Consider the following 56,900-nt stretch of genomic DNA (forward strand, 5'->3'; position numbering starts at 1 on the left):
AGGCCATCAAGGAGCGGGAGAGCGGCCTCCACGAGCTCACCACCACGCTCACCGCGGACCCGGCCCCCGGGCAGGTCTCCCGCCGCCGGCTGCTCACCGGCCTGGCGGCGGGCGGGGTGGTGCTCGCGGCGGGCGGCGGGGCGGCGGCCGCCTGGTGGCCGCGGTCGCCGGGGACGCCCGGGAAGAAGGTCGACCTCTTCGCCTTTCCGCCCGCCGTCAGGACGCCGAAGGCGCATGTGCTCGACGCCGACAACGGCGACTACCTCAGCGGCGGTGAGGTGAAGCCGCTGTGGGGTCCGGTCGACGTGCTCGCCGACGACACGCCCGCGCCGCTGCCCGTACGGGACGTCATCGTCTTCGGCGCACGCGGCGGCGGGATCGCCGCCCACAACGTGGTTGACGGCAAACGCCGTTGGACCGCCCGCGGCGTCAGCGCGGCCGGCCGCTACCTCTCCCTCTCCGACCGGCTGGTCGCCGCCGTCGACACCAAGGGCACCCTCCGCACCTTCATCGCCTCGACGGGCGAGCCCCGTTGGACCGTCGACGCCGGGGCGAGCGCCCTGCTGGCCGCCGACGACGAGGCGGTCTACGTGCTGACGAAGGACCACCGGCTCCGCGCCGTGCGCCGCTCCGACGCCACGGTCCGCTGGACGGCGACGATCGACGCCCGCTACCGCACCAAGGTCGAGCCGCCGGCCGTCGCCGCCCACGGCCGCCTGGTCCTTTCCACCGGCGACGGCAACGTGTTCGCCGTCGACACGGCCGACGGCCACCAGGTGTGGGACCTGCCGGACCAGTGGGACGGACTGGTCCGCCCCGCGGTCCACGGCACCACCGTCTACCTCAACGGCACGACGCTCACCGCCCGCCGGCTCCGCGACGGCGGGAAGCTGTGGTCGCTCGACAAGCGGGACCCCTGGGGCAAGCACGAGGACTGGGGCCCGGCGACGGTCTTCGACGACGACACCGTCTGCGCCGCGCACGACGAGTGGCCCAGCATCAGGAAGACCAGCGACGGCAGCGAGATCCAGGGCGGGAACGGAACGACGGTCCGCGGCCTCCCGGTGTTCATCCACGGGCGTGCCCTGTGGTCCATCGAGGGCGACCCGTGGTACGAGGTGTTCGCCGCGGACCTGTCGACCGGTGTTCCCGTCCTGACGTACAAGCTCCCCGCGGCCGACCGCTCCTGGCTGGTGGCGGACGGCAACCGGGTGTTCGTCCTCCACGGCACGTCGCTCTACGCGCTGCCGGTGCCCTGAGGGCCCGGTGCGCCGCGGCCGGTGCTCACCGGCGCCGGTGAGCCCAGGACACGGGCGGGGGCCGCAGTCCGGCGGCGGGCCGGTGCCCGGGCGCCGGACTGCGGCGGGCCGCTCAGCCCTTCACCGGCGCATGCTCCCGCAGCACCTCCAGGAACGCGCGCATCCACTCGGGGTGGTCGTTCCACGCACGGGCCGAGACGACCTTGCCGTCCACCACCGCCGCGCCGTCGACGAAGATCCCGCCGCCCATCGCCACGTCCGGCGCGCAGGCCGGGTAGGCGGCGGTGCGGCGGCCCTTGAGGACGCCGAGCGGGGCCAGGGTGACGGCCGCGTGGCAGATGTGGGCGACGGGCTTGTCCTCGTCGAAGAAGTGGGTGACCACACGGCGGTAGTCGGAGTCGTTGCGCAGGTACTCCGGCGCCCGGCCGCCCGGGAGCACCAGCGCGGCGTACTCCTCGGGGTCCACCTCGGACAGCGCGAGGTCGGACGGCCAGGAGTGGCCCTCGCGTTCGATGTAGGTGTCGAAGTCCTCGACGAAGTCGTGCACCACGAACCGCAGTTTCTTCCGCGACGGGGCGGCGACCCGTGTCTCGTACCCCTCCTCCAGCATCCGCTGGTAGGGGTAGAAGAACTCCAGGTCCTCGGTGGCGTCACCGGCGATGATCAGGATCTTGGGCATGGTGCGGACTCCTCACAGGGAACGGGACCGGACCGGTCCGGCCGATCAGGCCGTATCGGATCCATCGGTTCCCCACTCGGTGACCTCGAATGCGTCGCCCACCGCGACCTTCCCCGTTCCCAGCACCGAGAACTTCGACCCGAAGGCCACCCCGCCCTCGGGCACCCGCCGGTAGGAGGCGAGCGTGCGCAGCGGCTCGGGCCCCGCCTTGCCGCCCGTGCGCTGGTCGACGAGGGTGACGGCGCAGCGGATGGCGAGCTTGGCGAACCCCAGTTCCCCGCCGCCGACCGTGACCCGCCGGGCCCGGTCCTCCCGGTGCGGCTCGTCCCACCCGTCGACGACGATGTTGGGCCGGAAGCGGTCCATCGGGACCGGCGGGCGGCCGGCGGCGGCGAGACGGCGGTTGAGGTCGTCGAAGGTGGCCAGGGAGAGCACGTGCACGGGGCTGCTGTCGGCGAAGCCGGAGGTGCCGGGGGTGAGGCCGTCGGTCACCCGGTCGTGCTCCGGCGGCACCCGCACCAGCCGGCTGGCCGCGCCGAGCGCCCGGGACAGCCACTCGGCGGCCCGGTCCCCCTGGTCCACCGCGCGGTACGGCGCACCGAACATCTCCACTTCGGCCCGGGACAACGACTCGTGGCCGAGGTCGACGTCCAGGCGCAGGGTCTCCATCCCCGGCGCGCTCAGGGCGAGGCGCGCCCCGCCCGCGCCGACTTCGGGCCGGATCACCGCCAGCCGGGGGTCCCTGCGCTGGCTCCGGAAGACGCCGCCGGGACCGACGACGAGGAAGCTGCGGTCGTGCGGGAGCCCGGCGGGCGTGAGCTCCGTCTCGGTCGCCGGGAGCCCGGCACAGCCTTTGACGGGGTAGCTGGTCAATCCCATGACAGTGGCCATGGCGGCAGCGTAGGACCGGGCGGCCGCCGGGCACCGGCCTTTACCGCCCCGGGCTCACTCCCGGCGCGGGCCGCCCGGCGCCCGAGGGGACGCCCCGGCGGCCGCGCGCCCCGTGCGGACGCGGACGCCCTAGGCCCACAGCTCCGTGATCGCGACGTCCAGGTCGGCCAGCAGGCGGCGGAGCAGGGGGAGGGAGAGGCCGATGACGTTGCCCGGGTCGCCGTCGATGCCGTCGACGAAGGGGGCGGAGCGGCCGTCGAGGGTGAAGGCGCCGGCGACGTGCAGCGGCTCGCCGCTCGCGACGTAGGCGGCGATCTCCTCGTCGGAGGGCTCGCCGAAGCGGACCGTGGTCGAGGCGGTGGCCGACACCTGACGGCCGTCCGCGGTGTCGATGACGCAGTGGCCGGTCTGCAGGATGCCGGAGCGGCCGCGCATGGACTTCCAGCGGGCGGTGGCGTCCTCGGCGTCCGCGGGCTTGCCCAGCGCCCGCCCGTCCAGTTCCAGGACCGAGTCGCAGCCGATGACCAGCGCGCCGGCGGCCTGCGGCCGGGCGGCGACGGCGGCGGCCTTCGCCTCGGCCAGTACGCGGGCCAGCTCACCGGGCGTGGCGGCGGTGAGCGCGTCCTCGTCGACGCCGCTGACGATCACCTCGGGCGCGAGCCCGGCCTGCCGCAGCAGACCCAGCCGGGCGGGGGACTGGGAGGCGAGGACGAGACGGCGGGTGCGGGACTCTTCGGTCATGCCCGCCATCGTACGGAGCCGGGGTGCCGCGCAGACGCCCGGACTACTTGTTGAGGACGGCCTCCATCACGGACTTCGCGATCGGGCCGCCCAGCTTGCCGCCGGCGATCTCCGACCGGGGGATGTCCATGTCCTTGGGGTCGACGAAGACGGCGACCGCGACCGGGGAGCTGCCGTCGCTCTGCTTGGCGTAGGAGACGAACCAGGCGTAGGGGCGCTCGTCGTTGACGTTGGCGCCGTGCTGGGCGGTGCCGGTCTTGCCGCCGACCGTCACGCCGTCGATCTTGGCCTTCGAGGCGGTGCCCTCGTCGACCGTGTACTCCATCATCTGCTGCACCTTCTTCGCGGTGTCGGCGGAGACGGCCTGGGACATCATCTTCGGCTCGATCTTCTCCAGCGTGGACAGGTCGGGGCCGCGCAGCTCGTCGACGAGGTGCGGCATCATCACCTTGCCGTCGTTGGCGAGGCCGGCGGCGACCATCGCCATCTGCATCGGGGTGCTGGTCAGGCTGCCCTGGCCCATGCCGGTCAGCGCGGTCTGCGGCTTGTCGAGCTTGTCCGGGTAGAGGCTCTTGCTGGCCAGCAGGTCCCCGAGGTCCTCGTCGTAGACGGTGGAGTTGAAGCCGAACTTCTCCGCGGTCTTGCGCATCTTGTCCTTGCCGACCTTCAGCGCGGTGTCGAGGAAGACGTTGTTGCACGACCACTGCATGCCCGTCTTCAGCGAGGCCTTGTCGCAGGGCGCGCCCGGGACGTCGTTGCCGACCTTCGTGGTGCTCTGCGGCAGCTGGTAGGGGGTGGCCGCGCCCGTGGGGGCGTCGATGTCCGACACCACGCCGTTCTCCAGGGCCGCCGCCGCGGTGAGGATCTTGAAGGTGGAGCCGGGCGCGTAGGTCTCGCGCAGCGCCCGGTTGCTCAGCGGCTTGCTCTTGTCGGCGTCCATGGCCTTGAACTTCCGGCCCTCCGCGTTGGAGATCCCGGTGAAGGCCGACGGGTCGTAGGAGGGGGTCGAGGCGAGCGCGAGCACCCGGCCGTCGCGCGGGTCGAGGGCGACCACCGCACCCTTGGCGTCGAGGTCGGTCAGCCCCTTGTACGCGGCCTTCTGCGCCTTGGGGTCGATGGTGGTGACGACGTCGCCGCCGCGCGGCTTCTCGCCGGTCAGGATGTCCTGGGCGCGCTTGAGGGCGAGCCGGTCGTCCTTGCCGCTGAGCACGTCGTTGTAGATGCCCTCCAGGAACGTGGTGCCCTGGGCCTGCGAGGCGAAGCCGGTGACCGGCGCGTACATCGCGCCGTCCTTGTACGTCCGCTTGTACTTGAAGTCGCCGGAGGTCGCCACCGAGCCGGTGATCGGCTTGCCGCCGACGATGATGTTGCCGCGCGGGTAGGAGAACGCCTCGATCTTGACGCGCCGGTTGTGCGGGTCGTTGGCCAGTTCGTTGCTCTGGAAGAACTGGACCCAGGTGACGCGGGCGAGCAGGGCCAGCACCAGCACCCCGCAGAAGACGGCTATATGCCTCAGCGGCCTGTTCATCGCTCTCCCACTCCCGGCCGGACGCCACCCGGCGGCCGAACGCCCGAATTGCTCTGTCGAGAGGAAAAGAGGCGATTTCGGCCAGGATGGTTGCGGAAGGGAACTGTGAGCGTCGCCTCGCCGGGAACGGGAACGGCTACCGCCCCGGGAGCAGGAGCATCATCACCACCGCGACCACGGCCAGCACGATGCCCATCCGCCGGAGCTTGGCCTGCACGTCGCGCAGCTCCTCAGGAGGTTCATCGGGCGGATCGGACCACAGCATGTAACGATCCTGAGCCCGATGCGCCCGTGGCGCCTGAGTACGCGTACTCAGGCGCCACGGGCGCAATGGACTAGTCGGTGCCCTATGCACCGACTTGACCCGGCGGTCTCCGCACGGGACCGGCCGGTCAGTGCGGCCAGAAACTCGTGCGCCAGGCCCGCGGGCCCGGATGCGGCATCCGCGCCCGCGCCGGAACCGTGGACGCCGGGTCCGACCACTCCGTGCCGTGATCGGGCTCCCCGGGCTCGACGGCGGCGGCGGCCGCCGCGCGGACCTGCACCACCGCCACCGCGGCGGCCAGCTCCTCGGGTGTGGGATTGCCCCGTACGACCTTGATCATCGAGAACGGCCCTCCTTCGCTGGTCTGCCGGTCAGAGCGGGATGTTGCCGTGCTTCTTCGGCGGCAGCGCCTCGCGCTTGTTGCGCAGCGTGCGCAGCCCGCGGACGATGTGCCGGCGCGTCTCGGACGGCATGATCACCGCGTCGACGTAGCCGCGCTCGGCCGCGACGTACGGGTTGAGCAGGGTGTCCTCGTACTCCTGGATCAGCTCCTGGCGCCGCTCCTCCTGCGCGCCCGGCTCCTCGATCGAGGCCAGCGTGCGGCGGTGCAGGATGTTGACCGCGCCCTGCGCGCCCATGACGGCGATCTGCGCGGTCGGCCAGGCCAGGTTGAGGTCCGCGCCCAGGTGCTTGGAGCCCATGACGTCGTACGCGCCGCCGAACGCCTTGCGCGTGATGACCGTGATCAGCGGGACCGTGGCCTCCGCGTACGCGTAGATCAGCTTGGCGCCGCGCCGGATGATCCCGTCCCACTCCTGGTCGGTGCCGGGCAGGAAGCCGGGCACGTCCACGAAGGTGAGCACCGGGACGTTGAACGCGTCGCAGGTCCGCACGAACCGCGCGGCCTTCTCCGAGGCCTTGATGTCCAGGATGCCCGCGAACTGCATCGGCTGGTTGGCGACCACACCGACCGCATGGCCCTCGACCCGCCCGAAGCCGGTCAGGATGTTCGGCGCGAACAGGGCCTGGGTCTCCAGGAACTCGTTGTCGTCCAGGACATGCTCGATCGCGGTGCGCATGTCGTACGGCTGATTGGCCGAATCCGGGATCAGCGCGTCCAGCTCGCGGTCGACGTCCGAGGTCTCCAGGTCCGCCTCCTCGGGGAAGGCCGGCGGCTCGGAGAGGTTGTTGGACGGCAGGTAGGACAGCAGCCCCTTGACGTACTCGATGGCGTCCTTCTCGTCACCCGCCATGTGGTGCGCCACGCCCGACGTGCTGTTGTGCGTACGGGCGCCGCCCAGCTCCTCGAAGCCGACGTCCTCACCGGTCACCGTCTTGATGACGTCCGGACCGGTGATGAACATGTGCGAGGTCTGGTCCACCATGACCGTGAAGTCGGTGATGGCGGGGGAGTAGACCGCACCGCCCGCACACGGGCCCACGACCAGGCTGATCTGCGGGATCACGCCGGAGGCGTGGGTGTTGCGGCGGAAGATCTCGCCGTACATGCCCAGCGAGACCACGCCCTCCTGGATGCGCGCGCCGCCGGAGTCGTTGATGCCGATGACCGGGCAGCCGGTCTTGAGGGCGAAGTCCATCACCTTGACGATCTTCTCGCCGAAGACCTCGCCCAGCGCCCCGCCGAAGACCGTGAAGTCCTGGGAGAAGACGGCCACCGGACGGCCGTCGACCGTGCCGTAGCCGGACACCACGCCGTCGCCGTACGGGCGGTTCTGCTCCAGCCCGAAATTGGTCGACCGGTGCCGCGCGAACTCGTCCAGCTCGACGAACGAGCCCTCGTCCAGCAGCAGATCGATGCGCTCACGCGCCGTCAACTTGCCCTTTGCGTGCTGCTTCTCCACTGCACGGGCGGAACCGGCGTGCGTGGCCTCTTCGACCCGCCGCTGCAGATCCGCCAATTTGCCCGCGGTGGTGTGGATGTTTGCTTCCGGCTCGGACATCGGGATGCGGCTCCTGCTCGTCCTGGACTGGTGCTCGTGCTGAGGGTTGGGCTACTGATTCGTAGCGTATCGGCGGGACTGCCCAGCGGCACTGCGTCGTTGACCACACCTAGGCTGGTCCCATGACGCCTCAACCACCGGAAAACCGGGACAAAGACGCCGGTCCCTGGAGCGATCTGGGCCGCCCCCCGCTGAACGCCACGGCCCTGCGCCGCGCCCTCGTACGGCCCGGCTCGCTCTGGACCTCCCTCGACGTCGTCGCCGCCACCGGCTCCACCAACACCGACCTGGCGGCCCGTGCGGCAAAGGGGGAGACCGAGGGCGCCATTCTGGTGGCCGAGGAACAGTCCGCCGGCCGCGGCCGCCTCGACCGCACCTGGTCGGCGCCCCCGCGCTCCGGCCTCTTCTTCTCCGTCTACCTCACCCCGCGCGCCCCCGCGGAGCGCTGGGGCTGGCTCCCCCTGCTCGCCGGAGTCGCCACCGCCAGTGCCCTCTCCCGCACCGCCGACGTCGACACGGCCCTCAAGTGGCCCAACGACCTGCTGGTGACTTCCGAGGACTCCGACGCCCTCCGCCCGGGCGGCACCCTCACCGAACGCAAGATCGGCGGCATCCTCGCCGAACGCGCAGGTCCCGGCGTCGTCATCGGCATCGGCCTCAACGTCTCCCTGACCGCCGCCGAACTCCCCGTACCCACCGCGGGCTCACTGGCCCTGGCAGGCGCCGGCACCACCGACCGCGACCCGCTCCTGCGCGCCGTCCTGCGCTCGCTGGAGGACTGGTACGGCGAGTGGCAGTCCGCCGACGGCGACCCCACCACCAGCCGCCTCCAGGAGGCCTACGCCGCAGGCTGCGCCACCCTCGGCCGCACCGTACGCGCCGAACTCCCCGGCGACACCGCCCTCACCGGCGAAGCAGTGGCCATCGACGCCGACGGCCGCCTCGTCCTGGCCACCCCGAACGGCGTACAGCAACCGGTCGCCGCCGGCGACATCGTCCATCTGCGCCCGGCCCAGGAGGCGTAACGCTGGACGGGCGCCCGCCGAGGCCCTGTCCGTGACGGCGACGGGTACGGCGCAAGGGCCGCCGGTGCCGCGTCCGTGACGGCGGCGCGGCGAGCGGCGGCCGATGCCGTACGCGGCACGGCGGGACGGCCGCCGACGCGGCTGGGCGGGGCGGCCGCCGACGTGCCTGTCCGTAACGGCAACGGATACGGCGGGACGGCCGCCGACGTCGTAGGCCGGAGGGGATGCCCGGTGCCCCGCCCGCAGGACCGGAGCGAACAACGGGGTGACTTCTACACGTACCAGATGCGCCCGCGCCGAGGACGGGGTACCGGGCGTCCCCTCCGGCCCCCCACCCGCGGCGGGCACGCGCAACCCGGGCCCCCACCGGGTAGAGGGCAGCCCACCCGGCCCCCACCCCCGGGCCCCCACCGCCCGCCACCGGCCCACTCGGCCCAGCCGCACCGCCCACCCCCGGGCCCGCCCCCCACCGCCCGCTACCAGACCCACTCGGCCCACAGCCCCCACCGACACACCCCCACCACTTCCTTGTCCACAGCCGACATGTGAGAGTGAGCCAGAGCACACCTGCCGTATCGTTGAGGCGGTCCGCCAGGGAGCGGACCACCGGCGAGCAGTGATCGGAAGGGCAGTGCGCACGGATCGGACAGGGAGCGGCCGGTGACCGCCGACGACTCGGGCGCCGCCTCGCGCGACAGGGCAACCGACGACGACGCCGTACGCGACGTCCCCGTCGACGACCCCTCGCGGGGCCGCGGCGAGGGCACCACCGGCCGGGGCGAGGCCACCGCCGACAGCGACGAGAACAACATCGCCGTCCGCCTCGAACAACTCATCCTCGGCGCCGACCGCCGCTACACGCCGTTCCAGGCCGCCCGCGCCGCCGGCGTCTCCATGGACCTCGCGGCCCGCTTCTGGCGGGCCATGGGCTTCGCCGACATCGGCCAGGTCAAGGCCCTCACCGAGGCCGATGTGCTGGCCCTGCGCCGCCTCGCCGGCCTCGTCGAGGCGGGCCTGCTGAGCGAGGCCATGGCCGTCCAGGTCGCCCGTTCCACGGGCCAGACCACCGCCCGCCTCGCCGACTGGCAGATCGACTCGTTCCTGGAGGGCCTCACCGAGCCCCTGGACTCCGGCCTGACCCGTACGGAGATCACCTACCCGCTGGTCGAGCTGCTGCTGCCCGAGCTGGAGGAGTTCCTCGTCTACGTCTGGCGGCGCCAGCTCGCCGCCGCCACCGGCCGCGTCGTCCGGGCCCAGGACGACGCGGAGATGGTCGACCGCCGGCTCGCCGTCGGCTTCGCCGACCTGGTCGGGTTCACCCGGCTGACCCGCCGCCTGGAGGAGGAGGAACTGGGCGAGCTGGTGGAGGCGTTCGAGACCACCTGCTCCGACCTGGTGGCCGCGCACGGCGGCCGGCTCATCAAGACCCTCGGCGACGAGGTCCTCTTCTCCGCCGACGACGCCGGCATCGCCGCCGAGATCGGCCTGCGGCTGATCGAGACGATGACCCACGACGAGACGATGCCGGAGCTGCGGGTCGGCATCGCCTTCGGCACGGTCACGACCCGGATGGGCGATGTCTTCGGCACGACGGTCAACCTCGCCAGCCGCCTCACGTCGATAGCGCCCAAGGACACCGTGCTGGTGGACGAGGCGTTCGCCGAGGAGCTGGGCCGCATCGGTGACGCGCCGGTCTCCGAGGCCGAGGCCGCGGCCGCGGAGAAGGCGGCCGAGGAGGGCACCGGCGCCCCGCCGCCGTCGTACCGCTTCGCGCTTCAGCCGATGTGGCAGCGCCCGGTACGCGGCCTCGGCGTGGTCGAGCCCTGGCTGCTGAGCCGCCGCGCCGGCCAGGGCACCAGCGGCTGAGGCCCGTACCGTCCCGGAGTCCGCGGACGGTCACCCGGCCGGCCGTCCGGCAGGACGCCCCGTACGGCCCGCCCCGTACGCCCCCCCCGACCGGACCCCCGGACCACGCCCCGTACTGCCCCGCTCCGCCCCGCGCCCCAGCCCCTGCCGAGTCGGCCCCTGGCCCGCCCCAGGCCCCTGGCCCGCGCCGGCCCCCCTGGCCCGCGCCGGCCCCCTTGGCCCGGGCGCCAGCCCCTGGCCGGGCCCCACCCACCCGCTCTCCCGCCCATCCCTGTCCCCCGCCCCGCCCACCTGGCATGATCCCCTCGTCAGGTCAACGACCGTTAACAGGGAGGGTTCCATGGAACGGCAGGGGCAACGGCAACGATTCGGCGCGGACGGCTGGGTGGCCGTCGAGCGCCACGGCTTCGTGGCGGAACTGGTCCTGGACCGCCCGAAGGCCATGAACGCCGTCTCGACGGCCATGGCCGACAGCCTGTCGCAGGCCTGCGCCGAGCTGGCCGCGGACCGCTCCGTACGGGCGGTGGTCCTCAGCTCCACCCACGAGCGGGCGTTCTGCGTGGGCGCGGACCTCAAGGAGCGCAACTCCTTCACGGACGCGGACCTGATGCGCCAGCGCCCGCGCACCCGCGCCGCGTACACCGGCGTACTGGAACTGCCGATGCCCACCATCGCCGCGGTGCACGGCTTCGCCCTCGGCGGCGGCTTCGAGCTGGCGCTGGCCTGCGACCTGATCGTCGCGGACGGTACGGCGGAGGTCGGCCTGCCCGAGGTGTCGGTGGGCGTCATCCCCGGGGGCGGCGGCACCCAGCTGCTGCCGCGCCGGGTGGGCGCGGCACGGGCGGCCGAGCTGGTCTTCACCGCGCGCCGGGTGCAGGCCGCCGAGGCCGAGCGGCTGGGGCTGGTCGACCGGCTGGTGGCGGACGGGCAGGACCGGGACGCGGCGCTGGAGCTGGCGGCCGGCATCGCCCGCAACTCCCCGGTCGGCCTGCGCGCCGCCAAGCGCGCCATGCGCCTCGGCCACGGGCTGGACCTGCGGACCGGCCTGGACCTGGAGGACGGCGCCTGGCGCAGCGTGGCCTTCTCCGGGGACCGGGCGGAGGGCGTCGCGGCCTTCAACGAGAAGCGGGACCCGGACTGGCCCGGGGAGTGACCGGACCGGGGCGGGCGCCCCGCGGCGACGAGGGCGGGGCCGGTGTCCCGCAGGGGACGAGGGCGGGCCGGGGCGGACCCCGGCCCGCCCCGGCCCATGGTGACGCACCGTAACCCGGCCCGCGTTCCCCTGCCGTTCGCCCGCCCCCACTCCGCGCCCGCCCCGCCCCGGCCTCCACCCCATCCCCCGACCAGGAACGACACCACGAGCACCCCGAATCGCGCCGCCGATAACGACGCGAATAACGCCTAGGTGTCAATCGCCCCCGGAAAGGGGCGAAAGGGGTTAAACATTCCTACGCTGTAAACAGAGCGTGCTCACGGTGACGGAATGCGAGGATCCGGTGACGGGCGAGGGCGATGCGCGGCTGCGGGCCGTGGTGGAGCTGGCGCAGGCGATGGCGGCCGCGCATACACCGCGCGACTCGGCGCACGCCGCGGCGCAGGGCGTGCGCCAGGCCCTGGGGGGATCCTTCGCGGCGATCTCGAAGTGGGAGCGCGAGCTGGGCAAGCTGCGGGTGCTGGTCAACGTCGGTGAACTCGCCGCCGGCGAGGAGGAGTTCCCGGACGACGAGAGCTACCCCGTCCACGAGTTCCCGGAGATCGTCGGCTTCCTGCACGAGCAGTGGGCGGGCGGCGGCGAGCCCAGCGCCTGGGTGGAGACCGCCGAGGAGCCGCACGACGGCCCGGTGTCCGCGGCCGCGGCGCAGCGGCGGGACGAGATCGCGGACGAGGGCGGCGGCGCCAATCCGCAGCGGGTGGCCGCGCTGCGCCGCCGCGGCCGGGGCTGCTGCGTGGTGGCGCCGATCGTGCTGCACGGCAGGGCGTGGGGCGAGCTGTATGTCGCGCGGCGCGCGGGGGAGCCGGTCTTCGGCCGGCCGGACGCCGACTTCGCGAGCGTGCTCGCCGCGGTGACGGCCGCCGGGATCGCCCAGACCGAGCGGCTGGCGGAGGTCCGCCGGCTGGCCTTCACCGACTCCCTGACCGGCCTCGCCAACCGTCGCGCCGTCGACATGCGGCTGGACGAGGCGCTGGAGCTGCACCGCAGGGACGAGGTGGTGGTCAGCCTGGTGGTGTGCGACCTCAACGGTCTGAAGCGGGTGAACGACTCGCGCGGCCATGCGGTCGGGGACCGGCTGCTGGAGCGCTTCGGCTCGGTGCTGTCCCTGTGCGGGGCGATGCTGCCGGGTGTGCTGGCCGCGCGGCTCGGCGGTGACGAGTTCTGCCTGCTCGCGGTGGGCCCGCCGGCCGACGAGGTGGTCAAGGTGGCCGGCGAGCTGTGCGACCGGGCGGGGGAGCTGGACCTCGGCGAGGGGGTCGCGGTCGGGGTCGCCTCGACCGGCGATCCGATCGGTCCGGTGCGCAGCGCCCGCCGGCTCTTCCGGCTCGCGGACGCCGCGCAGTACAAGGCGAAGGCGGCGCGGTCGGGCGAGCCGGTGGTCGCCGGGCGGCACGGCGGCAAGGACGACCCGGTCGTCCGTCTCGCGGACGCCCCGGACCGGCGGTCGGGGCCGGAGCGCCGCCGCTTCCGGAGGTGAGGCATGGTGTCCCCGCCCGGACCTCGGGGGCCGGGGTGCGCTCCGTAAGGGGTGCTCCCGAAATCCGGTGGTGACATCCGGCGATTCAGTCTCTAGGGTGCCTGAATATGGATATGCACACTGTGGTGCTGGGGACGTCCGGCACGACCGCACAGGACGTCATCGCGGTGGCCCGCGGAGCGGCCCGGATCGAGCTGTCCGAGGAGGCCCTCGCGGCCGTCGCCACCTCCCGCGCCTTCATCGACGAACTCGCCGCCAAGCCCGACCCCGTCTACGGCGTCTCCACCGGCTTCGGGGCCCTGGCCGTCCGGCACATCAGCCCCGAGCTCCGCGTGCAGCTCCAGCGCAACATCGTGCGCTCGCACGCGGCCGGCATGGGGCCGCGGGTCGAGCGCGAGGTGGTCCGCGCGCTGATGTTCCTGCGGCTGAAGACCCTCGCCTCCGGGCGCACCGGCGTCCGCCCCCTCGTCGTCGAGACGATGGCCGCCATACTCAACGCCGGCATCACGCCCGTCGTGCACGAATACGGCTCGCTCGGCTGCTCCGGCGACCTGGCGCCGCTCTCGCACTGTGCGCTGGCGCTGATGGGCGAGGGCGACGCGGAGGGCCCCGACGGCGTCGTCCGGCCGGCCGGCGAGCTGCTGGCCGCGCACGGCATCGAGCCCGTCGAACTGCGCGAGAAGGAGGGCCTGGCCCTCCTCAACGGCACCGACGGCATGCTCGGCATGCTCGTGATGGCCTGCGCCGACCTCACCCGGCTCTTCACCTCCGCGGACATCACCGCGGCCCTCTCCCTGGAGGCGCTGCTCGGCACGGACAAGGTCCTCGCGCCCGAGCTGCACGCCATCCGCCCGCACCCCGGGCAGGCCGCCTCCGCCGGCAACATGTCCAAGGTGCTGGCGGGCTCCGGTTTCACCGGCCACCACCAGGACGACGCCCCGCGCGTCCAGGACGCGTACTCCATCCGCTGCGCCCCGCAGGTCGCCGGCGCCGGACGGGACACCCTCGACCACGCCCGCCTGGTCGCCGAGCGCGAGCTCGCCGCGGCCGTCGACAACCCCGTGGTCCTTCCGGACGGCCGGGTCGAGTCGAACGGCAACTTCCACGGCGCCCCGGTGGCCTACGTCCTGGACTTCCTGGCCATCGCCGCGGCCGACCTCGGCTCGATCGCCGAGCGCCGCACCGACCGCCTCCTGGACAAGAACCGCTCGCACGGGCTGCCCGCCTTCCTGGCCGGTGACCCGGGCGTCGACTCCGGGCTGATGATCGCCCAGTACACCCAGGCCGCCCTGGTCAGCGAGCTCAAGCGGCTCGCCGCGCCCGCCTCGGTGGACTCCATCCCGTCCTCCGCCATGCAGGAGGACCATGTCTCGATGGGCTGGTCGGCGGCGCGCAAGCTGCGCACCGCGGTCGACAACCTGACCCGGATCATCGCCGTCGAGCTCTACGCCGCCACCCGCGCCATCGAGATGCGCGAGGGGCTGACGCCGGCGCCCGCCACCCGCGCCGTCCTGGACGCGGTCCGCGCGGCCGGCGTCCAGGGACCGGGCGAGGACCGCTTCCTGGCGCCCGACCTGGAGGGCGCGTACGCGTTCGTCCGGGCCGGGAAGCTGGTGGCGGCGGTGGAGTCGGTCACGGGCGAGCTGGCGTAGCGCCTCGGCCCGGGGCACTACGGCAAGGACGGGGCGTCGGCCGTCCCGTCCTGCCCCGCGCCCGTGTCCTGTCCGGTCCCGCGCCCGTGCGGCAGGCGGTTCCCCCGCCTGCCGGCACTTCCCCGGCCGGCTGTCTTCCCCTGCCCTCGGGGGCTTCCCTTGCCCTCGGGGGCTTCCCTTGCCCTCGGGGGCTTCGCCGGTCCGCGGGCAAAGGTTCAGACGAGGCCGTCGCGGGTGCGGCCGACCGAGTAGCTGACCAGCCCGGCGCCGAGGGCGAGACAGGCGACGCCGCCGATGACGTACGGCGTGGTGTCCGGGCTGCCGGTGTCGGCGAGGAGGTGCGGCCGGGCGACGGCGGAGTGGCTCTCGGCGCCGGAGTCCGTGCCGGAACCGGTGTCCGTGGCGTGGTGGTGCGGGGCGGTCGTCGTGGAACCGCTGTCGGCGGCCCGCGCCCTGCCGTTCACCCGGTCGGCCAGACCGGGACCGGCCGCGGCGGATGCCGCCCGCAGGCCGGAATCTGTCACTCCGTCAGCCCCCGCACTCGCATTCGCGGAGGGGACGAACCACAGGGCGAACAGTACCGATCCCGCGGCCGCGGCGGTCAGCAGTGGTCGTCGTGCGGTCACGAAAGCGATCCCCCTTGTGGGTTCGGCGAATTGGCCGTTGACCTCAGATGTTAGTGACCGCCGCGGGTCGCGGGGAAGTCAGGACCCGTCCATGCCTAACCTCCGTGCTATGAGCAATGGTGAGACATCACGTTTTGTGCGCCTTCATGTCGAATTGATCATGGAGGTCACCGACGCCGGGCAGCTGACCGGCGCGGCGCTCGATCACATCGCCGGCGACGCATCGCTGCCGGACGAGGAGCGCAGACAGTCCGTGGAGACGGTCACGGAGGACCCGGCGGAGGCGCTGGCCCACCTGATCGACCCGTTCGACCTGGTCACCTCGGTGCCGGGTACCGAACTCGCCCAGGCCTCGTGGAGCAGTGAGGAGCTGACCGACTACGACCCGGACGCCGAGTGGAACGCGGCGGAGTGGGATCTCGCGGACGACGCGGACGGGGTGGGCTGACCGGAACCCCGCCCCGCACCGACGGCCAGGACCCCCGTACGGCTACACGCTGTACGGGGGTCCGTTACGGGGTGCGTTGCATGGGTGGTGCGGCGGGGCCGGAGCCGTCGACGGGGCCGGTACGGCCTCGGTTCCGGCGAAAGGGATGAACAGGGTGTGAGCACCTCCTAACCGACGTAGCGGGATAAGTGGCCTTCCCCACACTTCGTGGATGCATGGAACGGGCGAAACGGAAAAGGCGTTCATATGGCGTCGGCCGGAATGCCTGCGTCCAGATATGCCTGCGTTCAGTTGGCAGCTCGCTCGGGGAAGTCTGCGAAATCGGTAGCAATGGAGATGCGTGTGATAACGGACAGCAAGCGCCGGAAGGGGCTTATAGCCAGCGCAACGCTGCTCGGGGGCGTACTCACACTTGCGGCGTGTAATGGCAGCACAGCAGCTGACCATGGCGATGGCGGTGGCGACGGCACCCGGCACGAGAACACCCAGCAGGTGGACGAGGCGGCCGCGAAGGATGCGTCCCAGGCCAAGATCAAGATCTTGCCGGAGGACGGCGCGAGCGGCGCGGGCCTCAACAGTGACTCCTCGGTCACGGCCAGCCGCGGAAAGCTCACCGAGGTCACCATGACCTCGGCCGAGTCCAAGAAGCAGGTCGACGGGACCCTCTCGGCCGACGGCACCTCCTGGCGGCCGGACAAGCCGCTGGAGCGTGGCACGAAGTACAAGGTCACCGCCCGTGCGGAGGACTCCAAGGGACGTGCGGCGGTGGAGAACTCCAGCTTCACCACCGTCGCCCCCGAGAACAGCTTCGTCGGGAACTTCACGCCGGAGAACGGCTCGACCGTCGGCGTCGGCATGCCGGTGTCGATCAACTTCGACAAGCCGGTCAAGGACAAGGCGGCCGTCGAGTCGGCGATCAAGGTGTCGTCGAGCAGCAACCAGCAGGTCGTCGGCCACTGGTTCGGCGACAAGCGGCTGGACTTCCGGCCCCAGGAGTACTGGAAGGCCCATTCCAAGGTCACCATGAAGCTCGGCCTGGACGGCGTCGAGGCGTCGCCGGGCGTCAAGGGCATCCAGAACAAGACCGTCAGCTTCAACGTCGGTCACTCGCAGGTCAGCACCGTCGACACCCAGCAGCACATGATGTTCGTGGAGCGCGACGGCCAGCTGGTCAACACCATCCCGGTGTCGGCCGGCAGCGACGACCACGCGACCTACAACGGCGCGATGGTCATCTCCGAGCGGTTCAAGCAGACCCGGATGGACGGCTCGACGGTCGGCTTCAAGAAGAAGGACGGCAAGGGCGAGTACGACATCCCCGATGTGCCGCACGCCCAGCGCCTGTCGGACTCCGGCACCTTCATCCACGGCAACTACTGGGGCAAGGGCGTCTTCGGCGCGGCCAACACCAGCCACGGCTGCATCGGCCTGGAGGACGTCAAGGGCGCCAAGGACCCGAACACGCCGGCCGCGTGGTTCTTCGACAACTCGCAGATCGGCGATGTGGTCCAGGTCGTCAATTCCCCCGACCAGACCGTCAAGCCGGACAACGGCCTGAACGGCTGGAACATGAACTGGTCGCAGTGGGTGGCCGGCAGCGCGGTGCGGTGACGCGGCGCGGCGGCAGCTGACGGGTGTACGGCGCACGGAGGACTGCGCGCCGTACACCCGTACCGCCGTACTGCTGAGTGCTGAGTGCCAACTGTGCGACTGCTCGCCTCGGACGTGACCGACGCCCGGTGAGCCCCGAATCGGGGGCCCACCGGGCGTCGTCGTCCTTGCTCCCCGTACCGGACCCGGGGAGCCCGCCGTATCCAGGGGAGTCCTCCGTACAGTGAGCGGGTGAGCGAGCGGGTGAAGCGCGGAAGCACGGACCGCGGAGGCAAGGGCCGCGAAGGCGGCGGACGCGGCGGCGACGGCCGGGGGAGCGCGGGCCGCGGCGGCGACGGCCGGGACGGCACGGACCGCGGCGGATCGTCGTCGGCGGCGAGTGAGCTGGTCGGGCAGGTGCTCGGCAGCGTCCGCTACGCGCCGGACGGGGCGCGGGCCGAGGACGCCATCGAGGCGGGCGCCTCGATGCTGGCCGCGTCCGAGGCCGGCTGGGAGGCGGTGAGCGCGGCGGTGGTCGCGGCCGCCGTGGCGGCGGTGCGGCAGTGCTGGGCGGGCGGCTGGCAGCCCGCCGACCTGGAGCGGATCGTCCGGCGCGAGGCGTCCGACGCCTCCCTGGTGGCCGTGGTCGTCGACGCCGTCGCAGCCGAAGCGGCCCGGCCGCCGGCCACCCGGCACGCCCGTGACACCCAGCCCGCACCGGACCCCCGCTGGGCCGACCAACTACAGACCCTCGGCGCCGACGTCTGGTGGCCCTCCGACACCAGCTACCTCGACGCACTGGCCGAGCGCCGCCGCGCCTCCCGCTTCGAGACCGCGTACGGCGTACTGGCGGCGCTGCGCGTACTCGCCCGGCTGCCTCGTATCACCCCGCTCCCGTCCCCGCCGGAGCCCGGCCGGGCCACGGGCGGCCCGGCCGGCGCCGCCGCGGCACGCGCCCTCGGCCGCATCCGAGGGCTGCTCGCCAAGGCCGAGGCCACCGACTACGCCGAGGAGGCGGAGGCGCTGTCCGCCAAGGCGCAGGAGCTGATGGCCCGGCACAGCATCGACGAGGCGCTGCTGGACCGTGCGAACACCGCGCCGGGCGGGCGGGCCGGCGGTCCGTCCGCGGTCCGTATCGGCATCGAGGGCCCGTACGAGCAGGCCAAGGCGCTGCTGCTCGACGCGGTGGCGGCCGCCAACCGCTGCCAGGCCGTCTGGGCCGCCGATGTCGGCTTCTCCACCCTCGTCGGCTTCGCCCCCGACCTGGAGGCGGTCGAGATGCTCTACACCTCGCTGCTGCTCCAGGCCACCGCCGCGATGCACCGCGCGGGCGACGACCACCACAGAGCGCTCAAGGAGCACGGCGGTACCCCCGTCCCCCGGGGCCGCTCCCGCCGCACCAAGGACTTCCGCCAGGCCTTCCTCGTCGCCTACGCCGACCGCATCCGCGACCGGCTCGGCGCGGCCACCGCGGCCGCCACCGCCGCCGCCACCGCCGAGTCCGCCGAAGCGGCCCCCGACCTCCTCCCGGTCCTCGCCGCCCGCGCCCTCGCCGTGGAGGAGACCACCGGCACCCTCTTCCCCGACACCGCCCCGGTCCGCCTGCGCGGCATCCGCGACGCGGAGGGCTGGCACCAGGGCAGGGCGGCGGCGGACCGGGCGAGGCTGGGGGAGGAGTGACGCCGCGGCGCGGGTGACCCCGGGGCGGGCGCGGGTGCCCCGGGCGGGCGCGGCGGCTACGACAGCAGCCCGCGCTCCAGGGCCGCCATCACGGCCGCCGTGCGGTCCGACACGTCCAGCTTCTTGAACGCGCGCAGGAGATGGGTCTTCACGGTGGCCTCGCCGATGAACAGCTCCCGGCCGATCTCGGCGTTGGTCAGCCCCTGGCCGACCAGCCGCAGCACCTCGCACTCCCGGGCGGACGGCAGCGGCTGCTCCACCGCCCGCGCCCGGAACAGCTTGGGCGCCAGCGACGGGGTCAGCACGGTCGCGCCGCGCGCCGCCCCGTACACGGCGTCGATCAGCTCGGCGCGGGAACTGCCCTTGAGGAGGTACCCCGCGGCTCCCGCCTCCACGGCGCGCAGGATGTCGCAGTCGTCCTCGTAGGTGGTGACGATGACCACCTTGCTGCCGGGGGACTGCCGCAGGACGTGCCCGGTGGCGGCGACGCCGTCCATCCCGCCCATCCGCAGGTCGAGCAGCACGACGTCCGGCGTCAGCCGGGTCGCCAGTGCCACGGCCTCCTCGCCGGAGCCCGCCTGCCCCACGACGGCGATGCCCGGGTCGGATTCCAGCATCGCGCACAGGCCCTCGCGCACGACGGGGTGATCGTCGGCGAGCAGCACCCGCACCACGACCGTGTCCTCAACGCTCATCATCCGCCGCCTTCACCGACTCCGCCGCCTTCACCGGCTCTGCTGCCTCCTCCGGCCCTGCCGTCTCCGCCAAGGGCACCTTCACCTCGACGACGGTGCCCGCCCCCGGCTCGCTCGTCACGCTCATCACCCCGCCGATCTCCGCCACCCGCGCCGCCATGCCCCGCAGCCCGAAGCCCCCGCCGTCCCCCTGACCGTGCCCCGCCGTGCCGCGCCGCTCGTCCCTCCCGGCCGCCGACGCCGGCTCCGACGCGTCGAACCCCCTGCCGTCGTCGGCGACCCGGAGCCCGACCTGCCCCGCGCCGTACCGCAGCACCAGGTCCACCGCGCGGGCCTCGGCATGCTTGTGCACATTCGCGCCCGCCTCCTGTGCGGCGCGCAGCAGGACGACATTGACCGCCATCGGCAGCGGTCGCTCGTCCCCCTCGACGGCGAACCGCACCAACAGCCCCGACTGGGCGGTCAGCCCGTCCGCCTGCCGTCGCAGCGCCTGCGCCAACGAGCTCTCCCGCAAGGAGGCGGGTGTCCGGTCGGCCACGAAGGCGCGCGCCTCGACCAGGCTCTCCTTGGCCACCCGCCCCACCAGCGCGAGGTGTTCACGGGCCAGGGCGGGGGCGTCCTCCACCTCCGAATCCGCGGCCTGCACCAGGCTGATGATGCTGGTCAGGCTCTGCGCGAGGGTGTCGTGGATCTCCCGCGCGAGCCGCTCGCGCTCGGCGGAGATCCCGGCCTGGTGCGACAGCCGGGCCACCTGCTCGCGGTTTCGCCGCAGCTCCTCGATCAGTTCGGCGTGCTCCCTGTTCTGCCGTACCACCCGCTTGATCCACAGCCCGAGGAGCACGGACAGGGCGATCCCGAGCAGCGACGCCAGCAGCACGAACAGCACGGCCGGCCCTTCGGCGCCGCCGCGCAGCCACAGCATCGTCACGGGAACGAGGTTGCCGAGGACGCCGACCACGACGGCAGGCCTGGTCGCCAGGCTCATCATCAGCATCGGCACGAGGGCGAACAGGGCGAACGAGCTCATCAGATCGACGGCGGTGGCGACCCCGAACAGCACGAAGAGGCCGACGGGGAAGACGACGTTCCGCCGATCACTCTCATGACGCAGCATCAACGGACGCCCGATCCCCGCGTACCAGGGCACGACCAGCGTCAGAGCGCCGATGGCGATCACCCGACCGCCCTGCGGGACCTCGGAGGTGAACACCAGCCCCGTGGTGACCAGATAACACACCACGAAGTAGCTGTCCCACAGCCCGAACCACCGCACCCGCGCCTCGGCCCCATGCCGTGCCTCGGACGTACGCCGCTCTTCGGCCCCATGCCGTGCCCCAGCCGTCACCGAGTCCCCCCGGATGTCACCACGTCCCCCTGGATGCCACCACGTCCCCTGGATCACTGCGTCCCTCCGGACATCTCCCTGTCCCTCTGGACACCACCATGTCCCCTGCCCGGACAGGGGCGGCGGCGCCGGGAAGCCGGTGCCGCCGCGCCCAGTCCTATCACCCTCCCTCCCCACCGGTGCCGCGCTGTCCACCGACCGGTGGACAACCGGATCCACCGGTCGGTCGTCCCGCGGCAAAAACCCTGCGCCATACCGTCGTTGACGAACACCTCGCGGCATCGCAAAAGGCCCCGGAAAGAGAATTCCCAGCACCGCAGAAAGGCCCCGAATTCCATGGACCACCTGAGTCAGTTCGCCACTGCACTCATCGCCAGTGCCACCATCCTCACCATCATCCTGGCGACCGATCTGGGCCGTCGCCGCGTCACCAACATGCGCATGCTGCGTTCCGTGATCGCGGTCGCCATCATCATCGCGATCTTTGTGCGCTCCTTCCCGACCTCGGGGAACGCGCCCTCGTTCCAGCTCATCGGCCTCGGCGTGGGCGTCATCTGCGGCCTGATCGCCGGCGCATTGCTGCCCGCGCACCGCGGCGCCGACGGCCAGATCCACACCATCGGCGGGTGGGGATACGCCCTCGTCTGGATCGTCCTTTCCTCCGCCCGCGTCCTTTTCGCCTACGGTGCCGAGCACTGGTTCGCCGAGGGGCTGATCCGCTTCAGCATCGAAAACGAACTCAGCGGCCCCGACGTCTATGCGAATGCCTTTGTCTTCATGTCCCTTGCCATGGTCCTCACCCGCACCGCGGTCCTGGTGACCAAGCGCCGCCGCCTCCGCCGCGCGGCCGCGGCCCCCGCGGACACGGAACAGCCGGCCGCCGTCTGAGACGTACGTGGAGGAGGGGGAGGGGAGCAGGGCCGGTCGGGGGGCCGGCCCTGCCCTCTCGGGGACCCACAGACCACCCAGGTATCCACAGACCACCGCCTGACCCACCACAGCCCGCCCAGCCACCACAAACCACCCCGTAGAACCCCGACCTCCCCTCCCCCCACAGGCTTTTCGTGGAACACGGGCCTTCCGTTGAACGCAAGCCACAAGTCGGCCGTACAGATATCGACGGCGCCGACCTCCCGAGTCCGGTCCGCCGCGCCACCACCGGGCCTCGCACGGAAGGACCTTCGGGTTGTCGCACTTCACGCGCCCTCACCAGCTGCCCCGGCAGCAGGCACCCGAGACCGAGAGCCTGCCGCCGGACGACCCCACGGATGGCCCCACGGACGACCCCACGGACGGCCCCGGAGAGGGGCCTGCGGACGCCACCCCCGACGAGCAGCCCCCCGCCCCCGACGCCCCACCCGCCGGCTGGCGCGACCGCCACCCCGCCGCGGCCCGGGCAGCGGCCTGGACCACCACCGTCCTGGCCGGCGCGCTGGTCCTCGTCACCCTCCTCCTGCCGAACGACGCCCAACGCCTCACGGCCGCCGAGTTCCTCCGTATCCCGGTGGAGGGGATAGCCGGTGCCGCCCTGCTGCTCCTCCTGCCGCCCACGGCACGACGGGTGGCCGCGGTCCTCGCCGGAGTGGCGCTCGGCGCACTGAGCGCCCTGGACCTCCTCGACATCGGCTTCAACGAGGTGCTCGGCCGGGGATTCAACGTGGTGTTCGACTGGGTCCTGCTCGGCGACGGCGCATCCTTCCTCCAGGACTCCATAGGCCGGGCGGGCACGATAGGAGTCGAGATCGCGGCCGCCCTCCTCGTCGTCGCCCTGCTGGTCCTCCCCGCGCTGGCGCTCGTCCGGCTCAGCAACCTCATGACCCGGCACGCCGCCAGGGCGGCCGGCACCACCCTCGTCCTCGGCACCGCCTGGGTCCTCGCCTCGGCCCTCGGCCTGCAGGTCGCCGGTGCGCCGCTCGCCTCCCGCAGCACCTCCGACCTCGTCCAGGCCCGTATGGACGGCGTGAGCGCGACCCTGAAGGACGAGCGGGCGTTCGCCGAGGAAGCCGCGAGCGACCCCTACCACCACACCCCCGGAAGCCGGCTGCTGACCGGACTGCGCGGCAAGGACGTCATCTTCACCTTCATCGAGAGCTACGGCCGCAGCGCGGTCCAGGACCGGCTGATGGCCCCGGGCGTCGACGCGGTGCTCGCGAAGGGCAGCAAGCAGCTGCGCGCGGCCGGCTACTCGGCCCGCAGCGGGTGGCTCACCTCGGCGACGTACGGCGGCAGCAGCTGGCTGGGCCACTCCACCTTCCTGTCCGGCCTGTGGATCGACAACCAGCAGCGCTACCGCACCGTGACCGCGGGCGACCACCTGACCCTCACCAGTGCCTTCAAGCGCACCGGCGCCTGGCGCACCGTCGGCATCATGCCCGGCGTCACCAAGGGATGGCCGGAGGCCAAGTTCTACGGCCTCGACCACGTCTACGACTCCCGGGAACTCGGCTACAAGGGCCCCAAGTTCAGCTGGTCGACCATGCCCGACCAGTACAGCCTCTCCGCCTTCGAGCGCCTGGAACACGGCAAGCCGCACGACAAGCCGCTGATGTCCGAGATCATCCTGACCTCCAGCCACAACCCCTGGGCGCCCCTCCCCAAGCCCCTCCCCTGGAACAAGGTCGGCGACGGCTCCGTCTACCGCTCCATCGAGAAGGCCGGCAAGAACCCCGTGGACGTGTGGCAGCAGACGGACCAGGTGCGCACCGAGTACGGCAAGTCCATCCAGTACTCCCTGAAGAGCCTCATCTCGTACGTCGAGAAGTACGGCAACAAGAACACCGTGCTCGTCTTCCTCGGCGACCACCAGCCCGTCGCCAAGGTCTCCGGCGACCACGCCAGCAGGGACGTCCCGGTCGCGATCGTCGCCCACGACCCCGACGTCCTGAAGCGCATCTCCGACTGGCACTGGACCCCCGGCCTCAACCCCGGCCAGCAGGCCCCGGTCTGGCGGATGGACTCCTTCCGCAACCGCTTCCTCACGGCCTTCGGCTCCCACCCCGGGCCGGGTTCACCCCGGTAGCCGCCCCCCGCTCACACGTGCTCGGTCACGGCGTGCCGCTCCGCTCCACGGGGCTCGCCACGGAACACCTGCGCCGTGTGCCAGGTGATGTGCGCCGGGGCGACCCGCGCACTGCCGTGCTGCGGCCCGGTGCCCGAGCAGCTCCGGATCCTCGGAGAGCGCGGCCCGCAGCCCGCCGGTCAACTGCCCCCGCGCCCCGCTCTCCCGCAGCACCCGAACCCCCGTGCCCGGACTGCCGGACCCGCTGTCGGTGCGCACCTCCCACACCCCGTCGCTGACGAGATGGTGGAACGGGTACGAGGGCGACGTCCGGCGCGTCGGACCGTAGTCCTCCAGCAGCTCGCTCAGATCGTGCTCGATGTCCGAGTAGCGCATCGACCCGAGCGGATCCCGTTGGAACGACCCCAGCGCATAGAGCATGAGCAACGGCTTGTGCGGCGCCCGCACCCCGTTCTGCGCCCACTGCCGAAGTTTCCCCACCCGCTCCACCCAGTCCATGACAAGCGACTGTAGGCCGCGGCAGCCGCGGGGAGCTCCTCGTCCCGAGTGCTAGGGCGAAGACGAAGGCGTCCCCTCCGCCCGACGACGGGCCTCGTCGACCACACCACGAACCGCATCGATCACCAGCCGCGGCTGATTGTGGTGAATGTTGTGATCACTCCGCGTCCTGGTGATGTGCCGCGCACCGGGGAACTGCCGCGCAAGGTCCCGCTGCGAGGCGAGTTGCGCCCGCCAGAAGGCCTGCGGGTAATCCTTCGGGGCGTGCGCCGGCAACCGGGTCCGGAAGGCCTCGGCGTCGAATTCATCCCCGGTCAGCACCACCACCGGAACTCTCGGCACCGGCGGAGCGGCACGCACCTGCTCGAAGACGGCCGCCGGGTTCTGCCGTTCGACGTCCTTCCACTGGGCGATCCGCTTCTTGTCGTCGTTACGGATCGTCGCCAGAAAGACGGCGAACTGGTCCGGCGTGAGCCGCGATTGCAGGAATTCCGACTCGGCGTCCACGAGAACGAGCCCGGCCACGTCATGCGGGTACTCACCGGCGTAGATCCTGGCGATGGGCCCGCCCGCCGACCATCCCGCGAGCACATAGGGGCCGGGCACCTTCGCCGCTTTCAGCAGCGCGTGCAGGTCCGCGGCGTCACCGCGTGCCGTCGTGGGCTGCGCGACCTTCGACGACGTGGTGAACGCCCCGCCCTCCCGCGCCGTTCCCGGCCGGTCGTAGGAACAGACCCTGGTGAACTTCCCCACCCCGGGATATACGGCAGAACTGCTGGCCTTCATCCTGCCGCCGGGGCCGGCCACATGACTCCAGGTATCCGCCGCGGCCACCAGCCCCGGAACAAGAACAACCGTCGGAGACCCGCTGCCCTGGCATTCCAGATACATCGTGCGCCCATGACCGACATCGACCAGCCGCCCAAAGGCCGTCGAATCGTCGGGCGTTGCCCTGGCCGACCGCACATCACCCCTGGGCGGGCCGCTACAGGCCGCAACGGCCACCATCGGCACGACCAGAACGCCGACCCACCCGAGAATCGCCCTCCGCCCACCACGAACACCACGGCGGACCATGCCAGATCGACTCATTCACACTCCGTCGTCATGCCGCGCCGGCCCCTCAGAGGAATTGCGTGCAGGGAATCCGGCGGTACCCACGTAGCGCCCCGGGCGGCCAACGCGCCCCGGGGAGGAAACCGAAAGCGGCGTCGACCGAGAAAGAGCACCATTGACCGAGGAACAGCACCACGGGAAAACGTATGCGATATACCGGACGGGACACCGACAACGGCACATTCCTCGGCGAGTCTTTCCGGACGAGGGCCCGGGGCGGCGGCACCCGGCGCCCTGCCCGTCGCCTACGCCCCGCCGGGCAGCTCCGCCTCGACCAGATCGGCCGCGCGCCGGGTGCCGCCCTCCATGGCCATCTCCCGCTGGATGGCCGCGAGACGGCGCCGCACCTCCGGGTCGTCGACGAGCGCGAGCACCGCCGCGCGGAGGGTGGCGGCGTCCGCCTCCGCCATCGGAACGTGCCGGGCGACACCGAGCCCCTGGAGCACGTCCGCGTTGCCGAACTGGTCGACGGCCTGCGGGACGGCCACCATGGGCGTGGCCGTGGCCAGCCCCTCCTGGCTGCCACCCGCACCGGCGTGCGTGATGAAGGCGTCCGCCTTCTTCAGAACCGCCAACTGCGGTACCCAGTCCCGCACTTCCACATTCGCCGGGGTCTCCCCGAGCTCGTCGGCGGTGACGTGCTTGCCCACCTGGAGCACCACATGCCAGCCCGGCAGGTCACCGAACGCCTTGATGCACTCGCCGTAGAACCCGGGCTGCTTGGTGAACGACGAGCCGAGCGAGACCAGCAGCACCCGCTCGGCGCCCGCGGGCCGCTCCCAGTCGCCCTGCGCGGCCCGGTCGCCCTGGCAGGCGCCGACGAAGGAGTGCACCGTCTCGTCGACCCGGTCGGCGTTGGGCTGTAGTGCCTTCGGAATGAGCACGATCGAGCGGGCGGGACGCCCGACGAACGGGTCGGGATGCCGAGTGATGCCGTTCCCGGCAAGCCAGTCGATGAACTTCTCGTAGTACGCCCTGCCGCGCTCGGTCGCCTTGGCCTGTGCCCACATCGGCTCGGCGACCTCCTCCTCGTACCCCTCCCACGCGACGAGGTTCGGCGAGAGGGAGATCGCGGGCACGCCCCAACGGTGAGCGAGCACGCGCGCCGGGTACGCGGTGATGTCGTGCAGCACCAGATCCGGCTCATCCCCTTCATAGGCCTCGATGAGCTGCGGCAACACCTGGATCGCGTCGTCCAAAAAGGACTCGACGTGGTCGAGGAGCGTGGTCCCCCACGCCGATGGGTCGTCATCGGGCGACGGCAACGTCGTGCGGTACAGCACCGGCTCCGCACCGGTCTCGGCAACCTTCTCCTCGAAAAGATGTGGGATCGCATACGTGACGCGATGCCCACGCGCAACAAGCTCCCGCATCACTTCAAGACTCGGATTCACATGCCCATGCGCAGCGATGGAGAACATGGCGATATGCGCCCGCCCCCGGCAGTCCGGTTTCGTCATGCCCACAAGCTAGACGAGACGTGCCGTATCGTTCAACGGGTTATCCGGGTGATGGGTCCAGCAGGCCTCAGGTGGCGTGGAGGCATGACGGGCGCTGCAGTCGCGGCAGTACTCCACCGGCCCCTCGCCCAAGTGCCGCCGACGACCGCGGCCGCTCGCAACGTCGCACCAAGCCGACGAGCACCATCGAGGGCGTGCCTCGCTTGAATCACGGAGAGCGAGGCCTCAAGCGCCGTCTCGCCGCAAGGGCGGAACAGGAGATCATCACCGCGGGCCCGCCTGTCATGCTCTCGGCCCTGGTGAACTATTTGAGCGCCAACGATGCCGGCCCGGGCTTCTATCAGCTCGCCAAGGAACTCCAGCTGCTACCCCTGAGCGCGTCAGCAGACGAGAAATTTGGCTTCTGGGTCGAGCAGGTGAAGCGGCTCTACGAGCGGCATGGAGCTCGTCCGGCGACGGCCTGACAGGCTGACTAGCGGGGTGCGCTTTCAGTCCTGCTTTGCCGCGCTTCCGGATTCCAGGTGACTCCACCATTGAAGGTGCTGTCATTGAAGATGTAGGCATCCCCTTCGATCTCGTGACCGCGTCCGGCCTTGTCGCCCGAAAAGAAGGTCTCGCGTACGAGGCGAAGCGTGGGCAGCAAGTGAATGATGCAGAATATGAGAAAAGCGACCCTGATCAAACTGGTGAGTGCATCACTTAGGGTCTCATCGAGTACGAACCCGCTGATCGCCGGAGGTACAAAGAGGAAGAGGAAGACGGAAGTCAAGAAAGGGACCACATGGGCTCGATCTTCGATATTTCGTTGAGCCCCTCGCTTCTCTACGTCGACGCCACCTTCCTCGTTCGACGTTTTCACCTTCCATTGGGTTGCGTTCTTCCCATCCAGGACGAGGCCAAAGCTGACCTCCTCGCCTCGCTCCAGTTGGCCAATGGTGTAAATGATCTGCGAAGGAGAAGACTCCGGGCTCTTCCGGACTTTCAGTTCTGGTTCCGGTTCCGGCGCGAGGATGAGCTCAAGAAGTTTCACGTCGTCTGGGATGGAGAAGCGAACCCGTTGATTCTTGATGACGGAGTTCCCGCTGTTCACGATTCTGTAGTGGGCAGAATGCAGGTCCTCGACATGGGTTCCAGCGTATGAGATCTGCAGCTTATCCCTCAGTTTGGGGTCGATGCCGCCAAGGCCGGGCTCTGTAGCAGAATCGTAGGAAACCTTCCGCCGCGGCTCCCGCCGAGATTTCAGGAAGTGCGCTAGTAGCGTTCCCAAGACGCCGACAAATGCGCTGGCAAGCCCGACTATCAACTTCTGCTGCATATCCGTCAATCCGGATGCGCCGGCAGCAAGGGTGATGATCATCGACACATGCCCTCCAGAAGGGTGACTGTGGCTTGATCATAGGGATAGCGCGACAGTCGGTGGGCTGATTCCGGAGAATTGTCAGCACCGACGCGGGGGTGGGGCCGACCAGCTCACGGACCAGCTTCATGGCGGGCTTGGATGAAGCGATGTACTCGATCCGACCTCGCTACCCACAGAGCGTCAGCAATACAGCGGCTGTGGGCCGTTGAGGGGTAATCGCGATGCGGGCAACCACAGGGGACCCACGGGGTCGCGCCGTACAACTCCCTTCACCGGCCGGGCGATCAGCCACTGGCCAATGCCCATGTCTGAGGCTTGAACGCGTACGCAGCGCCCGCGTGGCACTTTCGCGTAACGGGAACGGCGGAATCTTCGACACGTACGGCCAGAGCTTCGACGCGGTTTGGGTGACGCCAAGGCCTAACCCGCCCGGTTCTTGTCCAGGTACTGCTGGTGCGTGCGCTCAGTTGCTCATTGTTCGATGAAGCGGGGGTCCGGCCATGCGGTGATCGGTTCGTCGGAGACTGAGTAGATCTCCAGGGCGGAGAGGTAGCCGCCTTTGGTGCAGACGAGGACGCCAGCCGAGTACGGGGCGTCGTACCCGCCATCCACGGCCGGATTGTCGTGCGACGGCGCAGGAGCCGCTGCCGTACGGTCCACTTCCAGATCGACCGTCACGCAACCGCACCCACACCTGCCCACCACGCGCGTGTGGGGAATCTGGGCCAGCAGGGCGCTGCTCACCGGATCCGAGCCGGCCAGCAGCGCCCGCAGCGTCGCCGTGGCTTCCGGCGACAGTTGCTCAGCCATCAGCCCTGGCCACGCCGATCGGGCAAGAGACGCCCGTCCCCCCGATCCCGCAGTACCCCGTCGGGTTCTTGTCCAGGTACTGCTGGTGGTAGCCCTCCGCCGGGTAGAAGGGGCGGGTGGTGTCGGCGGGGAGGATTTCGGTGGTGATGTCGGTGTAGCCGGAGTTGCGGAGGACGGTGCGGTAGGCGTCGCGGGAGGCTTCGGCGGTCTGTTGTTGGGCGGGGGAGTGGGTGTAGATCGCGGAGCGGTACTGGGTGCCGACGTCGTTGCCCTGGCGGAAGCCCTGGGTGGGGTCGTGGGACTCCCAGAAGAGCTTCAGCAGCTGGTCGTAGGAGACGACCTTGGGGTCGTAGACGACGCGGACGGCCTCGGTGTGGCCGGTGTGGCCGCTGCAGACCTCTTCGTACGTGGGGTTCGGGGTGTGGCCGCCCTGATAGCCGACGAGGGTGGTCCAGACGCCCTTGGTCTGCCAGAACTTCCGCTCGGCGCCCCAGAAGCAGCCCAGGCCGAAGTCGGCGATCTCCAGGCCGTCGGGGTACGGGCCGAGCAGGGGGTTGCCGAGGACGGTGTGCCGGCCGGGGACGGTGAAGGCCCGCTCGGGGCGCCCTTCGAGCGCTTCGTCCGGCGTGGGGAGGTGGGTCTTGAAGCGGGAGAAGAGCATGGGATCAGGCTCCTGGGCTGGGGCTGACGCTCGGGCTGGGCTCAGTGTCCGGGCTGTGGGGCTGCTGGTCGTGGGCTGCTCGTCGTGCGCGGCAGGGCGCGGGTGGCGGGGTGACGCTCGGCGTTGTACTGGCGGGAACGCTGTGGGGGTGGGGGGTATTCCGGTGTCGCCGCCCGGCCCCGCCCTTCTACGCCCCCGCCGGCGGGAACCCCGCCCCGTTGCCGCCCAGCTGTTCCCAGCCGGCGATGGCCAGGGCGCGGTAGGCGGCGTACTCGGCGGCGGGGCTGTGGCCGTAGGACCAGGGGACGGCGCCGACGTGGCCGTCGACGAGGCGGAGCTGTTCCATGGCCTCGGGCCAGCGCTCGGCGCGGACCAGGAACCAGACCAGGAGGTGGCGGACGTGCGGGGCCATGGGGTGGTCGGCGGGGGCCTCGCGGAGGGCGAAGTGGGCGCCCTCGACGGCGCGCTCGACGACCGCGCTCTGGAAGAGGCTGCGGACCATGTTGGCCTCGGGGAGGTGCTCGTACACCGCGAAGAGGGGGAGGGCCGGGAGGAGGGTGCCCGCGGGGGCGGCGGCCGCGGTGCGCTCGGCGAAGGCCTCGGCCTCCTTGCGTGAGCCGTGCCACTTCTGCGACCAGTAGGGGAGGGCGGCGAGGTGGGCGCCCATGTGCTGCGGGGCGCGCTGGGCGACCTTGGACCAGAGCTCTTCGTAGTCGGCGGGGCGGTCGTGCAGGCCGCGGGCGACCGCCAGCTCGGTGATGTACGGGATCGGGCTGCCCGGGGCCAGCAGCGCCGCCTCCCGGCAGACCGTACGGGCCTCCTCGAGGATCATGCGGAAGTCCGGCGAGCCCGGGTCGCGCAGCGCCTGGACCACCAGGAACTGGGCGTGCGTCTGGGCGCCGCCGGGGTCCTTGGGGGCCTCCGCGCGCCAGGTGCGCAGCCAGATGCCGCCGGTGCGCCCGCCGTCGCCGTACCCCGGTGCGGCACCGCGCCGCTGCTGCTCCGTCGCCTCCTCCGCGGCCAGCTCGAACGCGGCGGCGCCGGCCAGCGTCTGCACCCGCTGCCAGCGGCGCTCCCAGTCGTCGCCGGTGGCCTTCAATAGCGCGGCGGCCGGGCGCCAGTCGTGCGTGCGGCGCATCTCGGCCAGCGCGTCCGCCAGTTCCCGGTCAGGGCCCGGCAGCCGTACGTCGAGCTCCTCCAGCGGGACGAAGCCGTAGCCGGCCATCGGGTCGGAGGCCACCACCAGGCCCTGCCGGGTGTACTGCACGGCCCGCCGGCGCCGCATCCAGGGCAGGAAGACGAAGCCGCCGAGCGCGAGCGCGGCGAGGAGAACCAGCAGAGCATCCATGGGGGGTGTGTCCTGTACCTGTCTCGGCGGGCGGAGGCGGCGGCCACCGGCGGGGCGGTGCGGCTCGGGGGTGCGGCGGGAGCGGTGGGGCGACGGCGGGCGGGCGGGGTGCACTGGGGAACCGGTGTGCGGTCCCCCACATGTATCCACTATCCAGCCAACCAGAAAGTTCCGAAAAGTTCGGTCGCGGGGCCGACTACCCTCGGCGACATGAGCGATCAGCGCGAACCACGCCACCAGCATTTTGAAACCGTTGCCATCCACGCAGGTCAGGAGCCCGACGAGGCGACCGGCGCGGTGGTACCGCCCATCTACCAGGTATCCACGTACAAGCAGGACGGGGTCGGCGGGCTCCGCGGCGGCTACGAGTACAGCCGCAGCGCCAACCCGACCCGTACCGCCCTGGAGGAGAACCTCGCGGCCCTCGACGGCGGCCGCCGCGGCCTCGCCTTCGCCTCCGGCCTCGCCGCCGAGGACTGCCTGCTGCGCACCCTCCTGGTGCCCGGCGACCACGTCGTCATCCCCAACGACGCCTACGGCGGGACCTTCCGTCTCATCTCGAAGGTCGTCGAGCGCTGGGGCGTCGAGTGGTCGGTGGCCGACACCTCCGACCCGAAGGCCGTGCGCGACGCGCTGCGGCCCCGTACGAAGGCGATCTGGGTGGAGACGCCCAGCAACCCGCTGCTCGGCATCAGCGACATCGCGGCGCTGGCCGGGGTCGCCCATGACGCCGGGATCAAGCTCGTCGTCGACAACACCTTCGCCAGCCCCTACCTCCAGCAGCCGCTCGCCCTGGGCGCGGACGTGGTGGTCTACTCCACGACCAAGTACATGGGCGGCCACTCGGACGTGGTCGGCGGCGCCCTCGTCGTCAACGACGACGCCCTCGGCGAGGAGCTCGCCTACCACCAGAACGCGATGGGCGCGGTCGCCGGACCGTTCGACGCCTGGCTCGTGATGCGCGGCATCAAGACGCTGGCCGTCCGCATGGACCGGCACAGCGCCAACGCGGCACGCATCGCGGACCTGCTCGCCTCCCACAAGAAGGTGACCCGCGTCTACTACCCGGGTCTGACCGAGCACCAGGGCCACGAGATCGCCGCCAAGCAGATGCGGTCCTTCGGCGGCATGGTGTCGTTCCAGGTCGCGGGCGGCGAGCAGGCGGCGGTGGAGGTCTGCAACCGGGCCAAGCTGTTCACCCTCGGCGAGTCGCTGGGCGGCGTCGAGTCGCTGATCGAGCACCCGGGGCTGATGACGCACGCCTCGACGGCCGGTTCGCTGCTGGAGGTCCCCAACGACCTCGTGCGCCTCTCGGTCGGTATCGAGTCGGTCGACGACCTGCTGGCCGACCTCACCCAGGCGTTGGGCTGACGCACCGCTCTCGGGCCCGGCCCTTCACCACCCCTCCGCGGGAGGGGTGGTGCGGGCCGGCGGGGTCGGTAGGCCATGCGCCAGGACCGCCCAGGCCAGCGCCGCCAGCGCGAGCAGCGCACAGAGCCGGCCGAGGCGGCGCAGCAGCCTGCGGTGTGCCAGGAGGCGGCGGCCGCGGGTGAGGGCCCGGTCGGCGAGATCGGGCGGAACGAGCGGATGCGGCCCGGCCAGCATCCGCCGCACCTCGGCCTCCTTGCGGTCGGGGAGGCCGCTCATGGGGCCGGGGACTTCGGGGCGGAGTGAGGGGGCGGGCCGGGTTCCGGTGCCGCCGAGGGGGGCTGTGTCCCGCCCGGGTTCCGCGACGGCGCCGGCCGGGGGCGGTGACTGCGCATCTCCGCGATCGCGTGCAGACACAGGGCGTGCACCCGCTCGGCGGGGAGCCCGAGTTGGGCCGCGGTCTGTTCCTCGGGCACGCCCTCGTACAGCCGCAGGACGAGGACCAGACGCTCGCGGGGCGACAGCCGGTCCAGGAGGCCACCGCGCGGCCGGCGGTGGCGCCGGGCGGTGCGCGCGAAGCGGAGGGTCATCTCCCGGCGGGCGCGCTCGTACGGATCGTCGCCGCGCAGCCGGTCCCAGACGGCGTACGTACGCGAGAGCGCGCAGGTCAGCAACTCCTCGGCGGCCGGCGCGGGTCGGGAGACGGGCTCGCCGGTCAGCAGCGCGGCGGTGTGCAGCAGCCGGCCCGAGGCGCCCGCCACGAACAGCGTGAACTCCCGGGCACGGCGGCGCTCCTGCGCCGGTCGCCGCTCTCGCACCGCGCCTCCCGGATGACGTACACCCGACCCTGGGCTCCTATAGCACGGCAGCGCGGCCATGCGGTCAAGAGGCGTGACGGGGGAGGCAGTCCGCGGGCCGGCGGGCGGTCACGGTGCGGCGGGTGCGGCAGGCCGCGGACGGGCGGGCGCTCAGGGCCCGGCGGTCGTGGACGCGGCGGTCACCGCCCGGTGGTCACGGCCCGGCGGGGTGCGCGGTCGTCAGGACGTCGGGCCCATCGGCGTCAAGGACGCGGTGATGTCGGAGAGGGAGGCGTTGAAGCGCGTCAGGAGCGTGGTGAAGGCCGTACGCTCCTCCTCGCTCCACTGCTCCGTCACCAGGGCCATCAGCGCACGGCGGGACGTGCGCACCTCCTCCAGGCGGGTGCGGCCGCGCTCGGACAGCTGGAGCACCACGGCCCGGCCGTCCTCCGGATGGGTGGCGCGGCTGACCAGTCCGGAGTCGACCAGCGGGGCGACCTGCCGGGTGACCGTCGAGGAGTCGATGCCCATACCGGCGGCCAGGGCCTTGACGCCCATCGGGCCCTCCTGGTCCAGGCGGTTGAGCAGCAGGTAGGCGGCGCGGTCCATGGAGTTGCGCGCCTGCCCGACGCCGCCGAGCCGGCTCTGTTCTGCGCGGCGGGCGAAGACGGCCACTTGGTGCTGCAGCGCGTCGAGGAGAGCGGAGTCGGTGTGGGTCGTCATGTCCGAAGAGGTGGGCATGGCCGGGAGCTCGCTTCGATGGAAGTGCGTATGGATGGGAGGACAGCGTACGCGGACCGGGCGCGGGGCGTACCTGGGCTGTCCATTCCGATAACGCCCCGTAACCCCCCGGCGGACGCGCGGCGCGCCGGGGCGGGGACGCCCCGCGCCGCGGCGCGCCTGATCACCATTTGGGCAGAAAAGGCTCCACGGTGGGTGAACTGCAAGACTGGCGATATGGCCGACCACACGCCGCGTACGACGCCCGGGTCCTCCGCATCCGTGCACCCCGCCGAGGGCCCGATGACGGCGATTACGGTCGATGACGTACGCGCGGCGGACAAGATGCTCTCCGGCGTCTCCCGGGCCACCACCATGGAGGGCAGCCGCTACCTGTCCGGGCTCGTCGGCTCGCCCGTCCACCTCAAGTGCGAGAACCTCCAGCGCACCGGCTCCTTCAAGATCCGTGGCGCCTACGTACGGATCGCCGGGCTCTCGGCGCAGGAGCGGGCGGCCGGTGTGGTGGCCGCCAGTGCCGGCAACCACGCGCAGGGCGTGGCGCTCGCGGCGTCCCTGCTGGGGGTGCGGTCGACGGTGTTCATGCCGGTCGGCGCCCCGTTGCCGAAGGTCGCCGCCACCCGCGAATACGGCGCCGAGGTACGGCTGCACGGCCAGGTCGTGGACGAGACGCTGGCCGCCGCCCAGGAGTATGCGCGCGAGACCGGCGCGGTCTTCATCCACCCCTTCGACCACCCCGACATCATCGCCGGTCAGGGCACCGTCGGCCTGGAGATCCTCGAACAGTGCCCCGAGGTGCGGACCATCGTCGTCGGGATCGGCGGCGGCGGGCTCGCCGCGGGGGTCGCGCTCGCGGTCAAAGCGCTGCGGCCGGATGTGAAGGTCGTCGGGGTGCAGGCGGCGGGGGCGGCCTGCTATCCGCCGTCGCTGGCGGCCGGGCGCCCGGTGGCGATCGAGGGGCTGTCGACGATGGCGGACGGCATCAAGGTGGGGCGCCCCGGCGAGGTGACGTTCGCGATGGTCGAGCGGCTGGTGGACGAGGTCCGCACGGTCACCGAGGGCCAGCTCTCCAGCGCGTTGCTGCTGTGCCTGGAGCGGGCGAAGCAGGTGGTGGAGCCGGCCGGGGCGAGCCCGGTGGCGGCGCTGCTCGCCGATCCGGAGTCCTTCGAGGGGCCGGTGGTGGCGGTGCTGTCCGGCGGCAATGTCGACCCGCTGCTGCTCCAGCGCATCCTGCGGCACGGCATGGCCGCCGGCGGGCGCTACCTCTCGCTGCGGCTCCGGTTGACGGACCGGCCGGGGGCGCTGGCGACGCTGCTCGGGGTGCTGTCGGAGGCCGACGCGAACGTGCTCGACGTCGGCCATGTGCGCACCGATCCCCGGCTCGGGCTGACCGAGGTCGAGGTGGAGCTGCATCTGGAGACGCAGGGTCCGGCGCACTGCGACGAGGTGCGTGCGGCGCTGCACGGGGCGGGGTACGTCGTCGCGGAGTGAGCGCGCCGGGTGCGGCAAAGGGGGACGCACGGGGCGGCGTACGGGGGCGGTCCGGGATCATCGCTGCTCGGCCGAGGGGGCGGCTGCCGTACCGGATCCCGTATGAGGGACTGCCATAAAAGGGATGGGTCGCAGGGGCGTCGCGGGTATAACGTGGCGCCCCCACACGCGTCGACGAACGGTCGTTCCCCTGTCGTGCGTGCGCGGAAAATCGAAATTTGTATCGCGATGTATCGCGTTTGGACATAGCATCGTGGTTACGGGGTGCCGGGGAGTCGTGGCGTTCCGTTGCGGACATATGCCGCAGAGCAGGCATAGGCCGCCAATCGTAATATTCGACTGGAACTTCACCCAAGCCATGGGAGTACCCACATGCCAGGCGCCATTTACGCCGAAGGTCTGGTGAAGACGTTCGGCGACGTGCGGGCACTGGACGGCGTCGACCTCGACGTTCCCGAAGGAACCGTCCTCGGAATGCTCGGCCCCAACGGTGCCGGCAAGACCACCGCGGTACGTGTCCTCACGACCCTGCTCCAGCCCGACCGGGGGAAGGTGCAGGTCGCCGGGATCGACGTCCTCGCGCAACCCGACAAGGTGCGGCGCTCCATAGGTCTGTCCGGTCAATTCGCCGCCGTGGACGAGTACTTGACCGGCCGCGAGAACCTGACGATGGTCGGCCAGCTCTACCAGATGAGCGGCCGCGACGCGAAGCGGCGGGCCGCCGAGCTGCTGGAACGCTTCCATCTCGGCGATGCGGCCGACCGCCCCGCCAAGACCTACTCCGGCGGTATGCGCCGCCGTCTCGACCTGGCGGCCGCGCTGGTCGTCAGCCCGCCCGTGATGTTCATGGACGAGCCGACCACCGGCCTGGACCCCCGTAACCGCCAAGCCCTCTGGGACGTCATCCAGGAACTGGTCGCGGGCGGCACGACCCTGCTGCTCACCACGCAGTACCTGGAGGAGGCCGACCGCCTGGCGCACGACATCTGCGTCGTCGACCACGGCAAGGTCATCGCCCGCGGCACCTCCGACCAGCTCAAGGCCCGCACCGGCGGGGAGCGCGTCGAGGTCGTGGTGCACGCCGCCGAGCACCTCACCGTCGCCGACGAGGTCCTGCGCGGCTTCGGCAAGGGCGAGGGCACGGTCGAACCGCACACCCGCAAGCTCACCGTCCCCGTGTCGGGCGGCGCCAAGCTGCTCGCCGAGGTCATCCGTGAACTGGACGCGCGCGGGGTGGAGATCGACGACATCGGGCTGCGCCGCCCGACCCTCGACGATGTGTTCATCTCGCTGACCGGGCACGCCGCGGAGGCGGAGGAGAACGGCGCGGGCGGCAAGGGCGCCGGCGGGCGGCAGAAGAAGGGCGGCAGGGCCGCCGGGACCAAGGGCCCGAGCGAGCCGGGGGCGGTGGCCGACGCGGATGCCGCGACGACCGACAAGGAGGGCGTGAAGTGACCACGGTGACCGAAACGGCCGGCAACGCCCCGCTCCGTACGCCGCAGTCCCGCGGCGCTCTGAGCAGATCCGTACGCGACTCCCTGGTCGTGGCGAAACGCAATCTGATCCGGATGCTCCGGATCCCCGAAGTGGTGATCTTCGGGCTCATCCAGCCGATCATGTTCGTGGTGCTGTTCACCTACGTCTTCGGCGGCTCCATCAACGTCCCCGGCGCCCCGGTGGGCGATGCCCAGGCCTACCGCGAGTTCCTGATGGCCGGGATCTTCGCGCAGACCGTCACCTTCGCCACGGCGGGCGCCGGCGCGGGGATCGCCGACGACATGCACAAGGGCCTCATCGACCGGTTCCGGTCGCTGCCGATGTCCCGCGGGGCGGTGCTCACCGGCCGCACTCTCGCCGACCTCGTGCAGACGGCGCTGACGCTGGTGGTGCTGGCGGTCGTCGCGCTGCTGATCGGCTGGCGTGCGCACGAGAACCTCGTCGAGGTGCTGGCGGGGTTCGCGCTGCTGCTCCTGCTGGGCTACGCCTTCTCCTGGATCGGCGCGCTCATCGGGCTGACGGTGCGGACGCCCGAGGCGGCCACCTCGGGCGGGCTGATCTGGCTCTTCCCGCTGACCTTCATCTCGAACGCGTTCGTCCCGGTCAACGGCATGCCGGCGTTCCTGCAGCATGTCGCGGAGTGGAACCCGTTCAGCGCGACGGTGGCCGCGGCCCGGCAGCTGTTCGGCAACACCATCGACAAGATGCCCCAGTCGGTGACCGGGGCCTGGCCGATGGAGCATCCGGTGCTGGCCTCGGTGATCTGGTCCGTTCTGATCATCGCGGTCTTCCGGACGCTGGCGGTCCGCAAATACCGGTCGGCCACGGCCTGAGGGGCGCGGCCCGGGGCGGCGCCGGGCGGGCCCGAGGGGTCGGGGCCCGCCAGGGAAGCCCCCCCCGGGCGCCCGCCTGCATGACGTCGCGGACAGGGGAAGCGGCCCGGAGCATCGTGCTCCGGGCCGCTTCGCCGTGCCGGGGTGCCTCGGAGTCAGCCGGTGTACGGCTTCGCGTCGAGGATCTTCACGGCCGCCTTCTTGCCGTTGGGGAGCTCGTACTCCGCCTCGGCGCCGACCTTCTTGCCGTTCACGCCGGTGCCCAGCGGCGACTGGGGGGAGTAGGTCTCGATGTCCGAGCTCGCGTACTCCCGGGACGCCAGAAGGAACGTCAGCGTGTCGTCCGGGTCCCCGTCGAACGCGATGGTGACGACCATGCCGGGAGCGACGACGCCGGTGGCGGCAGGCGCTTCGCCGACCTTGGCGGTCTGCAGCAGCTGGGTGAGCTGGCGGACACGCAGTTCCTGCTTGCCCTGCTCTTCCTTGGCCGCGTGGTACCCGGCGTTCTCCTTCAGGTCACCTTCCTCGCGGGCCGCCGCGATCTTCTCGGTGATCTCGGCGCGTGCGGGACCAGACAGGTGCTCCAGCTCGGCCTTGAGCTGGTCATACGCCTCCTGGGTAAGCCAGGTGACGTTTTCGCTGGTCTGGGTCACAGGTGCTCCTCGTCGGTACTGGGGATAAATCAAACGCCCTACCAGGAAGGTTTGCGCCTTCACAGGTGGGCGAAACCACGAGCCTAACAATTCCGGCACAAAACGGGGAAGAGGAAATTCACAGCGGCCGCACAGCAACGCATCATCGCTGATCAGAGGCGGTCACGACACGCCCCGCCGGTGAGCGGCGCGGTGGCGCGCGGCGGTGCGGACGTGAGCCGGGCGCGGTGCGGGCCGTACGGGGTGGTCCAGGGGGGTGCGCCGGCGCGGACGCCGTTCAACCGTGCAGGTCAGCCGTTGCCCGAGGCCCTGCAGCCGACGAGGACGGCATTGGTGGCCCGCTTCGTCGTCCGCAGCGTGACCTCGGTGTCCACCTGGCCCGAGCGCTGGTCGACGGCGACGTCCTTGCGGCCGACCTCGGAACCGTCCTCGGCCTGTGAGCGGAGCGTGCACACACCCTTGTCGTCCGTGTCCTTGACGACCTCGAGGTGGACCTTGACCGCGTGATCGGAGACCGCGTCCCAGGCGATCACCCGGGCGCTGAGCTCCTGCCCCGAGATGTAGGAGATCCCGGACCAGCCGATGACACCCAGCAGGGCGGCGCCGAGCACCGCACCGATGATCTTGAGCTTGCGGTCCGCACGCTGGTCCGCGGAGCGGCCGTAGCGTCCGTCGGGGAGCCCTTCGCGCACCGCGGTCATGATCCATCCTCCTGGGTACGGGGACCTGAGCCACGAACCCCCGGGGGGTCCCCGCCCCAGGGAATACAGCGCCCCCTCGCTTCGGTCACTATAGGAGGCACCTTCTCCGGCCCTTCACTGAGGATCGAGTCTTGACTGAGCAGCTGCGATTGATGGCGGTCCACGCCCACCCCGACGACGAGTCGAGCAAGGGTGCGGCCACCATGGCCAAGTACGTGTCCGAGGGGGTGGACGTGCTGGTCGCCACCTGCACAGGCGGTGAGCGAGGTTCCATCCTCAACCCCAAACTCCAGGGCGACCCGTACATCGAGGAGCACATCCACGAGGTACGGAAGAAGGAGATGGACGAGGCCCGGGAGATCCTGGGCGTCAAGCAGGAGTGGCTCGGCTTCGTGGACTCCGGGCTGCCCGAGGGCGACCCGCTGCCGCCGCTGCCCGACGGCTGCTTCGCGCTGCAGGACGTCGACGAGGCGGCCGGACGGCTGGTCAAGCTGATCCGGGAGTTCAAGCCGCAGGTCATCACGACCTACGACGAGAACGGCGGCTATCCGCACCCGGACCACATCATGACCCACAAGATCACGATGGTGGCCTTCGAAGCGGCCGGCGACCCGGAGAAGTACCCGGAGGCCGGCGAGCCCTGGCAGCCCCAGAAGCTCTACTACAACCAGGGCTTCAACAGGCCGCGCACCATCGCGCTGCACGAGGCGCTGCTGGAGCGCGGCATGGATTCGCCCTACGGCGAGTGGCTGGAGCGCTGGAAGCAGTTCGAGCGGCGGGAGCGCACGCTGACCACGTACGTGCCGTGCGCCGACTTCTTCGAGATCCGCGACAAGGCGCTGATCGCCCACGCCACCCAGATCGACCCCGACGGCGGGTGGTTCCGGGTGCCGATGGACATCCAGCGCGAGGTCTGGCCGACGGAGGAGTACGAGCTCGCGAAGTCGCGCGTGGACACTTCCCTCCCCGAGGACGACCTCTTCGCGGGCATCCGCAACAATTGAGCCCATGATGAGCGCGACCAGCACCCTCGCCCTGACGCACTTCGTCACCCTTGCCGACAGCTTCGACAAGGACAAAGTGACCCCCGGCGTCCTCGGCTTCATCGTCTTCGCGGTCATCGGCGGCGCCGTGTGGCTGCTGATGAAGTCCATGAACAAGCAGATGAAGAAGGTGGACTTCGAGGAGCAGCCGGAGGACGGCGACGCGGGCACCACCGCCGCCGCCTCCGCGAAGGCGCCCGAGCCGAAGACCAGCTGACCAACGGCTGAGGGCCGGCCGTGGGCACGGTCGGCCGGCCCCCGAGGACCGGGTGGCGGTCGACGGCCGGCCGATGGACACGGCCGGCCGACCGGCCCGGCGGCTCGTCGGCCCGAGCGGCCGGCGAGCCGGGCCCGATCGTCACTCCGTGCCGGTCGGGGCGATCTGCACGCCCATGACCTCGCGTGCATGGCGGTTGGGCACCATGCCGAGCCGCCATGCCTGCCAGCCCGTCTCCGGTTCCACCCCTCGGTCCAGCAGCAGGGCGAACGCCTCCGCGCAGTCCTCCAGCTTGGAATCGCGGGCCGGATGCCTCTCGCGGACCAGTTGCGCCAGCTCCTCCTGGGCGACCGCCGCGCCCACCACGCTGCCGCCCGGCGAGGCGAGCGGCAGCAGCGTGCAGCGCAGGAACCGCGCCCAGTCCTCGCCGCGCCGGTCGCCGTAGCCGGCGAAGAGGCGCGCCGCCTCGTCGGCGAACTCCAGCGCCTGCGCCGCCCTGCCGTTGCCGGCGTCGATGATCAGCAGCTCCAGGCAGGACCACGCCTCACCGTGCGGCACCCCTATCCGCTGGAAGTCCTTACGGGCGTCCTGCAGCAGCTGCCGGGCGAAGCCGCTGTTGCGCAGCGAACCGGTCTGCTCCGCCCGCAGATCGCGGGTGACCCGCCCCGAGTGGTGCCGGGCGCAGGCCAGGCCGTAGCCGTCCTGCATCCGGCTGAACATCGTCCGCGACCGCTCCAGCTGCCGCAGCGCCGCGTCGTGCTCGCCGCGCTCCTCCAGCGCCTGGCCCAGGTAGTACATCGTCCAGGCCTCGCCGCGCGCGTCCTCGTGCTGGTGGTGCAGCGGCAGGGCCTGGCGGAGCTGGTCCACCGCGGGACCCGGGTCGCCGTCCACCAGCCGGGCGCGCGCCAGCTGCGTCATCGCCCACGCCTCGCCGCGCTCGTCGTGCGTACGGCCGTAGAGCCCCATCGCCGCATGCAGCGCGCTCTCCGCGGCCGGCACATCGCCCCGGCGCAGATGCAGCTGGCCGAGCTGGAAGTGCGCCCATGCCTGGCCGTGGATGCTCTCGCTCTCCTCGTGCAGCTCCAGCGCCTCCCGCAGCATGGCGAGGGCGTCGGCGAGCTGCGCGCGGTCCCGCTCCACCGCCGCCAGGGCGTGCAGTGTCCAGGCCCGGTCGCCGTGCATGTCGGCGCCGGACTGCAGCTCCAGCGCCTCCCGCAGCTTGGCCGCGGCCTCCGTGAGATTGCCCTGCTGCTGGAGCGTGATGCCCAGGTCGCGCAGCGCACGGGCGGCGCCCGCCGGATGCTGCGCCTCGAAGTACAGGTCGACCACCGACGACAGGGTGGTCCGCGCCTTGTCCAGCTCGCCGAGCTGCCGGGCCGCCACGCCCGTACGCCACTGCACCGAGCGGACCAGCAGCCCCTGTCCCACGGCCCGGGTCAGCTCGCTCAGCTCGCCGAGGCGGTAGAGATCGCCGCGCAGCAGGCAGTAGTCGGCCAGCGCGCCCAGCAGATGGGAGACCGCCGCCTGGTCCACGCCCTGGTCGGCGTGGCGCAGTGCGGCGGTGATGAAGCTGGTCTCGTCGTCCAGCCACTGCAGGGCCGCGTCCAGGGAGGTGAAGCCGTGCGATCCGAAGCGGTCGGCGCGGGTGGACGTACGGCCGTCGACCAGCCGGATGACCGAGTCGGCCAGCTCCGCATAGCCGCGGATCAGGCGTTCCTGGGCCGCGCCGCGCTCCTCCGGCTCCTCCTCGTCCATCAGCCGGTCGTGCGCGAAGCGGTGCACCAGGGCGTGCAGACGGTAGCGCCGGCCGCGTACGTGCTCGATCAGCCCCGCCCGGGTCAGCGTCGTCAGCTCCCGCTCCGCCTCCGCCTGCTCGACGCCCAGGAGCGCCGCCGAGGCAGCCGCCCCCAGGCTGGCCCGGCCCACCAGCGCCAGCCGGCGCAGCAGCCGCCGGGCGGTCTCCGACTGGTCGGCGTAGCGCAGCCGCAGGGCCCGCTCGACCGGTGGCACCGCGCCGTGCGCCGCCAGGTCCGTGGCCAGTGCGGTGGCGGTGCGCGAGCCGAGCGCGGAGCCCGCCACCCGCAGCGCCAGGGGCAGGCCGGCGCACAGCTCGGAGATCTCGTCGAGGGCCCCTGCGTCGTACGGGTCCGTCCCGCCCGGGGCCTCGCTGCCGGCCGCGGCGGAGGCGCGCAGCAGCTCTTCGGTGCCCGTGACGTCCAGCGGGCCCACCGGCAGCTGGTGCACCCAGGCGTCGATGTCGTCGGGCAGCTCCAGCGGCGTACGGGAGGTGACCAGCACCAGGCTGTCGGACCGCTCCGGCACCAGGGTGCGCACCTGCTCGGGATCCGCGGCGTCGTCCAGCAGCACCGTCACCGGAAGGCCGGCCAGATGCTGGTGGTAGAGGTCGGTGAGCCGCTTGACGTGCTGGTCCTGGGAGGGCCGTTCGCGGAACAGCAGCTGCTCGCGCGGCGCGCCCAGCCGGTTGAGCAGATGCAGCAGCGCATCCCGGGTCGGCAACGGCACCTCGCCGGGGGTGTCACTGCGCAGATCCACCACACACGCACCGCGGAACTGGTCGCGCAGCTGATGGGTGGCCCGCACCGCCAGCGCCGTACGCCCCGAGCCCGGCTCGCCGTGGAGTATCACCACCGTCGGCTTGGTCTCCGTGCTCGCGCGGGCCGCGTGCACCCACTGCGCGATCTGTGCCAGCTCGGTCCGGCGCCCGGCGAACGTGCCTTCGGGGTCGGGAAGTTGGGAGAAGGAGTGCTCCAGCAGGGACCGCTGCCGGGCCGCCGCGCTGCGGTCCGCGCCGCGCAGCTGCGGTCCGCGGCCGCTCTTGGCGGCGGCGGGCTTGGATGCCGTGCCGCCCCCGCGGGCCGCCGCGGTCAGCATCCGCTGCTGGTCCAGGAACGGGCGGACGCCGCGCACCTCCAGCGCCGTCAGCCACTGCAGCCGCAGCTGATGCGCGCCGCCGGGCCGGCCGCGCCTGCCCGCCTCCCGGTGCGCCGCCGGCCAGTGCCCCGCGGTCAGCTTCAGGACCGTGGCCGCCGCGCCCGCCACCACCACGGCGGCTCCCACGCCCAGTGCCGGGCCCGCGCCCGTGCCGTACGCGAGGTCCGTACCGAACGCCGCCACCGCCGCCACGGCCGTCGCCACCGCGGGGGTCCCCAGCTCCTTGCGCGACAGCCGCCGGGACAACGACGGCTGACCGGCGGCCGCCTCGTCCAGCGCATGGACGTACGCGGTGTACTCCTCGGCGGCGCTGCCCGCCAGCTCCTCCAGCGCCGCCCGCGCGCGGCCGAGCAGCGCCTCCCCGTCGAGCCGGCCGCCCGAGCGCCGCACCTCCTCCTCGACGGCTCTGGTCAACAGCGCTTCCGCTTCCGCCCGGTGGCCGTCGCGCAGCACAGCCAGTGAGCCCGGCATGCCATCCCCCTCCAGCAGTTCCAGCAGCGTCCAGCGGTGATCGTCGCCGCACGCACAGTGTTCCGCGTCCGTGTGAATTCCGGCAGGCCTGTGGACAACTCCCTCCGCTCCCGGCTCCCCGCGCCTCCGTGGGAGAGGACGGCCCGATGCCGAAGCGCCTGGCCCATGAGACTTCCCCCTATCTGCTCCGGCACGCCGGCAAGCCGGTCGACTGGCGTCAGTGCGGTCGGCCCAGCCGATGGCGGGTGAGTGAGATCCGCTCCCAACTACCCCATTGCGGGCCGCGGTTGACCGGTCTGGCGGCCGAGGGCGCCGCGTCGCTCATGCCCGCCGTGCCCGTCCGGGACCGCGGGGCGGTCGTCAGGCAAGCTGCCAGGCTCCGGTGAGCCGGCCTTCGGGGCGGCGGCCCGGCAGTCCTGTGAGGACGTGGGCGAGTGCCTCGTAGACGGTGAGGGAACCGCTGAGCGGCGACTGGGATTTCGCCAGGGATTTCTGCAGGCGGTACAGCTGTGTGAACGCGTGCTTGATGTTCCGTTGCCGGAGCGCCGTCTTGATGTGGGCGGCGGCCTTGAGTGTCGCCTCGTCGGCCTCACCCGCGGTCTCCCTTGCGGACTCGACGATTTCGGCGTGGGTGCGCAGGAAGCGCTGCGCGGTCTCGGCCTGCTGGGCCTTGAGGGAGAGGGTCTCCCCGGGGTCGGCGCCGGTGAGCACGGCCAGCTCGAGGACGTCCGGCGCGAGGTTGTCGGCCTGACCCGCGACCGGGCCCACCAGTAGGACGTCGGGGGCCTGTTGCGGCGAGGGGCCCAGGTGCGGTTCGGCGAGGAGCAGGCGCAGGGCCAGCAGGTGTGACTCGGCGGCGGCGGACGGTGCGACGACGCACAGGTCCGCCTGTCGTACTGCCGGCTCGGCGGCGGCGAGGATCGGGAGGGAGCTGATCCGGACGGGGGCAGCTGGGCCGGTGTCCGAGACGGTGCGCCGTGCCCCGTCCCAGTGGACCGTGTGAGGGCCGTCGGAGGCGAAGGCGGCCACGGCGAACGCGCCCGTGCCGATGTCCGTGTGCTTGTCGGCGAGTCCGTGGGCCGCGGCCAGCCGCAGGTATTCCGCCTGGGCCGCGGTCGCGTCGAGGCCGTCGGTGGCCCCGGTCCGCACGGCGCGCCCGCCTCCGGCCACGGGCGGCAGGGGCCAGTGCTCAGGGCCCTCCTCCCGGTCGGGCGGGGTCAGGGCGAAGCGTACGGGCAGGCCGACCTCGCGGGCGAAGGCCAGGTCGGTCGCGTCATGACCGGGGTTGACCAGGACGGCCCCGGTTCCGAACTCCGGTGCGACCCAGCTCGCGGTCCATACCGGCAGCAGGTCCCCGGTGAGCGGATGACGGCAGTAGCGGCCCGTGAAGGAGGACGTGTGCCCGGCCGGCAGGCCGTGGCTCAGAGGATGTCCGGGATGCACGGCCACGGCACAGCCTGCCGGCGTCGGCGACCAGTCCGTGGTGAAGACGGTCAGGGCGGCCCCGGCCGCATCCGGGTCCTCCACGGGAAAGGTGAACACCGCTCCGGGAGTTCGGCGCAGGGCCTTGCGATGGCGGGAGGCCGTCGACTGAGGCCACGTGCCGTCCTGCTCGGCGCCGACCCGCTCGCGCGCCGCTGAAGTGGGCACGTAGCGAACCGCTTCGTCCTCCGACGGTTCGGCGGGGCCCGTCAGGCCCGCTGCGGCGGCGGTACGGGCAAGGGCGGCCGCCGGGTCGACCGGAGCCGGGGAGCCGAGCGTGCGTCCGTCCTGGACCGCCATCCGGTCGAGGAGCGCGGCCAGGGCCTGGCAGCGCAATGTCGTCAAGGGCGCCTGTGGGGCGGGCAGGGGCAGTGCGAGGTGGTTCACGAGGATCTCCAGAGGGCGATCAGGACTGGTGCACGGCGATGTGGTCGACCACATCGCGGACCGTGGTGAAGTGCTTCACCTCTTCGTCCGGAATCGTGACGGCGAAGCGCTCCTCGGCGGCGACGGAGATCTCGACCATCGACAGGGAGTCGACGGCCAAGTCGTCGGTGAAGGAGCTGTCCTCGCGGACCGTGTCGACGGAGACGCTCGCGATCTCGCTGATGATCTCGGCGAGAGCCTTCGTGATCTCGGCTCGGGTGGTCTGCATGGTGAATCGTCCTTAGAAGGCGGGGGAGGGCTGGGGGAAGGGGCGGGCGTCACAGGCCGCGCACGAGGCCGCCGTCGCACCGCAGGGCGACCCCGGTCACATAGGACGCGGGTGCGCTGCACAGGAAGGCGGCGGCAGCGGCGAACTCGGAGGGATGGCCGTAGCGGCCGGCGGGGATCGCGGCGACCGACTCCCGTTCCACGTCCGCCACCGAGCGGTGCGTGCGTGCGGCGTTCGCGGTGTCGACCGTCCTGGTGCGCTCGGTTCTGATCCGTCCCGGCAGCAGGAGGTTGACCGTCACGCCGTCCGCGGCGACCTCGGCGGCCAGCGTCTTGAGGTACCCGGCCAGCCCGGCCCTGCCCAGGTTGGACAGGGCGAGGTTGGCGAGGGGAGCGGCGATTCCACTGGAGCCCACCGCGAGGATGCGGCCCCAGCCGCGTGCCCGCATGGCGGGCAGGGCCAGTGAGATCAGGCGGATGTGGGGCCGCACGCTCGTCTCGAAGGCGCTGTCGACGTCCGCGGCGGTGATGTCGGTGGCCTGCGCCGGTCGCGGCCCCGGACCGTTCAGTACGAGGACGTCGGGGGGCCCGAAGGCCTCCACGGTGGCCTGGAAGAGTTCCTCCGGGCCGTTCGGGGACAACAGGTCGGCCCCGGCACCGACGGCGTGGGGCAGGCGCGCGGCGGCCTCTTTCGCCTGTGCGTCGTGCCGTCCGTTGACGACGGTGTTGGCGCCCTCCGCGGCCAGGGCCGAGGCGATGGCCGCACCGAGGCCTTGCGTGGACGAACAGACGAGAGCCGTACGGCCGGAGAGGGCGAGATCCATCAGGAGACCCCCTCGACCTGCTTGTCGACCGGGACCCGTAGCCGGGCCGACCGCTCGACCAGCGTGTTCCCCAGGACGGCCAGCAGGGCTCCGGCGAGCATGACCACGGTGCCGGCCAGCTGCACGCCGGTGAACGACTCGCCCAAGAAGACCGTCGAGAAGAACGTGCCGAACACCGGCACCGTGAACATCATGACCGTGGCCATGGAGGGGCTGACCTCGCGCAGCCCCCGGTAGTAGAACAGGTAGGCGACAGCGGTCGGTCCGATCGCGAGGAAGGCGATGTTCGCCCAGGCCAGGCCCGAGACCTCGGACCATGCGACGCCGCCGGCGGTCGGCGCCGCGAGGATCACAAGCCCCAGTCCGCCGACGGCGGTCCCCCAAGCCGTCGCCCGCAGTGGGGCGATGCCGACGAGGAGTGACTTCGACAGGATGCTGTACGCCGCCCAGCAGGCTGCGCCCGCGACGAAGACGAGGTCGCCGAGGAGCCGCTGGTTGTCGGCGCCGCCGCCCACTCCGAGCAGGAAGACGGCAGCGCCGGCCAGGCCGACGAGCAGGCCCGTGACGCGCGCCCATGAGGCCTTCTCGCGGCGGAGGAGCAGCAGTGTCGCGGTGGTCAGGATGGGGCTCAGGACGGGGACGATCACGCTGCCGTCGAGAGCGGGTGCCAGCGACAGTCCCCAGAAGAAGAAGTAGTTGTAGGCCAGCACGCCGAGCAGGCCGATCAGACCCGCGCGGAGGGCGGCGGCGCGTCCGATGGGCGCGGACCTACGGCGCAGCGCGACGGCCAGGACGATCAGCAGTACGGCTCCTGAGCCGAACCGCAGCGCCGCGGCCATCTGGTGCGGCATCGCGCCGACGACCACCTTGGAGCCGGCGAACGCGCTGCCGAACATCACCATGGTGACGAGCAGGTTGAGGTAGGGAGCGGCGGGCGGGCCCGCCGGCGAAGTGGAACGGCTGGCGTCGGATGTCATCGATGTCCCCCAGCTCCTAGCGGCCGGCGACCCGGTCCAGGACCTCGTCGCCCGTGGAGCCGCGCCGCACGCTGATGATCTTCTTGTGCGGGTCGCTGTCCATGACCAGGGGGAGCACTCCCGACTGCGTGCCCTTGGCGTGGAACGGTGACCACAGCGGACCGTCGTGGAGCGCCCGAAGGTCGGTCAGGCTCAGGCCGCTGAGGCGTTCGAGGCGCGCGGCCAGCCAGTCGCTGGTGTCCGTGCCCGCCAGGAGCCCGCGGATGCGGTCCTCCTCGGCGAGCAGATCGGGGCACTCCCCGGCCAGGTAGTCGTGGAGGTTCGCCGCGCCGCCGGCGAAGGGCGAATAGACCATGCAGACCAACTGCTCGGTGTCCAGGCCGAAGGCGTCCTCCGCGTAGCGGGTGGCCGCCTCGCGCATCCGCTCGACGCCCTCGTCGGTGCGGTATCGCTCCGCGATCTCCTCGACCAGGTGCTCGGGAAAGTGCTTCTTGCGCATCAGTTCCAGGGCGAAGTCCACGTACTGGGCGATGCCTTCACCGTAGCTGCGTCCGTAGGCGTGCTCGGTCCGCAGCCCGCGCAGGTGGGCCATGAGCGCGGGGTTGGCGCAGTCGGACTCGGTGAAGTTGAACGCGATCTCGTCGAAGACGAAGCCGAGGAAGTCCGTGAGGAGCCGCCAGTGCGCGCCCGAGGCGTAGCTGGTGTAATCGTAGATGGAGAAGAACTCCAGCGCCGAGGGGACGTCGGAGGCGACTCCCCGCTCCTTGACGCGGTCGGTGTTCTCCCGGCCGTGGATCTCCTGGAAGTAGGCCTGTGCCAGGCCGTCGAGGGTCTCCAGCGTCCCCCGGAAGCGCTTCTTGCTGTCGGCGGGCTTCTGCCCGGCTCCGCGGGCCAGCTGCCGGATCCACACCGCGTAGTCCCGCTGCTCCTGCGGCGAGTCACCCGTGATGATCAGGTCCACGCCCGCTCCGTGGCGCGCAGCGACGCCGAAGGAGCTGGCCACGTTCAGGTTGCAGGCGTTGCAGAAGGTGGCCCTGCCGTCGCCGTAGGTGCGGTGACCGGACATCAGCATGTCGGTCCGGTTGAAGGCGATCAGGCGGTGCGGCATGCTGCGGTCCCGGTCGAAGGGGACCACGCGGTCGCGCTCGATCAGCAGCAGTTCCACATCGCGATCCTCGTACAGACCGAGGGCCTGGTACGTGGCGTCGATGTTGAGCATCACCTGGTAGGGCATGCCACCGTGCCGCATGGTGACCACCCTCAGGTTGAAGGTGGCTCCGTGGCGCTCGGCGAGAGCCAGGTGGACCGCTCGTACGAACGCCACCGCGTACGCGCTGTCCTTGCCGCCGCCGTACGCGACCATGACCGTGTTCCGGCTGAGGTCGTCGTGGTGCGGCAGGGCTTCATACAGTTCGGTGACGCACTCCTCGACGGCCGGAACATCTCGCTCCGGCAGTGCGCCCCTGAGGTTCTCCAGCACGGTCGCGCGCATCTGTCCTCCTGAGGTCCAACGTGAACGGGTGAGGGCCAAAGGGCCCGTGTGACAGGGCGCCGGCGGTGCGCACCCGAAGAGGCGCGTCGGCGAAATGCCGCCCGACCCGGCGCCACTGGAAAGCCCGCCGCCCCCTGCGAAATCCCTCGCGAGGCGGCGAACTCGACACCCAGACCGTAAAGGCCGAAGAAGGCAGTTGAGTGGGTCTCGACCCTGCATTGCAACGAAGGTTGTACGTCTCCCGGTGCTGCCGCCCGCCCTTCGTTGTATGCCGCCCCCAGGGCGCCGTCGTGTGCTGCAAGGTCGTGGCAGATCCGCAGTGATCTGGCATTCCCTTCCCACTGCTTCGGAGGACCAGAATGTACGCATCTCCTTCCCGGACGTTCCCGTCGCGGCGGCTTGAGATTCTCGACGCGACGTTGCGGGACGGCTCCTACGCAGTCGACTTCCAACTCGACGAGAAGTTCGTCAGGAAGCTGCTCCGCAGGCTGGAAGCGACGCCCATCAACAAGGTCGAGGTCGGGCACGGCCTCGGGTTCGAGGCGGAGCGTTCCGGTATCAAGGCTTCCAATATCGATCTGGCGACCTGGTGCGAGATCGCCGGCCAGGAGCTCTCCGCCACGCCCTGGGGAATGTTCGCGCAGCCCGGGTTCAGCCGGCTCGAAACCCTCGCCGACTTGTGCAAGGAGGGCATGTCGTTCGTACGGATCGGAATGGAGCCCGAGAAGGTCCCGGACCACCTCGACTACCTCCGGCGCGCCACCGAGATCTGCGATGAGGTCTACCTCAACCTGATGAAGACCAGCAGCACTCCCGCGCAGGAGCTGCCCGAGCTGCTTCGTGACATTCCCGAGGTGGCCGGCCTGTACGTGGTCGACTCCTGCGGCTCGATGATGCCCGACGACGTGCAGCGGTATGTGACCGTGGCGAAGGACATCTGCCCCGTCGTCGGATTCCACGGGCACGACAACCTGGGCCTGGCGAACGCGAACAGCATCGCCGCATTCCAGGCGGGCGCGACCATCGCGGACGGCACGCTCGACGGAATCGGTCGTGGGGCCGGGAACGCGGAGACGGAATCGCTGGCCGGAATCATGCGCGTTCTCGGATCGGACCGGTTCGACTACAAGGAACTGGCCAAGCTCGCGCACTTCTGCCGCACCAGCCTGGAACTCCTCCCCGAAGACCGCAATATGCAGGTGCTCGGCGGGGTGATCGGAATTCACTCCGGCTTCTTCCCGCTCATCGACCAGCTGTGCCAGGAACTCGAGGTCGAGCCGGCCCCGTTGATGGAAACCGCCGTCGGCATGGCCCGGCGCAGCGCCGAGAAGACCGACATCCGAGCCGCCGCGCAGCAGCTCTCCCGGCAGACCGCCGCGGCCTGAATTTTTCGTCAACCCCGCTTGAGAGGAACGCCATGCGTTTGGCGCGCGTCAACACCCGAAAAGGCCTGCAGACAGCTGTGGCGCACCGCGGCGGCTGGATCCCGCTCTCCACCCTGGACGCCGTCGCCGGCCGACAGCTGCCGTACCGGCTCAGCGACCTGCTCAGCGCCGCCCGGCGCCAGGAACTCGCCGAACTCCTCGACCAGGTGACGGGCGCCGACCCGCTCGACGTACGCCTGGAGGAGGCCGCCACCGTCGTCGACGCCGGAGACATCTGGGGAGCCGGACTCAACTACCTGGGACATTCCCAGGACCTCAGCGCGCAGCAGCCCGCTTCCGGACCCGGCTCGTACCTGCGGCCCAGGGGCTGCCTCATCGACAACGGCGGCCAGATCGAACTGCCCGTGCAGAGCGGTCGGGTGACGGCGGAGGCGGAACTCGGGCTCGTCGTCGGCCAGGAGTGCAAGAACGTGCGGAGCCAGGAGTGGCGATCGGTGATCGCCGGCGTCACCGCGGTCCTGGACATGACCGCGGAGGACGTGATCCGGGAGAACCCGCGCTACATCCCGTGGGCCAAGGGATTCGACACGTTCTGCAGTGTGGGCCCCCAGGTGGTGACCCTTGACGAGTTCGATGACGAGGCGCTGCGGTCGACGCGGGTCTCCACCGTGCGCAACGGAGAGGTCGTCGCCTCCGCATCCGTGTCGGACATGAAGTACGACCTGGCCTTCCTCGTCGAGTACTTCAGCGCCGGCCGCACCCTCACGCCCGGCACCGTCATCTGCACCGGCACGCCGGGGGCGGCCGTGATCGAGCCGGGCGACACGATCACCTCGGTCGTCGAAGGCGTCGGCACCCTCTCTCACTCCGTGAAGGGCTGAGACCATGAGCGCACAGCACTCCTCCGTAGCGGACGCCCTCGCCGCGGCGATCGAACGCCATCCGGAGCGCCCTGCCATCGAGACAGCAGACGGCGTCGTCACCTTCCGTGAATTCGGCCGTCTCGTCACCGAGTTCGCCCATGAGCTCCGGACGCTCTCCTCGCCCGGCGAGTTCATCGGCATCGAGGCCGTCCGTACTCCCGCCTCCATCATCGCCATGGCCGCCGCGCTCAGGGCCGAACGCCCCTTCGTGTTCCTCGACCCGCGCGACAGCGCCTCCTCCAACCACGCAAAGGTCGCCTCCCTCTTCGTGGCCTGGATCGCCGAGACCTCCGCAGGGGCGAGCGGGCCCGTCCTGGTGCCCACACCCACGCAGTGGCGCGCTGCCGACGAGCCGACCGGCGGAGCGGTCGTGCCGCTCGAGGACCGGGTCGGCTACGCCATCCACACGTCGGGATCGACCGGTGAGCCCAAGTGCGTGCTGGTCAGCGCCGCGCCCCTGGCCGGGGTGATCCACGACCATGTGCGCGCCCTGGAACTGGGACCCGAGAGCCGGACCCTCCAGTTCGCCCGGCTGACCTTCGACGGCTGCCTCACCGAGATCCTGTGGACGCTGACCGCCGGCGCGTGCCTCGTGGTCCTCGGGGAGGAGCACCTCAGCCCGGGCGCCGTACTCCAGGCGACCCTGGAGAAACACCGTGTCACGCACCTGAAGACCACGCCCTATGCCCTCACCGCGACGGATCCGACGACGGCGATGAGCCTGCGCCACGTGATCAACGGCGGCGGAGCCTGCCGCCCCGCCGTGGTGCGCAAGTGGACGGCCCACACGGACTTCCACAACGCCTACGGGACGACGGAGAGCACCGTCTGCAACCTCCTGAGCGCCCCGCTGAACCCCGACGACTGCACCGACGCCGTCCCCCTGGGCACGGTGGTGGGGGACTGCGGCCTGGAGGTGGCCCAGCTGCCCGGCGGGCCCGCGACAGGGGCCGGCGACGCCCTGCGCGGTGAGCTGGTCATCACCGGGCCCAGCGTCGCCATCGGCTACCTCACCTCCCAGGGCCTGCGCCGCTTTGCCGAGGGTCCCGCGAACCGCGTCTACCGCACCGGCGACATCGTCGAGGTACGCGACGGCCAGTACTACTTCGTGGAGCGCCTGGACCGGCAGTTGAAGGTCCGCGGCTACCGGCTCGACCCGGGGGAGATCGAGAGCGCGGCTTGCCGGCTCGACACCGTCGTCGAAGCGGCGGTCGACGCCGAGGCGTACGACGGTGACGATCCCTCCGCGGCCGACGCCCTGGTGTGCTACTACCAGGGCGGTGCGAGCCCCCGCGAGCTGCGCACGCACCTGGAGGCGGTCCTCGACCCGTACAAGGTCCCCTCGGTGCTGCACCAGGTCGAAGCCCTGCCCTACACCCGCAACGGCAAGGTCGACCGGGACGCCCTGCGGGCCCGCCGGCAGCAGTCGGGCGCGGCGGGGCACGAGGCCGGGCCGGCGGAACAGGTCCTCGCCCTGGTGCGCCGTCTGACCGGGGTGGCCGACGCGGGCGTGGAGGACAACTTCTTCGACCTGGGAGGCGACTCGGCCTCCACGGTCATCCTCGTCAACAAGCTGAAGGACCTCGGCTGGATGGACGCCGGCGTACGCGACGTCCTGCGTGCGGAGAACCTGAAGGTGCTGGTCGACCACGTACGTGAACGGGGGCTGTGACCAACATGTGCGGTGTGTGCGGCACGTACTCGCCGTCCGGCGTCACCGACCGCAGCGTGGCCGCGGCCATGCACGAGCGGCAGGTGCACCGAGGACCGGACGAGACCTACTCACTGAACACCCCTACGATCTGCGCCAAGCTCGGCCGCCTCGGCTTCACCGGCCTGGCCGACGGGTGGCAGCCTGCGGAGGACAGCACCGGCCGCTACGTGGCCATGACGAACGGGGAGATCTACAACGCCCGCGAGCTGCGGACCCGGATGGGGCTCGACCGGCCGCACAACGGCGTCGACGTCGCCATCGTCCCGGAGCTCTTCGCACGGTACGGATCCGAGGGACTGCACCTGGTCGACGGGCAGTTCGCCACGGTCGTCCTGGACCGCGCCCGCAACGCGCTCCATCTCGCCCGGGACCGCTTCGGCATCTGCCCCCTGTACTACACCGAGGTCGGACCGCAGGTGCACTTCTGCTCCGAACTCAAGCCCCTGGTGCAGTGTGTGGAACGGCCGCGGAAGGTGGACCTGGGCGCGGTCGACCAGTACCTCTCGCTGGGCAACATCGTCGCTCCGCGCACCCTGGTCGAAGGGGTCCGGGCCGTCCCGCCGGGGTGCGCCGTCCGCTTCGACGCGGACGGAAGCCGGACACTGCGCTATTGGCGCTACGGCGAGTTCGCCCCGGCGGACGAACCCGTCACCGATGCGGCGTTGCGGGAGGCGATGCGCGCTTCCGTCCAAGCCCGGCTGCGGGCAGACGTGGAGATCGGGGCCTACCTGAGCGGAGGCTTCGACTCGACCGCCATCGTGATGGAGGCGGCCGCCCTCAGTGCCCAGCCGGTCCGCACCTTCTCGGTGGTCTTCGACGACCCCGGGCTCGACGAGGGCCGTTTCCAGCGCGAGGTGGCACAGGCGGCCGGCAGCAAGCACGAGCAGATCCCCTGCCACCACAGCGACATCACCGCGCGGTTCGAGGACATGGTGCGGCACTGCTGCTATCCGCAGCGGGAGACCTACAACGTCGCCGCGATGATGCTCGCGGGCAGCGTACGGGACGCCGGCATCAAGGGGGTGGTGTCCGGGGAGGGCGCGGACGAGCTGTTCTTCGGCTACGACTCCTACGCCTTCGACGGCCTGGCCCGCTCACGGCGTCCCTCGCGGGCCGAGAACGAACAGGCCTGGGGCCGACCGGACTTCGGCTGGGAGGTGGACTGGGACAAGGTCGCACGCCGCCGGGAGGGGTTCCTCACGCCCTCGGCGCGCGAGGCCCTGACGGGCCACGAGTTCCACCATGCGCGGCTCATCCCGTTCACCGACCAGGAGGTGCAGCAGCTCTCCCGCATGCAGCTGCGCTCGATCGCCGATGTGTACGTGCAGATGTCCGGCCACCTGCTCGGCGACCACGGGGACTCGATGCTGATGCGGCACTCCGTCGAGGGCCGCTACCCCTTCCTCGGCAACTCCGTCGTCTCACTCGCCCTCCAGGTCGAAGACGCCAGGAAGATGAAGGACTTCGAGGGCAAGGCCTGCCTCAGGTCGGCCTACGAAGGCATCGTTCCGCAGTCCGTCCTGCAGCGCGGAAAGCACGGCTTCACCGCCTACGACGTCCAGTCCATCACGAGCACCCGCACCTGGGAGGACTGGCGAGCCCTGGTCGAGGCCAGCGGCCTGTTCACGGCCGGCTGCCTGGACGGCCCGGCCGAGACCGGCAAGTGGGACTTCAGGATCAGCGCGATCAGCATCGCGATGATCATGGACGAACTGGGCCTCACCCTCTGACCCCGACGGGGAGAAACGGAGAAACCGGTGCCCACGGAACCACACGGCACCCTCGTCCTGCCCGGGGCGGGATCCTTCGGCGGCGAACTCAAGCCCCTCCTGGACGAGCTCGGGCCCGCTGCCCGGATCGCCCGGTACCCCGGCCGCTTCGGGCGCGACATGGGCAAGGACACGACGTTCCCCGAGGTCGTCGACGCGTGCACCGAGCAGGCGCAGAAGCTGCCGGCTGAGCGGGTGACCCTGCTCGGGCACAGCTTCGGCGCCTACGTCGCCCACGCCACCGCGGCGGAACTGGAGCGCCGCGGACGCCCCGTCCACGCGCTGGTCGTCGTCGGCGCCAACGCGCCACAGCGGCTCGCCGTCCCGCAGGCCGCGCGCTCCGACCGGGCGGCCGTCGCGGCCTACCTGGAGGGCATCGACCCGCGGCTGCTGCCGGACCCGTCCGACGAGTGGCACGACCTGGTCCTGGATGCCGCCCTGCAGGACCTGCGCCTGCTCGCGGACGTCGGTGCCGCACCGCGGCCGCACCCACGGTGCGCGGTTTTCGCCGCGCGAGGGGCAACGGATCCGCTCACCTCCGCCGAGGGCACAGCGGAGTGGGCCGCGGCGACCGCCGGCCCCTGCACCCGCCGCACCTTCCCCGGGGGCCACTCCGATCTGCTGACCACGTCCGCGTTCGCCGACTGGCTGCGCCTCATCGCCCCGCGCGAGTAACACCCGCCCCGAAGAAGAAAGGAGACGCACTCACCGTGGACAGCCGCGACAGCCGCCCCCTGGGCACCGGTGGACACCTGGTGGTCGTCGGTGGCGGAGCCTCCGCCACCGCGGTGCTCCACCACCTTGCGCAGCACGCCGACGTCCGCCCCGTGTCGGTGACCGTGGTAGACCCACGGCCGGCCGGATTCGGCGTGGCCTTCGGAACCGCCGACCCGCGCCTGCGCTGCAACACCTCCGTCGACGTCACCTCATTGCACCGGGACCAGCAGTCCGATCTGCTGCGCTACCTCGCCGGGCGCGGGTGGCCGGTGAGCCGGTCGGACTTCGTGCCGCGGGCCCTGGTCGGGCAGTACTGCCGTGAGCGCTTCGCCCGGGCACGCAGCACGCTGGCGGCCCGCGGCTGCGCGGTACGTCAGGTGGCGGGCCGGGCCGACACGGTGCGGCCCGCCGCGGAACCGGGCCGGGGATACCTCGTCGCCCTGAATGACGGCAGCACCCTGGAGGCCACGGAAGTGGTGGTGGCGGTGGGCGGCGACCAGCCGCGCCTGCCGGACGTGCTCCGTGACCACGCGGACCACCCCGACCTGCTGGCCGGCGCCTACCCCTCCGGCCGTCTGCGAGAACTGGCCGCAGACGCCCGGCCGTTGGTCCTGGGCACCAAACTGTCCGGGGTCGACGCCGCACTCGTGCTGTGTGCGGAACAACGACACGTCACCCTGTGCTCGCCGTCGGGAGAGCTTCCCGCGGTCCGGGACCGGCTGTGCCGCCCGGACCGCCCGGCCGGGCTCCTTTCCGGGCTGCGCGCGCTGGACCCCCGGTCCCCGGGCTTCGACCTCGCCTTCACCAGGCTTCTGGTCCGCACGGTCCGGAACGCCTCGCCGCTGCCCCCGCCCGCCCTCGGCCGGCAGTTCGGAACCGAACCCGAGGCGCTGCGGCGGCTCGGCACCGAGCTGCGGCAGACCGAGTCCGGCGCCAACGCCTGGCAGTCCGTCATCGCCGAACTCATCGAGGCCGTCAACGACTGGACG

Annotated in this window: 51 protein-coding genes and 1 pseudogene (2 of these 52 cut by a window edge); 24 read left to right on the plus strand and 28 right to left on the minus strand. The window is 71.6% G+C overall.

Annotated elements, in window-relative coordinates; all coding sequences use genetic code 11:
• Positions 1–1,259, plus strand: the 3' portion of a protein-coding gene (locus AB0411_RS18370; RefSeq protein ID WP_366418332.1) for a protein kinase domain-containing protein. It extends 838 nt beyond the left edge of the window; the window shows 1,259 of its 2,097 coding nt (coding positions 839–2,097); its start codon lies beyond the left edge, outside the window; its stop codon occupies positions 1,257–1,259.
• 112 nt (positions 1,260–1,371) lie between these two features.
• On the opposite strand, the gene AB0411_RS18375 is transcribed toward AB0411_RS18370, so the two are convergent.
• The 7 genes from AB0411_RS18375 to AB0411_RS18405 form a co-directional block, all read right to left on the minus strand.
• Positions 1,372–1,938: a DJ-1/PfpI family protein gene (locus AB0411_RS18375; protein WP_366418333.1), complete on the minus strand. Its 567-nt coding sequence runs from the start codon at positions 1,936–1,938 to the stop codon at positions 1,372–1,374.
• Positions 1,939–1,983: 45 nt separating this feature from the next.
• Complete coding sequence (locus AB0411_RS18380) at positions 1,984–2,829, minus strand: MOSC domain-containing protein (protein WP_366418334.1); 846 nt, start codon at positions 2,827–2,829, stop codon at positions 1,984–1,986.
• 129 nt (positions 2,830–2,958) lie between these two features.
• A complete protein-coding gene (locus AB0411_RS18385) occupies positions 2,959–3,570 on the minus strand; it encodes a Maf family protein (protein WP_366418335.1) in 612 nt (203 codons plus the stop codon).
• Positions 3,571–3,613: 43 nt separating this feature from the next.
• Positions 3,614–5,098 (minus strand): peptidoglycan D,D-transpeptidase FtsI family protein, encoded by a 1,485-nt coding sequence (locus AB0411_RS18390; protein WP_366418336.1) that lies wholly within the window; start codon positions 5,096–5,098, stop codon positions 3,614–3,616.
• A gap of 136 nt (positions 5,099–5,234) precedes the next feature.
• Positions 5,235–5,363, minus strand: a complete 129-nt coding sequence (gene mmpB, locus AB0411_RS18395; RefSeq protein WP_366418337.1) for a morphogenic membrane protein MmpB — start codon at positions 5,361–5,363, stop codon at positions 5,235–5,237.
• Between the two features lie 127 nt (positions 5,364–5,490).
• Positions 5,491–5,703: an acyl-CoA carboxylase epsilon subunit gene (locus tag AB0411_RS18400; protein ID WP_086720243.1), complete on the minus strand. Its 213-nt coding sequence runs from the start codon at positions 5,701–5,703 to the stop codon at positions 5,491–5,493.
• A gap of 31 nt (positions 5,704–5,734) precedes the next feature.
• Complete coding sequence (locus AB0411_RS18405) at positions 5,735–7,324, minus strand: acyl-CoA carboxylase subunit beta (RefSeq protein ID WP_366418338.1); 1,590 nt, start codon at positions 7,322–7,324, stop codon at positions 5,735–5,737.
• Positions 7,325–7,446: 122 nt separating this feature from the next.
• Here AB0411_RS18405 and AB0411_RS18410 point away from each other — a divergent pair, with 122 nt between their 5' ends.
• The 5 genes from AB0411_RS18410 (at position 7,447) to hutH (ending at position 14,557) form a co-directional block, all read left to right on the plus strand.
• Positions 7,447–8,349 (plus strand): biotin--[acetyl-CoA-carboxylase] ligase, encoded by a 903-nt coding sequence (locus tag AB0411_RS18410; RefSeq protein WP_366418339.1) that lies wholly within the window; start codon positions 7,447–7,449, stop codon positions 8,347–8,349.
• 660 nt (positions 8,350–9,009) lie between these two features.
• Complete coding sequence (locus tag AB0411_RS18415; RefSeq protein WP_366418340.1) at positions 9,010–10,215, plus strand: adenylate/guanylate cyclase domain-containing protein; 1,206 nt, start codon at positions 9,010–9,012, stop codon at positions 10,213–10,215.
• A 340-nt stretch (positions 10,216–10,555) separates the two neighbouring features.
• Positions 10,556–11,368, plus strand: a complete 813-nt coding sequence (locus AB0411_RS18420) for an enoyl-CoA hydratase/isomerase family protein (protein ID WP_366418341.1) — start codon at positions 10,556–10,558, stop codon at positions 11,366–11,368.
• 397 nt (positions 11,369–11,765) lie between these two features.
• Positions 11,766–12,905 carry a diguanylate cyclase domain-containing protein gene (locus tag AB0411_RS18425; protein WP_366418520.1) on the plus strand — a complete coding sequence of 380 codons (1,140 nt, stop codon included), beginning with the start codon at positions 11,766–11,768 and terminating at the stop codon, positions 12,903–12,905.
• Between the two features lie 107 nt (positions 12,906–13,012).
• Positions 13,013–14,557 carry a histidine ammonia-lyase gene (gene hutH / locus AB0411_RS18430; protein WP_366418342.1) on the plus strand — a complete coding sequence of 515 codons (1,545 nt, stop codon included), beginning with the start codon at positions 13,013–13,015 and terminating at the stop codon, positions 14,555–14,557.
• Positions 14,558–14,772: 215 nt separating this feature from the next.
• On the opposite strand, the gene AB0411_RS18435 is transcribed toward hutH, so the two are convergent.
• Entirely contained in the window at positions 14,773–15,183 is a 411-nt protein-coding gene (locus tag AB0411_RS18435; RefSeq protein ID WP_366418343.1) for a hypothetical protein, read from the minus strand.
• A 109-nt stretch (positions 15,184–15,292) separates the two neighbouring features.
• Here AB0411_RS18435 and AB0411_RS18440 point away from each other — a divergent pair, with 109 nt between their 5' ends.
• The 3 genes from AB0411_RS18440 (at position 15,293) to AB0411_RS18450 (ending at position 18,901) form a co-directional block, all read left to right on the plus strand.
• Complete coding sequence (locus AB0411_RS18440) at positions 15,293–15,631, plus strand: hypothetical protein (protein ID WP_366418344.1); 339 nt, start codon at positions 15,293–15,295, stop codon at positions 15,629–15,631.
• Positions 15,632–15,961: 330 nt separating this feature from the next.
• Complete coding sequence (locus tag AB0411_RS18445) at positions 15,962–17,242, plus strand: L,D-transpeptidase (RefSeq protein WP_366418345.1); 1,281 nt, start codon at positions 15,962–15,964, stop codon at positions 17,240–17,242.
• A gap of 396 nt (positions 17,243–17,638) precedes the next feature.
• Positions 17,639–18,901, plus strand: a complete 1,263-nt coding sequence (locus tag AB0411_RS18450; protein ID WP_366418521.1) for a DUF2786 domain-containing protein — start codon at positions 17,639–17,641, stop codon at positions 18,899–18,901.
• A gap of 56 nt (positions 18,902–18,957) precedes the next feature.
• Here the strand turns inward: AB0411_RS18450 and AB0411_RS18455 are convergent, their stop codons facing one another.
• Entirely contained in the window at positions 18,958–19,596 is a 639-nt protein-coding gene (locus tag AB0411_RS18455; RefSeq protein ID WP_366418346.1) for a response regulator transcription factor, read from the minus strand.
• Positions 19,586–20,869 carry a sensor histidine kinase gene (locus AB0411_RS18460; RefSeq protein WP_366418347.1) on the minus strand — a complete coding sequence of 428 codons (1,284 nt, stop codon included), beginning with the start codon at positions 20,867–20,869 and terminating at the stop codon, positions 19,586–19,588. Before AB0411_RS18460 ends, AB0411_RS18455 begins: the two co-directional genes overlap by 11 nt.
• Before the next feature lie 408 nt (positions 20,870–21,277).
• Between AB0411_RS18460 and AB0411_RS18465 the strand changes: the two genes are divergently transcribed.
• On the plus strand, positions 21,278–21,829 hold the full coding sequence (locus AB0411_RS18465; RefSeq protein ID WP_366418348.1) for a hypothetical protein: 552 nt from the start codon (positions 21,278–21,280) through the stop codon (positions 21,827–21,829).
• Positions 21,830–22,127: 298 nt separating this feature from the next.
• Entirely contained in the window at positions 22,128–23,960 is a 1,833-nt protein-coding gene (locus tag AB0411_RS18470) for a sulfatase (protein ID WP_366418349.1), read from the plus strand.
• Between the two features lie 123 nt (positions 23,961–24,083).
• On the opposite strand, the pseudogene AB0411_RS18475 reads toward AB0411_RS18470, so the two are convergent.
• The 3 genes and pseudogenes from AB0411_RS18475 to mgt form a co-directional block, all read right to left on the minus strand.
• A pseudogene (locus AB0411_RS18475) lies at positions 24,084–24,458 on the minus strand (phosphorothioated DNA-binding restriction endonuclease); the annotation flags it as partial.
• Between the two features lie 51 nt (positions 24,459–24,509).
• On the minus strand, positions 24,510–25,535 hold the full coding sequence (locus AB0411_RS18480; protein ID WP_366418350.1) for an alpha/beta fold hydrolase: 1,026 nt from the start codon (positions 25,533–25,535) through the stop codon (positions 24,510–24,512).
• Positions 25,536–25,819: 284 nt separating this feature from the next.
• The gene (gene mgt / locus AB0411_RS18485; protein WP_366418351.1) at positions 25,820–27,034 is read right to left on the minus strand and encodes a macrolide-inactivating glycosyltransferase; all 1,215 of its coding nucleotides are present in this window, start codon (positions 27,032–27,034) and stop codon (positions 25,820–25,822) included.
• A gap of 194 nt (positions 27,035–27,228) precedes the next feature.
• Here mgt and AB0411_RS18490 point away from each other — a divergent pair, with 194 nt between their 5' ends.
• Complete coding sequence (locus tag AB0411_RS18490; protein WP_366418352.1) at positions 27,229–27,498, plus strand: hypothetical protein; 270 nt, start codon at positions 27,229–27,231, stop codon at positions 27,496–27,498.
• A gap of 8 nt (positions 27,499–27,506) precedes the next feature.
• Here the strand turns inward: AB0411_RS18490 and AB0411_RS18495 are convergent, their stop codons facing one another.
• The 4 genes from AB0411_RS18495 to AB0411_RS18510 all read right to left on the minus strand — a co-directional run bounded on the left by AB0411_RS18495 (position 27,507) and on the right by AB0411_RS18510 (position 31,213).
• Positions 27,507–28,397: a hypothetical protein gene (locus AB0411_RS18495; protein ID WP_366418353.1), complete on the minus strand. Its 891-nt coding sequence runs from the start codon at positions 28,395–28,397 to the stop codon at positions 27,507–27,509.
• A gap of 468 nt (positions 28,398–28,865) precedes the next feature.
• On the minus strand, positions 28,866–29,204 hold the full coding sequence (locus AB0411_RS18500; RefSeq protein WP_366418354.1) for a hypothetical protein: 339 nt from the start codon (positions 29,202–29,204) through the stop codon (positions 28,866–28,868).
• Positions 29,197–29,865: a peptide-methionine (S)-S-oxide reductase MsrA gene (msrA, locus tag AB0411_RS18505; protein ID WP_366418355.1), complete on the minus strand. Its 669-nt coding sequence runs from the start codon at positions 29,863–29,865 to the stop codon at positions 29,197–29,199. Before msrA ends, AB0411_RS18500 begins: the two co-directional genes overlap by 8 nt.
• Positions 29,866–30,052: 187 nt before the next feature.
• Complete coding sequence (locus AB0411_RS18510) at positions 30,053–31,213, minus strand: hypothetical protein (protein WP_366418356.1); 1,161 nt, start codon at positions 31,211–31,213, stop codon at positions 30,053–30,055.
• Positions 31,214–31,423: 210 nt separating this feature from the next.
• On the opposite strand from AB0411_RS18510, the gene AB0411_RS18515 reads away from it, so the two are divergent.
• Positions 31,424–32,584 (plus strand): cystathionine gamma-synthase, encoded by a 1,161-nt coding sequence (locus AB0411_RS18515; protein WP_366418357.1) that lies wholly within the window; start codon positions 31,424–31,426, stop codon positions 32,582–32,584.
• 24 nt (positions 32,585–32,608) lie between these two features.
• On the opposite strand, the gene AB0411_RS18520 is transcribed toward AB0411_RS18515, so the two are convergent.
• From AB0411_RS18520 to AB0411_RS18530, 3 genes are all read right to left on the minus strand, one after another.
• Positions 32,609–32,860: a hypothetical protein gene (locus tag AB0411_RS18520; protein WP_366418358.1), complete on the minus strand. Its 252-nt coding sequence runs from the start codon at positions 32,858–32,860 to the stop codon at positions 32,609–32,611.
• The gene (locus AB0411_RS18525) at positions 32,857–33,399 is read right to left on the minus strand and encodes a sigma factor-like helix-turn-helix DNA-binding protein (RefSeq protein WP_366418359.1); all 543 of its coding nucleotides are present in this window, start codon (positions 33,397–33,399) and stop codon (positions 32,857–32,859) included. Before AB0411_RS18525 ends, AB0411_RS18520 begins: the two co-directional genes overlap by 4 nt.
• Positions 33,400–33,618: 219 nt before the next feature.
• On the minus strand, positions 33,619–34,119 hold the full coding sequence (locus AB0411_RS18530; RefSeq protein ID WP_086717335.1) for a MarR family winged helix-turn-helix transcriptional regulator: 501 nt from the start codon (positions 34,117–34,119) through the stop codon (positions 33,619–33,621).
• Between the two features lie 216 nt (positions 34,120–34,335).
• Between AB0411_RS18530 and ilvA the strand changes: the two genes are divergently transcribed.
• From ilvA to AB0411_RS18545, 3 genes are all read left to right on the plus strand, one after another.
• Positions 34,336–35,607, plus strand: coding sequence for a threonine ammonia-lyase (gene ilvA / locus AB0411_RS18535; RefSeq protein ID WP_437042486.1), 1,272 nt, complete (start codon positions 34,336–34,338; stop codon positions 35,605–35,607).
• 372 nt (positions 35,608–35,979) lie between these two features.
• Positions 35,980–37,062, plus strand: a complete 1,083-nt coding sequence (locus AB0411_RS18540) for an ATP-binding cassette domain-containing protein (RefSeq protein ID WP_366418360.1) — start codon at positions 35,980–35,982, stop codon at positions 37,060–37,062.
• Positions 37,063–37,121: 59 nt separating this feature from the next.
• Complete coding sequence (locus AB0411_RS18545) at positions 37,122–37,937, plus strand: ABC transporter permease (protein ID WP_403147229.1); 816 nt, start codon at positions 37,122–37,124, stop codon at positions 37,935–37,937.
• Positions 37,938–38,092: 155 nt separating this feature from the next.
• Here AB0411_RS18545 and greA read toward each other — a convergent pair whose 3' ends face one another.
• Together greA and AB0411_RS18555 are read right to left on the minus strand one after the other, a co-directional pair.
• A complete protein-coding gene (greA, locus tag AB0411_RS18550; protein WP_086717338.1) occupies positions 38,093–38,590 on the minus strand; it encodes a transcription elongation factor GreA in 498 nt (165 codons plus the stop codon).
• Between the two features lie 290 nt (positions 38,591–38,880).
• Positions 38,881–39,291: a DUF4307 domain-containing protein gene (locus AB0411_RS18555; protein ID WP_366418361.1), complete on the minus strand. Its 411-nt coding sequence runs from the start codon at positions 39,289–39,291 to the stop codon at positions 38,881–38,883.
• Positions 39,292–39,422: 131 nt separating this feature from the next.
• Here AB0411_RS18555 and mca point away from each other — a divergent pair, with 131 nt between their 5' ends.
• Positions 39,423–40,295 (plus strand): mycothiol conjugate amidase Mca, encoded by an 873-nt coding sequence (mca, locus tag AB0411_RS18560; RefSeq protein WP_366418362.1) that lies wholly within the window; start codon positions 39,423–39,425, stop codon positions 40,293–40,295.
• Positions 40,296–40,299: 4 nt separating this feature from the next.
• On the plus strand, positions 40,300–40,551 hold the full coding sequence (locus tag AB0411_RS18565; protein ID WP_366418363.1) for a hypothetical protein: 252 nt from the start codon (positions 40,300–40,302) through the stop codon (positions 40,549–40,551).
• 141 nt (positions 40,552–40,692) lie between these two features.
• Here AB0411_RS18565 and AB0411_RS18570 read toward each other — a convergent pair whose 3' ends face one another.
• The 6 genes from AB0411_RS18570 to AB0411_RS18595 form a co-directional block, all read right to left on the minus strand.
• A complete protein-coding gene (locus AB0411_RS18570; RefSeq protein ID WP_366418364.1) occupies positions 40,693–43,974 on the minus strand; it encodes a tetratricopeptide repeat protein in 3,282 nt (1,093 codons plus the stop codon).
• A gap of 360 nt (positions 43,975–44,334) precedes the next feature.
• Positions 44,335–45,843: a hypothetical protein gene (locus AB0411_RS18575; RefSeq protein WP_366418365.1), complete on the minus strand. Its 1,509-nt coding sequence runs from the start codon at positions 45,841–45,843 to the stop codon at positions 44,335–44,337.
• A gap of 19 nt (positions 45,844–45,862) precedes the next feature.
• The gene (locus AB0411_RS18580) at positions 45,863–46,111 is read right to left on the minus strand and encodes an acyl carrier protein (protein ID WP_366418366.1); all 249 of its coding nucleotides are present in this window, start codon (positions 46,109–46,111) and stop codon (positions 45,863–45,865) included.
• 49 nt (positions 46,112–46,160) lie between these two features.
• Positions 46,161–46,934 (minus strand): SDR family oxidoreductase, encoded by a 774-nt coding sequence (locus AB0411_RS18585; RefSeq protein WP_366418367.1) that lies wholly within the window; start codon positions 46,932–46,934, stop codon positions 46,161–46,163.
• The gene (locus AB0411_RS18590; protein ID WP_366418368.1) at positions 46,934–47,911 is read right to left on the minus strand and encodes a DMT family transporter; all 978 of its coding nucleotides are present in this window, start codon (positions 47,909–47,911) and stop codon (positions 46,934–46,936) included. Before AB0411_RS18590 ends, AB0411_RS18585 begins: the two co-directional genes overlap by 1 nt.
• A 16-nt stretch (positions 47,912–47,927) precedes the next feature.
• Positions 47,928–49,403 carry a PqqD family protein gene (locus AB0411_RS18595; RefSeq protein ID WP_366418369.1) on the minus strand — a complete coding sequence of 492 codons (1,476 nt, stop codon included), beginning with the start codon at positions 49,401–49,403 and terminating at the stop codon, positions 47,928–47,930.
• Between the two features lie 359 nt (positions 49,404–49,762).
• Between AB0411_RS18595 and AB0411_RS18600 the strand changes: the two genes are divergently transcribed.
• The 6 genes in view from AB0411_RS18600 to AB0411_RS18625 are tightly spaced (at most 35 nt apart) and all read left to right on the plus strand, a layout consistent with a single transcriptional unit that may run on beyond the window.
• The gene (locus tag AB0411_RS18600) at positions 49,763–50,788 is read left to right on the plus strand and encodes a hypothetical protein (protein WP_366418370.1); all 1,026 of its coding nucleotides are present in this window, start codon (positions 49,763–49,765) and stop codon (positions 50,786–50,788) included.
• Positions 50,789–50,820: 32 nt separating this feature from the next.
• The gene (locus AB0411_RS18605) at positions 50,821–51,669 is read left to right on the plus strand and encodes a fumarylacetoacetate hydrolase family protein (protein ID WP_366418371.1); all 849 of its coding nucleotides are present in this window, start codon (positions 50,821–50,823) and stop codon (positions 51,667–51,669) included.
• Between the two features lie 4 nt (positions 51,670–51,673).
• Complete coding sequence (locus AB0411_RS18610; RefSeq protein WP_366418372.1) at positions 51,674–53,383, plus strand: non-ribosomal peptide synthetase; 1,710 nt, start codon at positions 51,674–51,676, stop codon at positions 53,381–53,383.
• 5 nt (positions 53,384–53,388) lie between these two features.
• Positions 53,389–55,155 (plus strand): asparagine synthase (glutamine-hydrolyzing), encoded by a 1,767-nt coding sequence (gene asnB, locus AB0411_RS18615; protein ID WP_366418524.1) that lies wholly within the window; start codon positions 53,389–53,391, stop codon positions 55,153–55,155.
• A 27-nt stretch (positions 55,156–55,182) separates the two neighbouring features.
• Positions 55,183–55,869 carry a thioesterase II family protein gene (locus AB0411_RS18620; RefSeq protein ID WP_366418373.1) on the plus strand — a complete coding sequence of 229 codons (687 nt, stop codon included), beginning with the start codon at positions 55,183–55,185 and terminating at the stop codon, positions 55,867–55,869.
• Between the two features lie 35 nt (positions 55,870–55,904).
• Positions 55,905–56,900, plus strand: the 5' portion of a protein-coding gene (locus AB0411_RS18625; protein WP_366418374.1) for an FAD/NAD(P)-binding protein. Its footprint extends 633 nt past the window's final position; only the first 996 of its 1,629 coding nucleotides appear in the window; its start codon is at positions 55,905–55,907; the stop codon falls past the right edge of the window.

Origin of the sequence: Streptomyces angustmyceticus (assembly GCF_040701845.1) — a bacterium.
Classification (GTDB): Bacteria; Actinomycetota; Actinomycetes; order Streptomycetales; family Streptomycetaceae; genus Streptomyces; species Streptomyces angustmyceticus_A.

Excerpts from the sequence above, each read along its gene's own strand:
- AB0411_RS18500 (WP_366418354.1), bottom strand. The coding sequence starts at position 29,204 with ATGGCTGAGCAACTGTCGCCGGAAGCCACGGCGACGCTGCGGGCGCTG.
- AB0411_RS18585 (WP_366418367.1), bottom strand. The coding sequence starts at position 46,934 with ATGGATCTCGCCCTCTCCGGCCGTACGGCTCTCGTCTGTTCGTCCACG.
- AB0411_RS18400 (WP_086720243.1), bottom strand. The coding sequence starts at position 5,703 with ATGATCAAGGTCGTACGGGGCAATCCCACACCCGAGGAGCTGGCCGCC.
- AB0411_RS18510 (WP_366418356.1), bottom strand. The coding sequence starts at position 31,213 with ATGGATGCTCTGCTGGTTCTCCTCGCCGCGCTCGCGCTCGGCGGCTTC.
- AB0411_RS18605 (WP_366418371.1), top strand. The coding sequence starts at position 50,821 with ATGCGTTTGGCGCGCGTCAACACCCGAAAAGGCCTGCAGACAGCTGTG.
- mmpB (WP_366418337.1), bottom strand. The coding sequence starts at position 5,363 with ATGCTGTGGTCCGATCCGCCCGATGAACCTCCTGAGGAGCTGCGCGAC.
- msrA (WP_366418355.1), bottom strand. The coding sequence starts at position 29,865 with ATGCTCTTCTCCCGCTTCAAGACCCACCTCCCCACGCCGGACGAAGCG.
- AB0411_RS18465 (WP_366418348.1), top strand. The coding sequence starts at position 21,278 with ATGGACCACCTGAGTCAGTTCGCCACTGCACTCATCGCCAGTGCCACC.
- AB0411_RS18445 (WP_366418345.1), top strand. The coding sequence starts at position 15,962 with ATGGAGATGCGTGTGATAACGGACAGCAAGCGCCGGAAGGGGCTTATA.
- AB0411_RS18480 (WP_366418350.1), bottom strand. The coding sequence starts at position 25,535 with ATGGTCCGCCGTGGTGTTCGTGGTGGGCGGAGGGCGATTCTCGGGTGG.
- AB0411_RS18610 (WP_366418372.1), top strand. The coding sequence starts at position 51,674 with ATGAGCGCACAGCACTCCTCCGTAGCGGACGCCCTCGCCGCGGCGATC.
- AB0411_RS18380 (WP_366418334.1), bottom strand. The coding sequence starts at position 2,829 with ATGGCCACTGTCATGGGATTGACCAGCTACCCCGTCAAAGGCTGTGCC.
- AB0411_RS18530 (WP_086717335.1), bottom strand. The coding sequence starts at position 34,119 with ATGCCCACCTCTTCGGACATGACGACCCACACCGACTCCGCTCTCCTC.
- AB0411_RS18420 (WP_366418341.1), top strand. The coding sequence starts at position 10,556 with ATGGAACGGCAGGGGCAACGGCAACGATTCGGCGCGGACGGCTGGGTG.
- hutH (WP_366418342.1), top strand. The coding sequence starts at position 13,013 with ATGGATATGCACACTGTGGTGCTGGGGACGTCCGGCACGACCGCACAG.
- AB0411_RS18555 (WP_366418361.1), bottom strand. The coding sequence starts at position 39,291 with ATGACCGCGGTGCGCGAAGGGCTCCCCGACGGACGCTACGGCCGCTCC.
- AB0411_RS18520 (WP_366418358.1), bottom strand. The coding sequence starts at position 32,860 with ATGAGCGGCCTCCCCGACCGCAAGGAGGCCGAGGTGCGGCGGATGCTG.
- AB0411_RS18405 (WP_366418338.1), bottom strand. The coding sequence starts at position 7,324 with ATGTCCGAGCCGGAAGCAAACATCCACACCACCGCGGGCAAATTGGCG.
- AB0411_RS18385 (WP_366418335.1), bottom strand. The coding sequence starts at position 3,570 with ATGACCGAAGAGTCCCGCACCCGCCGTCTCGTCCTCGCCTCCCAGTCC.
- AB0411_RS18440 (WP_366418344.1), top strand. The coding sequence starts at position 15,293 with ATGAGCAATGGTGAGACATCACGTTTTGTGCGCCTTCATGTCGAATTG.
- AB0411_RS18515 (WP_366418357.1), top strand. The coding sequence starts at position 31,424 with ATGAGCGATCAGCGCGAACCACGCCACCAGCATTTTGAAACCGTTGCC.
- AB0411_RS18455 (WP_366418346.1), bottom strand. The coding sequence starts at position 19,596 with ATGAGCGTTGAGGACACGGTCGTGGTGCGGGTGCTGCTCGCCGACGAT.
- AB0411_RS18390 (WP_366418336.1), bottom strand. The coding sequence starts at position 5,098 with ATGAACAGGCCGCTGAGGCATATAGCCGTCTTCTGCGGGGTGCTGGTG.
- AB0411_RS18595 (WP_366418369.1), bottom strand. The coding sequence starts at position 49,403 with ATGCGCGCGACCGTGCTGGAGAACCTCAGGGGCGCACTGCCGGAGCGA.
- asnB (WP_366418524.1), top strand. The coding sequence starts at position 53,389 with ATGTGCGGTGTGTGCGGCACGTACTCGCCGTCCGGCGTCACCGACCGC.
- AB0411_RS18580 (WP_366418366.1), bottom strand. The coding sequence starts at position 46,111 with ATGCAGACCACCCGAGCCGAGATCACGAAGGCTCTCGCCGAGATCATC.
- AB0411_RS18375 (WP_366418333.1), bottom strand. The coding sequence starts at position 1,938 with ATGCCCAAGATCCTGATCATCGCCGGTGACGCCACCGAGGACCTGGAG.
- AB0411_RS18410 (WP_366418339.1), top strand. The coding sequence starts at position 7,447 with ATGACGCCTCAACCACCGGAAAACCGGGACAAAGACGCCGGTCCCTGG.
- AB0411_RS18590 (WP_366418368.1), bottom strand. The coding sequence starts at position 47,911 with ATGACATCCGACGCCAGCCGTTCCACTTCGCCGGCGGGCCCGCCCGCC.
- AB0411_RS18600 (WP_366418370.1), top strand. The coding sequence starts at position 49,763 with ATGTACGCATCTCCTTCCCGGACGTTCCCGTCGCGGCGGCTTGAGATT.
- ilvA (WP_437042486.1), top strand. The coding sequence starts at position 34,336 with ATGGCCGACCACACGCCGCGTACGACGCCCGGGTCCTCCGCATCCGTG.
- AB0411_RS18565 (WP_366418363.1), top strand. The coding sequence starts at position 40,300 with ATGATGAGCGCGACCAGCACCCTCGCCCTGACGCACTTCGTCACCCTT.
- AB0411_RS18570 (WP_366418364.1), bottom strand. The coding sequence starts at position 43,974 with ATGCCGGGCTCACTGGCTGTGCTGCGCGACGGCCACCGGGCGGAAGCG.
- AB0411_RS18540 (WP_366418360.1), top strand. The coding sequence starts at position 35,980 with ATGCCAGGCGCCATTTACGCCGAAGGTCTGGTGAAGACGTTCGGCGAC.
- AB0411_RS18425 (WP_366418520.1), top strand. The coding sequence starts at position 11,766 with ATGGCGGCCGCGCATACACCGCGCGACTCGGCGCACGCCGCGGCGCAG.
- mgt (WP_366418351.1), bottom strand. The coding sequence starts at position 27,034 with ATGACGAAACCGGACTGCCGGGGGCGGGCGCATATCGCCATGTTCTCC.